The organism is Vibrio sp. ES.051, assembly GCF_002563795.1.
Classification (GTDB): domain Bacteria; phylum Pseudomonadota; class Gammaproteobacteria; order Enterobacterales; family Vibrionaceae; genus Vibrio.
On record NZ_PDJL01000002.1, the window covers coordinates 1 to 57671 of the forward strand.

A 57671-nucleotide genomic window follows, 5' to 3' on the forward strand; every position below is an offset into this window, starting at 1 on the left:
TAATTCGATGCAACGCGAAGAACCTTACCTACTCTTGACATCCAGAGAAGCCGGAAGAGATTCTGGTGTGCCTTCGGGAGCTCTGAGACAGGTGCTGCATGGCTGTCGTCAGCTCGTGTTGTGAAATGTTGGGTTAAGTCCCGCAACGAGCGCAACCCTTATCCTTGTTTGCCAGCGAGTAATGTCGGGAACTCCAGGGAGACTGCCGGTGATAAACCGGAGGAAGGTGGGGACGACGTCAAGTCATCATGGCCCTTACGAGTAGGGCTACACACGTGCTACAATGGCGCATACAGAGGGCGGCGAGCCAGCGATGGTGAGCGAATCCCAAAAAGTGCGTCGTAGTCCGGATTGGAGTCTGCAACTCGACTCCATGAAGTCGGAATCGCTAGTAATCGTGGATCAGAATGCCACGGTGAATACGTTCCCGGGCCTTGTACACACCGCCCCGTCACACCATGGGAGTGGGCTGCAAAAGAAGTAGGTAGTTTAACCTTCGGGGGGACGCTTACCACTTTGTGGTTCATGACTGGGGTGAAGTCGTAACAAGGTAGCGCTAGGGGAACCTGGCGCTGGATCACCTCCTTATACGAAAGATTATTGCGATGAGTGTTCACACAGATTGATACGGTTTATAAAGTTTAAGAGACGATACTGGGTCTGTAGCTCAGGTGGTTAGAGCGTTCGCCTGATAAGCGAGAGGTCGGTGGTTCGAGTCCACTCAGACCCACCAATTTCCTTCCCAGAAAATTGGCATACAGTATCGACACCTGATGGGGCTATAGCTCAGCTGGGAGAGCGCCTGCCTTGCACGCAGGAGGTCTGCGGTTCGATCCCGCATAGCTCCACCATCTTTAAGTGCATTCAATGAGTGTGTTTAAACATGGTTTTCATTAGAAAACTTTGCTCTTTAACAATTTGGAAAGCTGACTGATAACAACAACGTTGTTATCAAATAAAGTTCTCAAATGTTATCGTAAAGATAAACACCAAAACAACACATTCAAGTGTTCTTGGGAATATCACTATTACAGTGATTATTCGAAATTGAGTCCGGCAAAATCGAAATGTCTCTCGCTCATGTCAAATAATGAGAGACAACTTTGGTGATTTGAACATCAACTCGAAACTCCTTCGGGTTGTATGGTTAAGTGACTAAGCGTACACGGTGGATGCCTTGGCAGTCAGAGGCGATGAAGGACGTATTAACTTGCGATAAGCCCAGATTAGGCAGTAAAAGCCACTTGAGTCTGGGATTTCCGAATGGGGAAACCCACTTACATAAGTAAGTATCGCTGCGTGAATACATAGCGTAGCGAGGCGAACCGGGGGAACTGAAACATCTAAGTACCCCGAGGAAAAGAATCAACCGAGATTCCGAAAGTAGCGGCGAGCGAAATTGGACTAGCCCTTAAGCTTTATAGGCGTCAGGTGAACAAGCTGGAAAGCTTGGCGATACAGGGTGATAGCCCCGTAACTGACGACGCATATGCAGTGAAATCGAGTAGGGCGGGACACGTGATATCCTGTCTGAATATGGGGGGACCATCCTCCAAGGCTAAATACTACTGACTGACCGATAGTGAACCAGTACCGTGAGGGAAAGGCGAAAAGAACCCCTGTGAGGGGAGTGAAATAGAACCTGAAACCGTGTACGTACAAGCAGTAGGAGCACCTTCGTGGTGTGACTGCGTACCTTTTGTATAATGGGTCAGCGACTTATATTCAGTGGCAAGGTTAACCATCTAGGGGAGCCGTAGCGAAAGCGAGTGTTAACTGCGCGACTTAGTCTCTGGATATAGACCCGAAACCAGGTGATCTAGCCATGGGCAGGTTGAAGATTGAGTAACATCAATTGGAGGACCGAACCGACTAATGTTGAAAAATTAGCGGATGACTTGTGGCTAGGGGTGAAAGGCCAATCAAACCTGGAGATAGCTGGTTCTCCCCGAAAGCTATTTAGGTAGCGCCTCGGACGAATACTACTGGGGTAGAGCACTGTTAAGGCTAGGGGGTCATCCCGACTTACCAACCCTTTGCAAACTCCGAATACCAGTAAGTACTATCCGGGAGACACACGGCGGGTGCTAACGTCCGTCGTGGAGAGGGAAACAACCCAGACCGCCAGCTAAGGTCCCAAATTACTACTAAGTGGGAAACGATGTGGGAAGGCTCAGACAGCCAGGATGTTGGCTTAGAAGCAGCCATCATTTAAAGAAAGCGTAATAGCTCACTGGTCGAGTCGGCCTGCGCGGAAGATGTAACGGGGCTAAGTAGTAAACCGAAGCTGCGGCAATACTCTTTGAGTATTGGGTAGGGGAGCGTTCTGTAAGCGGTTGAAGGTGTGTCGTAAGGCACGCTGGACGTATCAGAAGTGCGAATGCTGACATGAGTAACGATAATGGGGGTGAAAAACCTCCACGCCGGAAGACCAAGGGTTCCTGTCCAACGTTAATCGGGGCAGGGTGAGTCGACCCCTAAGGCGAGGCCGAAAGGCGTAGTCGATGGGAAACGGGTTAATATTCCCGTACTCAATCAAATTGCGATGGGGGGACGGAGAAGGCTAGGTGGGCCTGGCGACGGTTGTCCAGGTTCAAGTGCGTAGGCTGAAGAGTTAGGTAAATCCGGCTCTTTTTAAGGCTGAGACACGACGTCGAGCATCTACGGATGTGAAGTCATTGATGCCATGCTTCCAGGAAAAGCCTCTAAGCTTCAGATTTGATGGAATCGTACCCCAAACCGACACAGGTGGTCGGGTAGAGAATACCAAGGCGCTTGAGAGAACTCGGGTGAAGGAACTAGGCAAAATGGTACCGTAACTTCGGGAGAAGGTACGCTCTTGGCGGTGAAGTCCCTTGCGGATGGAGCTACTAGGAGTCGCAGATACCAGGTGGCTGCAACTGTTTATTAAAAACACAGCACTGTGCAAAATCGTAAGATGACGTATACGGTGTGACGCCTGCCCGGTGCCGGAAGGTTAATTGATGGGGTTAGACTTCGGTCGACGCTCTTGATCGAAGCCCCGGTAAACGGCGGCCGTAACTATAACGGTCCTAAGGTAGCGAAATTCCTTGTCGGGTAAGTTCCGACCTGCACGAATGGCGTAATGATGGCCACGCTGTCTCCACCCGAGACTCAGTGAAATTGAAATCGCTGTGAAGATGCAGTGTACCCGCGGCTAGACGGAAAGACCCCGTGAACCTTTACTACAGCTTGGCACTGAACATTGACCCTACATGTGTAGGATAGGTGGGAGCCTTTGAAGCACGTACGCCAGTATGTGTGGAGGCAACCTTGAAATACCACCCTTGTAGTGTTGATGTTCTAACTTAGCCCCCTCATCGGGGGTGAGGACAGTGCCTGGTGGGTAGTTTGACTGGGGCGGTCTCCTCCCAAAGCGTAACGGAGGAGCACGAAGGTGGGCTAAACACGGTTGGACATCGTGTGGTTAGTGCAATGGCATAAGCCCGCTTGACTGCGAGAATGACAATTCGAGCAGGTGCGAAAGCAGGTCATAGTGATCCGGTGGTTCTGAATGGAAGGGCCATCGCTCAACGGATAAAAGGTACTCCGGGGATAACAGGCTGATACCGCCCAAGAGTTCATATCGACGGCGGTGTTTGGCACCTCGATGTCGGCTCATCACATCCTGGGGCTGAAGTCGGTCCCAAGGGTATGGCTGTTCGCCATTTAAAGTGGTACGCGAGCTGGGTTTAGAACGTCGTGAGACAGTTCGGTCCCTATCTGCCGTGGGCGTTGGAGAATTGAAAGGGGCTGCTCCTAGTACGAGAGGACCGGAGTGGACGAACCTCTGGTGTTCGGGTTGTGTCGCCAGACGCATTGCCCGGTAGCTAAGTTCGGGATCGATAACCGCTGAAAGCATCTAAGCGGGAAGCGAGCCTTGAGATGAGTTCTCCCTGATACTTTAAGTATCCTAAAGGGTTGTCGTAGACTACGACGTTGATAGGCAGGGTGTGTAAGTGCTGCGAGGCATTGAGCTAACCTGTACTAATTGCCCGTGAGGCTTAACCATACAACACCCAAGGGGTTTTGATGGGCTCAATACAAGAAAACTTGATTGTGTTAAGAACTGAAACAGCTTTCCAGATTATTAATTACTGCGTTGGCGGTAGTTAAAAAGAATTTGCTTGGCGACCATAGCGTTTTGGACCCACCTGACTTCCATGCCGAACTCAGAAGTGAAACGAAATAGCGCCGATGGTAGTGTGGGGTTTCCCCATGTGAGAGTAGGACATCGCCAGGCTTTATTTATCGCTTTTGAATTTACCTTAATATTAAGGTGCTTCTGAAAGCAAAACTAAAATTTAGCATGATAAATAAGACTAAGTTTTAGTAACAATTTGTGGAGAGATGGCTGAGTGGTTGAAAGCACCGGTCTTGAAAACCGGCATACGTTAATAGCGTATCTAGGGTTCAAATCCCTATCTCTCCGCCACTTTTAATGAAAAACCGCTGTTCTTACAGCGGTTTTTTCGTTTCTTTACTTTAAAAATTGCCAATACATGAAAATAGTAGATGTATTTAGAAATTAACTGTTTAGGTCTCTCAATTTCTCGAACCAGTTTGGCAATGCGAGCAGTAAGTACATTCTAGAAAGCGATTTCATGCCGCACAACCCCTTCCACTAATATTCACTAGTAACCAGTGAGCTTTGGTTCGCTCGATGTACTGTAGCCGCCAACTCCAAACCTACATCAGCCATTATCATAACAGTATGATGGCTTTTGCTGTCATCTTTTATATTTGCGCTAGATTGCTCACTCATGATGCTTTGTCGACCCAAGGCACAACGATGGCCTCGCCAATACATCTTGTGAATAGAGAATTACTGCTCTATCAAATTTCTCGTCCAGCGCAAAGGGTGGGCCTAATTCTTCTTCAAGAAAGCTTGAACCACAGACTTCTGCTTATGTTAAAAAATTTAGCGAGTTGAATGTAAGAATGGACGTCTTGGTAGTAGGCGCAGCCAGCAATCTCATTTTCATTCGGATGGATTTTTCTTCTTGCTCACGTCGAGACGGCAAGGCTAAGCCCATAACAATTCACCATCATGTATTGAACTTGAAACAAAGTGACTCCTGTAACTTTTTAAATACTGAGGAGTTTTAAATGCAATACATTACTAAATTCTAAGATTTTACCATCAATATCGCTTTAGTTTTGGTTACAATATCGTCATCAAAGCTTTGGGGGAATTATGGGACAACTTTCCATTCTTGGTTTTATTGCACTGGGTGGTGCTTTCGGTGCGTGTTCTCGTTACTTGATATCTGAACTGTGTGTCATTGTATTAGGGCGTGGTTTTCCATACGGTACGCTAATTGTTAACGTGGTCGGTTCATTTATTATGGGTTTGCTGATCGCTGCCTTTGAAAGTGAACATCTGGCAACAGAACCTTGGCGACAAGTGATTGGTTTGGGCTTTTTAGGGGCACTAACGACGTTTTCTACCTTTTCTATGGATAATGTTTTACTTATGCAGCAAGGTGCATTTTTTAAGATGGGGTTAAATATTTTCTTAAATGTGGTGCTTAGCATCTCTGCCGCGTGGATCGGTTTCCAATTATTGATGCGCAGCTAGCAAAGTAGTTAAAAATTAAACAGGTCGGCTTGGTTTCACCAAGCCGTTTTTATATACTGATATCACTTGTCGGAGTGCCATAAGGCTGAGACCGTTAATTCGGGATCCGTTGAACCTGATCAGATTAGAATCTGCGAAGGGAACAAGAGAAGATATTTATACCGGAGCTCTTTCTGGTTGATCTATCAAATAGTCGAATGTTGTTATAGGCAAATTACTTAAGCTTTATTTAGCCTTAATTTGACTCCTCTTGTCGCATCTATCCGCCAAGCATTTTTATCCAATTACTTTTTATCTAGTATAACAAAGCAAGGAAAAATGCTATGTCGAGTCGCAAACAAGCGAGACTAGAAGCAAAACAGTTCATTGAAACACTCTCGGTACAACCGTACCCAAATTCCACAAAAGTATATGTAGAAGGTTCACGTCCAGATATTCGTGTACCTATGCGTGAAATAGCGCTAGCAGATAGTTTGATTGGTGGCACAAAAGAAGCGCCTATTTTCGAGCCTAATGAAGCCGTCCGAGTCTACGATACGTCAGGTGTTTATACTGATCCGAACTACGATATTGACCTTTATAGTGGCTTACCAAAGCTAAGAGAAAGCTGGATTGAAGAGCGCGGTGACACTGAATTACTTGATGAAGTAAGTTCGGTGTACACAAAGGAACGCTTAGAAGACGAAACGCTAGACGATTTGCGTTACGGTAATCTACCACGTATTCGACGTGCTAAAGATGGTCATTGCGTGACCCAATTGTATTACGCTCGTAAAGGCATTATTACCCTTGAAATGGAATATATCGCCCTTCGCGAAAATATGGGGCGTGCTCAATACCGCGATGAAGTGCTAAATCAACAGCATCCGGGTCAAAGCTTTGGAACGAATCTACCTAAAGACATCACTGCAGAGTTTGTTCGCCAAGAAGTTGCTGAAGGTCGTGCAATTATCCCATCAAATATAAACCATCCTGAGTCAGAGCCAATGATCATTGGACGTAACTTTTTGGTCAAAGTGAACGCTAATATCGGTAACTCATCGGTGACGTCTTCGATTGAGGAAGAGGTTGAGAAGCTAGTGTGGGCGACACGCTGGGGTGGCGATACTGTTATGGATCTCTCCACAGGTCGCAATATTCATGAAACTCGAGAATGGATTCTGCGTAACAGCCCGGTTCCGATCGGTACCGTACCTATGTATCAAGCGCTTGAGAAAGTGAATGGAGTTGCCGAAAATCTTAACTGGGAAGTGATGCGCGATACTCTGATTGAGCAAGCAGAGCAGGGCGTTGATTACTTCACTATCCATGCCGGTTTATTACTTCGCTATGTGCCAATGACTGCAAAGCGCGTTACTGGCATCGTCTCTCGTGGTGGTTCTATCATCGCGAAATGGTGTTTAGCGCATCACCAAGAAAGCTTCTTATATACCCACTTCCGAGAGATCTGTGAAATCTGTGCCAAGTACGATGTGGCACTATCTCTCGGTGATGGTCTGCGTCCTGGTTCGGTTGCCGATGCTAACGATGAAGCGCAATTTGCAGAGCTTCGTACTCTTGGCGAGTTGACCAAGATAGCTGGGGAATACGACGTTCAGGTCATTATCGAAGGTCCTGGTCATGTTCCAATGCACATGATCAAAGAGAACATGGAAGAGCAGCTGGAGCACTGTCATGAAGCACCGTTCTACACCCTTGGTCCACTGACGACAGACGTGGCTCCTGGTTACGACCATATTACTTCAGGCATTGGTGCTGCCATGATTGGTTGGTACGGCTGTGCAATGCTTTGTTACGTCACCCCAAAAGAGCACCTTGGCTTACCAAATAAAGAAGACGTAAAAACGGGCATGATCACCTATAAGCTTGCTGCTCACGCTGCTGATTTGGCGAAAGGACACCCTGGCGCACAAGTTCGTGATAACGCGCTTTCTAAAGCTCGCTTCGAGTTCCGTTGGGAAGACCAATTCAACTTGTCACTCGACCCAGAAACCGCTCGCGCTTTCCATGATGAAACCTTGCCTCAAGAGTCGGGAAAAGTTGCTCACTTCTGTTCGATGTGCGGACCAAAGTTCTGCTCGATGAAGATTTCGCAAGAGGTAAGAGAGTACGCGAAAGACACCGAGCAAGTGGCAGCGGATCAGGCGGTTTCTATCAAAATGTTAGATGATCCACTGGAAGGAATGCGCAGAAAGTCGGAAGAATTTCGAGCTACTGGCTCTGAATTATATCATCCAGCCGCACATGCAGAGGTTGACGAGTAATGATGAAAATCCTTATTCCGTCATCATTAATTGAATTAACGTGGTTAGTTCAGCAGTGCTTGTTGTTGGCGAAAGAGCAGGGTTTTAGCATTGAAATGATTGAGTTGGGTGTGAGCCCAACTCAGTCTATTCAGCTTATTTGTGACCAACAAATTAAGAGCGTAAGTACCGACCTCTGTACTGATCATTTGAATGATGATAGCGAACATGTAATTTATTATCGCTCCTCGCTGTCCGTTAAGGAATACCTTAAACAAGCCTCTTCAGACGTCTACATCGGTATTGATGATCGGCAGGTGAGCCGACAAGCACAACTCGATATCTGGCATCATCCGATCAACGGTGAGGTGAGAGCGCTCTCTAGTTCGTTTGATTCCTCTCATTATTTTAAACCTGAGTTACATTTGGCTTGGGTCTTAACATTGTTAGTCTTGGATTTTCCTATCGAGGATGCGCTGACGTTTGCTCGTGCCATGACCAATGTTTCACGTGAAACATCCATTGATGGTGAAGCTATGGTTTCACAGTCTTGGGCGTGTGAGTTTTCCGATTTTCCAATCCCAGTCCTTGAAGATGAGCGTTTAGGTATTCAAGTCGGCTGGGCGACAGAAGGTCACGAACTACGTTTTCCAACGTTGAACAGGAACCGTTTGGGACTTTATCCGGTTGTTGATGATGTTGTTTGGGTCGAACGTTTATTGCCATTAGGCATTAATACCATTCAGCTGCGTATCAAAAATCCAGACCAACCTGATTTAGAACAACAGGTGGCGCGTGCTATTGAACTTGGGCAACAGTACAACGCGCAGGTATTTATTAACGATTACTGGGAGTTAGCCATTAAGTATGGTGCGTTTGGTGTCCATCTTGGTCAGGAAGATATTGAAGAGTCTAACCTGAGCGAGTTGAGCCAAGCTGGCATTCGCTTGGGCTTATCAACCCATGGTTATTACGAGTTGCTCCGTATTGTCCAAAGCCATCCAAGCTATATTGCCCTCGGGCATATTTTTCCAACGACGACAAAGCAAATGCCTTCAAAGCCACAAGGGCTTATTCGTTTAGCTCTGTACCAAAAGTTGATTAATAGTATTCCTTACCGTAATGAAAGCGGCAGTGAAGTGCTTGGTTATCCGACGGTGGCTATTGGTGGTATTGACCAATCCAACGCGCCGCAAGTTTGGCAATGTGGAGTGTCGAGTTTAGCCGTCGTGCGAGCGATTACTTTGGCTAAGTCTCCACAATCAGTGATTCACTTCTTTGCTGATTTAATGACAGAAGAACAGCGCACAGTTGATGAAACTTCGTTGAATCAAAGCTTCAAGGTGGGAGACGATAGTGCTCACAGATAAAGAATTTATGCGTTACCAGCGTCAGATTGCTGTACCTGAGGTGGGTGAAAAGGGTCAAGTTCAACTAGGCCAGTCGCATGTGCTGATAGTCGGTTGTGGTGGACTTGGCAGCGCGGCGAGTCTGTATTTAGCCGGTGCTGGGGTTGGTAAGTTGGTTTTGGTGGATGACGATGACGTTGATAACAGTAACCTACAGCGGCAGGTGATCTATCGTGAGCACGATTTGGGCATGGCCAAAGTCGATGCAGCCGCACAACAACTCGCTGCGCTCAACCCCATGGTTCAAGTGCGTACAATCGCTAAGCGACTGGATAAATTACCGCTACAACTCGAAGTCATGTTGGCGGATGTGGTATTGGATTGCTGCGATAACCTGCCTACGAGACAGCTGATCAATCAAGTGTGTTTTGAGCAAAGCACGCCACTCATTTCTGCTGCAGCTATTGGTTGGCAAGGTCAGTTTGCAGTGTTTGATTATCAGTCTAAAGACTCAGGCTGTTACCGTTGCTTATATCCTTTTGACGAACTTCAGCAGGTTAAAACGTGCAGTGAGAACGGTGTCGTCGGTCCGGTGGTAGGCACACTCGGCAACTACCAAGCAATGGCGGCTATCCAAAAACTGGCCACTGGGGCATTCCATGTATCGACGAATCAGTTACATATTTTTGATGGTCTACTGATGAGCTGGAATCACTTAGCGATAGGTAAGGACCGTCAATGTCAGGTTTGTGGACAGAGCTAGCCACGAGTAATACAAGTCAGAGCATAGAGAGTCGGAAGCAATGACATTATCTAAATCTAACAATTCAATACTAAATTCATCTCAAGGTGCGGACAATCAGCACATGACGATTACCATCAATGAACAGCGACACAAAGTGGAAGTTGGAGTGAACTTACAGCAGATCATTGTGCGATTTTCTCTGCCAGAAATAGGCTGTGTGTTCGCCATTAATAACTATGTGATACCGCGCAGTGAATGGGCGAGCACAGACCTTTCCGAGGGAGATAGCCTCTCTTTGTTTCAAGCAATCGCAGGGGGTTAACGTCGATGCTTAAAATTGGTGATAAACAATTCGAATCAAGACTGTTCACTGGAACAGGCAAGTTTGCCAACAGCCGATTAATGGCTGAAGCGATTCAAGTGTCGGGTTCTCAACTTGCAACTATGGCGTTGAAGCGTGTAAATGTGAACGACCAACAAGACGATATTTTGCTGCCGTTAGTACAAGCGGGTGTGAACTTATTGCCGAACACTTCGGGTGCAAAGAATGCTAAAGATGCCGTATTTGCTGCACAACTAGCGCGAGAAGCGTTAGGTACTAACTGGTTAAAACTGGAAATTCACCCAGATCCGAAGTACCTAATGCCAGACCCAATCGAGACACTTGCAGCCGCTGAGCGGTTGGTACGTGATGGTTTTATTGTTCTTCCATACTGCCATGCGGACCCTGTTTTGTGTAAGCGTTTAGAAGAAGTAGGCTGTGCGGCTGTGATGCCATTAGGTGCGCCGATCGGCTCTAACAAAGGCATCGCATCGCACGACTTTCTTGAAATCATTATCGATCAAGCCAACGTTCCAGTGGTTGTGGATGCAGGGATTGGCGCGCCTTCTCATGCGGCGCGTGCGATGGAAATGGGCGTCGATGCCGTCCTAGTGAATACCGCTATTGCAGCGTCGAGCAATCCCGTGGCGATGGCGAAGGCATTTAAGTTGGCCGTTGAGTCGGGCCGTTTAGCTTATGAAGCGGGACTTGCTGGCAAAGTTTCTCATGCTGTAGCGTCGAGTCCTTTGACCTCATTTCTGGATGAGCTGTAATGGTGGAGTCATAACATGAGTTTTTATGAACGGTTTAAGCAGCTTAATTGGGATGACATTTCCATGTCGATCTATGCGAAAACGGCCCAAGATGTGGAGCGAGCATTAAGTAAAACTAGACGTGACTTGGAAGATTTCAAAGCGTTGATCTCACCAGCGGCAGAGCCTTATCTGGAGCAGATGGCACAACAATCTTACGCGCTAACACGTAAGCGCTTTGGTAATACGATGTCGCTTTATATACCGTTGTACCTTTCTAACTTGTGTGCGAATGCGTGTATCTATTGCGGCTTTTCAATGGAAAACCGCATCAAGCGTAGGACGTTGAATAAAGATGAAGTTGCCGCTGAAGTGGAAGCCATTAAGCGTATGAAATTCGACAGCGTATTGTTGGTCACAGGAGAGCATGAAACCAAAGTAGGGATGAACTACTTTCGTGAGATGCTGCCTTTGATTAAGCAGCGGTTCAATTATTTAGCCATGGAAGTTCAGCCTTTAGATCAAGATAACTACGCCGAGCTGAAGAGCTTGGGGTTGGACGCGGTGATGGTGTATCAAGAAACTTACCATCCATCAACCTACGCGCAGCATCACCTTCGCGGTAATAAAACGAATTTTCGCTATCGCTTAGAAACGCCCGATAGGTTAGCAAGAGCCGGAATTGATAAAATTGGTATTGGTGCTCTGATTGGTTTGGAAGAGTGGCGAACGGACTGTTTTTATGTTGCGGCACACCTCAATTACCTAGAGCATACATACTGGCAAACACGATACTCGATTTCCTTTCCGCGTTTACGACCTTGTGAAGGTTCGAGCTCTGCCAATGTATTACAGCCAAAGTCGGTAATGACCGATAAGCAATTGGTGCAATTGATTTGCGCATATCGCTTGCTGAATCCAGAAGTCGAGTTGTCTTTATCCACTCGTGAGTCAGAAACGTTCCGAGACAATGTTTTACCTTTAGGCATCACGAGCATGTCTGCCGCATCGAAAACCCAACCAGGAGGTTACGCTACGGAAGAAGTCGCTCTCGAGCAGTTTGAAATCAGCGACGAGCGAAGTGCGGGTTCAGTAGAAGATATGATCCGGGTGAAAGGGTTTGACCCTGTATGGCGAGATTGGCACTCGGCGTATTCTGGTTAAGTAACAAAGAAAGCCACTGGTCATCGTTATGTTTCACGTGAAACATAGGCAAAAGTAGAGGGTTGATGCAAAACATCAACCCTCTACTTTTTCTATCTTCTAGCTGTGTGCTATAGGTAACGTTGCTTGACGAAGCCACTCTTTCACATCACCTTCAACTAGCGGGCTGATCTCATCCCATACTTTCTGATGGTAATCATTCAGCCAAGCGAGTTCAGGCCGAGTAAGCATATCAACATTGATGTTGCGCTTGTCGATTGGGCAGCGTGTTAGCGACTCAAATGACAGAACAGGGAAGTCACCTTTAGTTGGTGTTTCAACAACAAGTTCCAGATTCTCGATACGAATACCAAACGCGTCTGCACGGTAGTAACCTGGCTCGTTTGATAGCACCATGCCTTCTAATAGAGGCACATCAATTTGCTTCTTCGAAATGCTTGCTGGGCCTTCATGCACACTTAGGAAGTGGCCCACACCGTGGCCCGTGCCGTGATCGTAATCGTAACCTTCTGCCCATAAGTGTTGGCGAGCAAGCGTATCGATTTGATAACCACGAGTGCCTTTCGGGAAGCGAGCTCGAGCCACGCCAATATGACCTTTCAGCGCCAACGTAAATTGCTTCTGCATTTCTGCAGAAGGTTGACCAATCGCGATAGTACGCGTGATATCTGTGGTGCCATCGAGGTACTGACCGCCTGAGTCCACAAGGTAAAGCGTGTTCAGTGCTAACTTACCAGGTTCAGGTTGGTTCTCGTGATTGTAGTGACACATGGCCGCGTTCCCGCCTGCCGCTGAAATGGTATCGAAGCTGAGATCCATTAGCGTAGGGTCTTCGCTACGAAAGGCTTCCAGTTTGTCTGCCAATGTCGCTTCGTCATGCAGGTTGCCAGCAGCAACTTCCGCATCTAACCAACATAGGAACTTGCTCATCGCCACGCCATCGCGGATATGACACGCCTTCATACCCGCAATTTCAACTGCGTTCTTCGCCGCTTTTGGCATCAGACATGGATCTGCTGCTGCAATCACGGACGCACCAGAGTTTTGTAGTACCAGCTTACACCAAGCGTTACTGATTGCAGGATCAACTAATACCTTTTTATCTGTCATGGCTTCAAGGCGAGATTGAAGTGCTTCTGGGTGATGAACGGTCACACCGGCACCGACATGCGCATCAAACTCAGCAGGTAGGCGAGCAGGGTCGAGGAAGTATTCAACGGTTGAGTCGGCATGCAGAATCGCATGTGAAAGTAATACAGGCAGGCGTGATACATCCAAGCCACGGACATTCAGCAGCCAACAAATAGAATCTAGTGCTGTGATCACAGCGCTATCTGCACCCGCTTTTTTAACCAGTTGGGCGATTGCTTGACGCTTGCTCTCACTTGATTGACCGACAGCTTCTGTTGGCATTAGGCGAACATCTGAGACAACAGGGTCTGGGCGATCCTGCCACAACGCATCAATTGGGTTGTTGGTCAGAATGTTTAGCTCAAGCTTTCCGGCTAGTTTAGCTTGTGCCATATCTAGCCAAGCTGAGCTGTGCATGCGAGGGTCAATTGCGACAGAAGCGTTTGCTGGCAGGTTATCTAGAACCCAATCTAAAGCTGGTTCTTCAATAAGGTGGCGATATTCAAAGAGGTCACCAGAGACTTGTTTGGTGACTTGAACGGTATAGCGACCATCGACAAACATGGCTGCCTTCTCTTTGGTGATGACGGCGGCACCAGCAGAGCCTGTAAAGCCAGTTAACCAATGCAAGCGCTCGTTGTGCGCTGGTACGTATTCACCCAAATACTCGTCCTCGTGTGGAACCAGTAGGGCATCAATATTATGTTTTACAAGCCATTCGCGAATCGCATTCACTCGGCTTAGGGTATCGTTGTGCATCTGTTTTATTCCTTCAAATTACGGCTCCTTTATGCTCAGGTTTGGGAGCTGTTTCTTTCTGCCATGCAGTATGATCAACCAAAGTTTGCAATGACTTTGGCTGAGCCGGAGTACAACTGAGCCATAGATGAGCCAAAAGGACGACGACAGTTAAGCTACTCATTTTACCACTGAAGCGCAAATTGAGAGCGGTACTTTTTATCTAAGGTGATCGGTTTTTTGCGTGATCATCGCGCGTAACCAATTTAGTGCCGGGTCATTTTCTCTGTCTCGGTGCCAGAATAAAGTGTATGCCATCGGCGGAAACTCCAGCGGTAGGGGAAGCACCACCAAGTCAAGCTGTTTGGCGGCGAGCTGCACAAAGTGACTTGGGGCGGTGAAGATAAAGTCGGTATATGAGCACAGGCTAGCGGCACTATTGAAATCGGGTACGGTCACGGCAATATCGCGATCGGCTCCGATATCGGCAAGACGATAATCCAACAGCCATCGTTCGTTACCATCACAGCGGACTTGTACGTGACGCAGGGCGAGATACGCATCTAGGTTCCAAGGTTGTTTTAGTGCCGGGTGATTTTTACGAATAATACACATTTGATGGTCGCGATAGATTTCTAGCTCGCTAATGTCGTTTGGTGGCAACAGGGTTAGTTTTGCATCATTAATGTCGATGTCTTTTCCAGTTAAACCAAAATCTAATTCACCGCGTTGGAGCATTTTAAAGGTGCTATCTAACCAAGGATGAGTACTGATCGTGACCCCAGGTGCCTGCTGAAATATAGCGGGTAAGAAGTGGGGAAGAATAAGCGAATATATGCTTTCGACCGCCGCAATTTGAAAACGATATTCACTGCTTTGTGGACAAAATTCTTCGGGTTGTGTGAGCGCTTCTAATTGATTTATCAACAGATCCAGTTTCGGTTTTAAGAACAAAGCCCGGGGCGTGGGCGTCAATCCATGCGAGTTTCTAGTAAACAGCGGATCATTGAATTGGATGCGTAACTTGGCGAGTGACTTGCTTACCGCGGATTGACTCAAGCACAGTCGATGTGCCGCCCGAGTGACGTTAAGCTCTTCTATCAATACTTTAAAACAAACCAGTAGGTTGAAATCAATACGAGCCAGCTTTTCGATGTTCACAATGAATTTCCTCAGGGGAATAATGATCATGATTATACATCATTTCTATTCATATCATTAGACGATTAAACTCAGGCGAAGTTCTTTGTTCAATTTGGAGTGTTGTGTGCCTAGCCAGTTTTCTGATCGTAAAAAGCAAATGGCGTTATTGACCCTTTTGGTTCTCTTCAGTCCGCTTGCGATTGATATTTATCTACCCGCGTTACCTCTTATCGCTTCCACTTTTCAGGTAGATGATGCTTTAGCACAAGACACGATCACTTGGTTCTTATTTGCGATGGGTGTCGGGCAACTGTTTGCTGGCCCTTTGGCAGATAAACTCGGACGTCGAACTGTTGCATTGGGCGGTATCACCATTTACGCAATGAGCGCTTTATTGGCGTGGAGTGCTCAGAATATTGAGTGGATGTTGGTGTCCCGACTGCTACAAGGCTTAGGTGCGTGTGCGACATCGGTAGCAGCCTTTGCAACAGTTCGCGATCTCTTTGGGCCGGAAAAAAGCGGTAAGATGATCAGCTATCTCAATGGTGCGATCTGCTTTATTCCGGCATTAGCCCCTATTCTTGGTAGCTGGTTAACCCAGCAATTTGATTGGCGCGCTAACTTTAGCTTTATGGCTGGTTTTGCCTTCGTATCTGGTGCACTGATGTTTTTTATGATGAAGGAGACCAATCCCTCGACAAAGGGGCAGGCTTATTTCAAACCCAGTCGCTACTGGGCCGTACTGAGCACCCCGTCATTTATCTTTCATGCTTCGCTGTGCTTAATGGCGATGGCGGTGATTCTTGCTTACGTGACTTCAGCGCCATCTGTTTTGATGACAGGCATGGGACTGTCGATGAATGAATTCACCTTTTGGTTTGGTGTAAATGCGGTGATAAACATTACGGCTTGTATGCTCGCGCCTAAGTTTATGGATCGCGTCGGTACACACAATACGCTTGTGGTAGGCATTTCGACGCTTGGTTTGGCAGGGGTGGTTATGATGGTCATGAATGGTCAGAATACTGCGCTGTCTTTCATGTTGCCTATCTTTATGGCGTCGGTGGGGTTTGCGTTCATTCTTGGCGCTGCGGCTGGTAAAGCACTGGAACCTTTTGGTGATAAAGCGGGAACAGCCGCAGCCCTGTTAGGCATGTTCCAAATGAGTGGTTCTGGGTTATTGGTGGGCACATTGCAGCGTGCGTCACTGGAACCACAAACTCTGATTGCAATTCATATGTGGGCTTTATTACCGGCGTTGGTTATTCTATTTACAAAAGCGGGTAAGAATTGGCACGCGAGCTTTGTTAAAGCGTAAATCAGTGCAATTTAGTATTTTCCAATGTGACTAACGCGTGTATATTTGTTGTTCAGACTTTTCCTGACATCATAACGGAACTCAAAAAGTAATGTCGTTAACCACGTATGAAATGGCTCGTATTCTAGAGCAAATGGAAGAATCGCCGGAAAAGGTGATGTTTGGCAAGTTGCTGAATGAGCTGGGTAACCAAAGCTCCGAGCGCATTCGTAGTGCGGCAAAACAAGTACCTTTACCAATCTTGCGTGATATTGTGTACCAATTTCAACAAGTGATTGAGTCGCGCAAAGGTGAGCAAGTTGAGCTGTTAGCAAAAGATCTTGCTCAACAGGGTATCTCAGCCGATGAGCTTCTTGCTTACTTGAATAAACAATAAAAAATCCCCGCCATGGCGGGGATTTTTATCGCGTCAATTTGTTCTTTATAATATGGTCGATGGAAATGATTCCCGGTCCCCATACGATAACCACTAAAGTCATGAATCCCCACAACTGATGGTCATAGAACCCTTTTCCCACAAGACAGGATAAGAGATGACCGCGATGATATTGAACACAAACAGAATCGCTGCCATCGGGCGGGTAATCAATCCCAGCGCTAAAAATACTGGTAGAATTAACTCAGCAGCCGTTCCCATGTAGGCCGCTAGCTCCCAAGGCAAAAGTGGCACTTGGTATTCCAATTCGAATAGATACAGCGTGCTATCCCAAGAAGAAACTTTGATTAGCCCTGAATTAAAGAACACCCATGCAACCCACAAGCGACAAAAGAGAAGTAGTAAAGGGACAAAGCCAGCTTGTAAGGTACTGATCAAATCGTCGTACCGATTGACTAAGTGTTTAACCGTATTCGTCATAGAGTGCTCCTTAGATTGATTTCAATGTAAAACCGTCAACGAGATCGAATGCCATGATGCTATTAAGGTGAGCGAGCAAAGCTTCGGGTATTTCGCTCAAACTCTGCTTCTGCTCTAAACATTGCAGCAGTTGAAAAACACCGGTATCGAGTGCGTGGCATAGAGCTTCTCCATTGGCTTGCATCGAGATGACCCCTTGCTGTAATTGATTGATATTGAGCTGTTCAAAGTCTTGGGTTTGCATTGCACGGAATAAATCAAACACGGCGTAGTTGGAGTCAAAGCTGCGGCTGCCGGTACGCAAATGAAACACCAATTGAGGTTGTTGCTCTGCCGTCACTTGAGCCAGTGCAGATAAAGGAATTCGATTTGGCTTTGCGACTTTCTCACTCTGTATTTGTCGAGCTAAGTCCATACTCCATTCAAACTTTGCTACTTCAGGGACGTACGGGGCTTGAGCGATGACCTGACTAAACTGCATAATCGTATCTTGAAAGCCAGCACCATAATGTACAACATTACCTTCAGCTAAGGGGTGAGAAAGGACGTGCTGACGAGCGATTTGCGCGAAGCACTCATCCCCGATTAACGCTTCAACCATTGGGTAGGTCGCCGATAAAACCTCGCTTAAGCTAATGATAAAATGGTTGCGGTAAATCTGGATACGCTCGTTAGCGGTAAACTCGTCACTCACAATGTCGCATTCTTCACCGAGCGCTTGATAATATAGGGCTTTAGCAAATTGACTCTGCAAGGTCGCGAGATTCATGACGCTTTCCTTTTGCTCTTTTGGTCAATTAAATGGTTTTGCTGCAATAGTGAGGATGCTTTTTCTGCTTCGCCAAGGAGGATTTCTGGTGCTGGAATATCCAGATCCCATTCAATCAACGTATGGCGAGGGCCGTGTTTTTGCGTCCAACTGGCGAATAGTTGCCACACTTCATCACTGACGGGACGGCTGTGAGTATCAATCCAGATCGCACCGTTATCCCATTGTTTAATCGTAAAACCTGCCAAATGGATCTCGTCGACTTTGTCGGCTGGAATCGCATCTAGGTATGTGTCGCAATCAAAACCGTGATTGAAGGCGGAAACATATACGTTATTTAAGTCGAGCAATAAACGACAGTCGGTGCGCTTTTGTACTTCGGTAAGAAAGTCCCATTCACTGATGGTTGAATGGTGAAACTGCACATAACTAGATGGGTTCTCAATGAGGATTTCACGTTGTAGATGTTCTTGCACTTCAAGCACGTTGCGAGTGAAGACTTGCAGCGCTTCTTCCGTGTAAGGCAAGGGAAGTAGATCATTGAAGTAGTGACCACTATTTTCACTCCAGCTTAAATGGTCAGAGACGAAGAGCGGATCCATTGTATTTATCAATGCTTTTAGTTGCGCTAAATGTTTCGGATTCACACGTTCCACCGAGCCCAGCGATAAACCAATACCGTGGCAACTGATTTGGTAATGCTCGCGCAGTGCTTGCAGTTGATGATGCTCTGCTGAGTTGGGTTGAAAGTAGTTCTCGCTGTGGACTTCTAACCACGACAACTCAGGTTTATGTTGGCTAAAATAATCGAGATGAGGGGAGCGTAATCCGACGCCAGCAAGAGGATGGAAAGAGTGATGTTTCACGTGAAACTCCTTTTCTGGTTGGCGAGTAACTGGGGGCATTGGTTAAAGTGCAACGCGCCCCACAGAAACTTGTGACGTTGAGTTATGATTCGCTGGTGCTACCGCCAGCCAATTTGTCACACAATCCTTTAGGAACGACAACAAAGGCATCTTTTTGGTGGTCTTCTTTCGAGGTACCCGCGCAAGAGCTGTTTTTCGTTGCGCAGTCATTCTTACCGGCCTTCGCTACGCCATAACACTTTTCTTTTTCTGCTGCGACAGCAGGGGCTGCGGTGAGCATGCTGCCACCAAGCGCGAGAAGGCCAGTAACAGCCGCAGTAACTGCAAGATTCGACTTTTTCATAACAATTTCCTCTGAATGATTTCCTTTAATTTCCGGTAAGCAAGCCAATCTTTGTGTTGATGTACAATATTTATCCACTTGCTTAGAATAAAAGATAGACACAGCAAGGGAAAACTTTCATTGGAATTGATGGTGTGAATGGTTTTTGGGGGTGCGAATCGAGATAACCAGTTGAATGTCAGTTCAAAAAAACAACGAATTTTTTATCAATTTTTGTCTAAACAGCACCCAGTTGTTTAGGTTATAATCGGTTTTTATGTATAAAAAACCAGTAGCTCATCATGATGGATCCATCTCTATTACTCGACGGCTTGAACGATAAACAGCGTGAAGCCGTCGCAGCTCCTCTAGAAAACTTACTCGTCCTTGCTGGTGCAGGGAGCGGTAAGACTCGCGTTCTTGTTCACCGTATCGCTTGGCTAATGTCAGTCGAGCAAGCTTCTCCGTTCTCGATCATGTCCGTCACCTTTACTAATAAAGCCGCCGCAGAGATGCGTGGTCGTATTGAAGAATTGATGATGGGTAGTGCATCTGGCATGTGGAATGGCACCTTCCACGGTATTTGTCACCGCATTTTGCGTGCGCACTATCTTGATGCCAAGCTACCGGAAGACTTTCAAATTATCGACAGTGATGATCAGCAACGCTTGTTGAAGCGCCTGATAAAAGCGCAAAACTTAGATGAGAAGCAATGGCCTGCACGTCAGGTTGCTTGGTGGATCAATGGTAAGAAGGACGAAGGATTACGCCCATCGCATATCGACGCCTACCACGACCCCGTGACCAAAACGAACCTACAGCTGTACACTGCTTACCAAGAGGCGTGTGATCGTGCGGGCTTAGTCGACTTTGCGGAGATTCTTCTACGTGCACACGAACTACTGCGCGATAATAAATTTGTCCGTGAGCATTACCAAGCGCGTTTTAAGCACATTTTGGTCGATGAGTTCCAAGACACCAATAACATCCAGTACGCTTGGCTGCGCATGATGGCTGGCCCTGATTGTCACGTGATGATCGTGGGGGATGACGATCAGTCGATTTATGGCTGGCGTGGTGCAAAAGTGGAGAATATTGAGAAGTTCACGCTGGAGTTTCCGAGCGTCAATACTATTCGTCTGGAGCAAAACTACCGTTCCACAAAGACGATTCTCGAAGCTTCAAACACCTTGATTGCCAATAATACTGAACGCATGGGCAAAGAGCTTTGGACTGATGGCCTCGAGGGGGAGCCTATCTCGGTTTACAGTGCTTACAATGAACTGGATGAAGCCCGTTTTTCGGTAAACAAAATCAAAGAGTGGCAGGAGAACGGCGGAGCTTTGAGTGAGGCCGCGATGTTGTATCGTAATAACGCACAATCTCGTGTTCTTGAAGAAGCGTTAATTCAGGCGGGGTTGCCATACCGTATTTATGGCGGTATGCGATTCTTCGAACGGTTGGAAATTCGAGATGCACTGAGTTACCTGCGTTTGATCGGTAACCGAAATGATGATGCGGCTTTTGAGCGTGTGGTGAATACCCCGACACGTGGTTTGGGGGACAAAACGTTGGAAACCATTCGTCGTGCGGCGCGCGATCGTGGCTGCACGATGTGGGAAGCTTGTGTGGCGATGCTTGATGAGCAAGTGCTATCAGGCCGTGCTGCAGGGGCGTTAAGTCGTTTTATTGAGTTAATTACGGCACTGGAAGATGATACGCTCGAAATGCCATTGCACGAGCAAACTGACCATGTCATTAAGTATTCAGGTTTGTTTGCGATGTACGAGCAAGAGAAAGGCGAAAAGTCTAAAGCGCGTATTGAAAACTTGGAAGAATTGGTGACGGCAACGCGTCAATTTGAGAAACCAGAAGAAGCGGAAGAGATGTCAATGCTGACGGCTTTCTTAACCCATGCGGCACTGGAGGCGGGGGAAGGCCAAGCAGACGAATTCGAGGACGCGGTTCAGTTAATGACATTGCACAGCGCGAAAGGTCTGGAATTCCCGTTGGTGTTTATGGTGGGTGTGGAAGAGGGCATGTTCCCAAGCCAGATGTCGGCTGAAGAGGCAGGGCGCCTAGAAGAAGAGCGCCGCCTTTGCTACGTAGGCATCACGCGTGCAATGCAAAAACTGTACATCACTTACGCAGAGATGCGCCGTCTGTATGGTCAGGATAAGTACCACAAACCGTCACGTTTTATTCGTGAATTGCCAGAAACGTGTTTGGATGAAGTTCGAATGAAGGCGCAAGTCAGCCGACCTTCGACCACTGGTCGATTTAGCCAGACTGCAGTCAAAGAAAACTTTAATGAAACGGGCTTTGCCTTGGGGGCTCGGGTGATGCATCCAAAGTTTGGTGAGGGGACGATCATCAACTTTGAAGGCAGTGGGCCACAAAGCCGAGTACAGATTGCGTTCAATGGTGAAGGTATTAAGTGGTTAGTGACTGCTTATGCGAGACTTGAAAGGTTGTGAGTTCTTTATTGTTTTTAAGTTGTTGATTTTTATTGTTTAAAATAAAAAAAAGGAGCTGCTTTGGCAGCTCTTGTGGTCTCTGAGTAGGATAGGCTTCAGTTGCGACGCAGACAAAGAAAAACCCCGAGGGCTTGCGCCCATCGGGGTTGTGGTCTTACTTGCAGCAATCCAGCTACTCAAAGTGCTCCTTGCATCAAATCCTTGATAGCGTGCTGTATTCCTTCAGCTTAATCCTTTCATCGCCATCCTAGCGGTGTCCTTGACCTTATCCTGGTCTGCTAACCATCCTCGTTAGCTATCATCACTTGTTCCCTGAGCGGTGTCCATGACATCATCCTGATGTTCAGTCCTTGCCTCGTCCAGAGGTGTCCATTGCCGTCCTTAGTAGCAACCATCCTAGTCACTATTGATTCCGTTCAATGTCCTATTTTGCAATCCATGCCCGACTATTCATCCTGAATAACCGTTTCTTCTTCCTGAAGTTCACCAAGTCCGTGGTGTTTCCTGTTCCGTGTCAGCATCCTTCCGACACGATTAATATTACGCGTTTCACGATGCCCAACAACGGTCACAACTCACATTTTGCTAAATCTCATATGTTTAAAAAAGATACATATCCTTTTTATTCAAAGTCTTATGTTTATTTTTGTTCTCTTTTACCTATAAAGAAAGAGAGGTTGGCTTACCCCCTTGTGAGATATCTCGCACAAGGGGGCGAGCAAAACAGGCCTATTTGCCGATCGCTGCTCCTTCTCGACGAGGATCAGCGGCACCTTCTAGCCCATCTTTGGTGATTCGAATCGCGTGCAACCCCGAGTTGAGATCGCGAATATTGGTTTTCAAGCCAAGCTTATCCAACTCAGGCTGCAAGCGCTCTGCGGCGGTACCTTGCTCAATATCTAAGGTACCAAAACGGTCGAGTAATCGTGGTTGATTGATCGCTTGTTGAATGTCCATATCCCATTGCGTATGGGCAATGATTGTTTGAGCCACGTAACCAATAATGCGACTGCCACCCGGAGAGCCTATCGCCATGTAAGGTTTGTTATCTTTCATCATAATGGTCGGGGCCATTGAAGAACGTGGACGCTTGCCTGGTTCTATGCGGTTGGCGATTGGGATTCCGTCATTATGAGTACGGAAAGAAAAATCAGTCAGTTCATTATTAAGTAAGAAACCACGCACCATTAAACGCGAACCAAAGGCGTTCTCAATGGTGGTGGTCATTGACACCACATTGCCTTGCTTATCGACGATATTGAAATGGCTGGTGGAAGGAAGCTCAATGGACTCGTCCATGCTTAAATTCATAGCGTGCGACCACGGCGGGTTACCCGCTTCAACCTTGCTTAGTGCTTTACCGACTTGGATGAGCTCTGCTCGCTGTTGGAGGTAGCTTTTGTCGAGCAAGCCTTGCGTTGGCATCGGCACGTAATCTTGGTCTGCCATGTATTTACCACGGTCAGCAAACGCCAGACGTGATGCATCGGCAAGTACTTGCCAAGATTTAATGCTGTTAGCCCCCCAGCCTTTGAGATCGTACTGTTCAGTGATCGCCAAAATCTGGCCAATAGTGAGCGCGCCAGAGCTTGGTGGTCCCATGCCGCAAATGTCATAGCTTTGGTATGCCACACAAACCGCCTCACGTTGTTTGATTTGGTAGGTATCAAAGTCGGGTTGGGCTAATACGCCGGGGTTGCCCGGCGCGTTTTGTACCGTCTCGATAATGTCTTTGGCGATATCACCCTGATAGAAGGCTTGGGTGCCTTGTTTAGCAATCGCACTCAGCGTTTGCGCGTATTCAGGGTTTTTTAATAGTGTCCCTGCGGTTTTTGGTGAACCATCCGAGTTAAAGAAATAGGCTTTCGTGACTGGAAAGCGTGATAAACGCTCGGCGTCTTTTTCTATCAAACTTGCTAGGCGAGGACTGACTTTGAATCCTTGCTCCGCAAGCGAGATAACCGGCTGAATGATCTTTTTCCATTCCAACTTGCCGTATTTCTGGTGGGTATCCCACAATAGTTTCACGGTGCCTGGTGTTGCGACAGAGCGTCCACCAACCACGGCATCGTAGAACTGCAGTGGCTGCCCTTTATCATCTAAAAATAGTTTTGGCGTTGCGGCGAGGGGGGCGGTTTCACGCCCGTCGTAAGTGGTCAGTTTTTGTTTTTCGCTATCCCAATACACTAAGAATGCACCGCCGCCAATACCTGACGACTGAGGCTCGACTAAGCCAAGCATCAATTGCACCGCGACCATGGCATCTATCGCGTTTCCGCCTTGCTCAAGCACGTTTGCACCCGCTTGGGTCGCCAGTGGGTTTGCAGCGGTAACCATATAATCTTTAGCTTTGACCAGTTGCTTTTGCTCAATGCCAGTGCTGTGCTCTGGTGCGACAGAATCTGCAGCTTGGTTAGCGAAGGCTTGTCCAGTGAAGGTGAAAGGGAAAGTAAGAAAAAGACCCGAGAGTACGAGTCGGTTAAACGTCCATTGCATGATGACTCTCCATGTTGCCAACTAAGGTTATTCAGCTTGGCAGCCATGGAGATAGTCGTCGAGTTTCTGATTGAAGAAATGTCGAGTGTACAGCCTATAAAATCAGTATGCTATTCGATAAAAGCACGAACAGTGTGAAGTAAAATGCTACCGCCAACTAAAGTAAAGACCACACCACATAAGCCATCAATGTAGATGCCAGCTTGCTGCAATCTTGTTTGCAAGCGCTGCGTTGACAGCATCCATGCAAGGCTGGAGAACCAGAACAGCGACAAACCAAACAAAATCACCAGAGCAATCCCTTTGCCTGTCACGGACATGTCCGCTGGGACGAGGCTTGACATTAAACTCACAAAAAAAACTAAGGCTTTGGGGTTGAGAATATTGGTGGCGAACCCTTTGGTAAACGCCTGACGTTTATTACTGATCACAAGGTTATTGGTGTTGCTCGGTTGATCAGAAAGTGGATTTTTGATCATCGCGATCACACTGCGCAGTGCACCGATACCCAGATACAGCAGATAACTACCCCCAAGCAATTGTAAGATGGAGTAGAGCACCGGGTGCTGGTGAACCAAATAGCTCACTCCGGTTAGGCTGAATAAAGAATGCAGCAAAATACCAACAGACAACCCCAGCGCGATGTACAAGCCAGTTTGACGGCCGTGACGGGTCGCATTTTGTACCACAAGCGCAAAGTCGGGACCCGGGCTCATCAAAGCGATAAAGTGAATGCTGGCGAGCGTCAACAGGATAGTCGATTCATTCATAACACATCTCAAAACATAGTGGATATGAGCTATTGTCGTGATTCTTATTCGGTAGTGCTTGTAAAAAACTAGCAGTACTGAATACCACAGCGTATGAGATATTAGCGTGCCACTTGTGAAGGCGAGACGCCATAGGTTTGTTTAAACGCTTTACTAAAGTGGGCCTGATCATAAAAACCCACTTGATAGGCGACGTCCGTACCACACCATCCTGCTTGGAGTAGTTTCATTCCTTGCTCTAATCGCAAGCGAGCAAACCAAGCGTAGGGAGTCATCCCCGTTTGCGCTTTGAAATGGCGTTGAAATTGCGTGGGGCTCAGTTGGCAGAGCTCTGATAGGGCATCTAAGCGAACCGTTTGGTCGAGATTCGCCATTAAGTAATCTTTTAAGGTATGTAAAGACTGTTTCCCAAGAGGGACCACTTTTTGCCTCGCGAGTGATCCGTAGCGATCAAAAAGTTGATTAAATCCTTCAAAAGGAAGGCAATCTTTGGTGAGTTGGCTGAGGTTATCGCGGCGAAGAAGAGCATGTAAGTTACTAAGTTGTGAAAATATCTGTGGATCGGAGATGATCAATTCATTAAAGCGGATTATTTGACCATTTTGACTAAGATCGGCAAGATCGCTGAGTAGGTGCGGCTCGATCGCAAATACATTCACTTCATAGCCACTTTCGAGCTTAGAGTGCCCGTCGTGCAGTTCATCTGGCGGCATAATTACGATTTGCCCATGACCCACTTGATGGCTACAGCCTTGATATTGGAACTTTTGCGTGCCATGCGTGATTAGACCGAGGTGAAAGTCCAGATGATAGTGCCTTTGAAAAGCAAACTTCTGGTATTTCGCCTCGATCAGGCTCAGCTGATCATGGTCGGTTGCGTAGTATTGAATCTGTTCCATTACATACAAAAAAAGCTTGGTCACATTGTGACCAAGCTTATCTGGCAATTTCTAATTTGTCTTGTAAAAAACGATCACTGTGGCTGAACGATTCGGCGTGAGCGACGGTTGTTACGCAGTCCATCAAAGCTAAACACGACTAACGCGCTCCAAATAAAGGCGAAGGTGATGGCTTTATCCATGGTAAAGGATTCACCATAAATCAGTACTGCGAGCAAGAACATCAAACTTGGGGCGATGTACTGGAAAAAGCCCAGAGTAGATAACTTAAGCTTTGTTGCTGCGCCAGTGAAGCAAAGTAAAGGCAGCGTAGTAATGATGCCTGCCGCAACCAACGAGCTGTTCAAATGGAGTGGGTTGCTTAGCATGTTCGAAGTTGGTGTCTCGGCAAAAAAGAGCAGGTAAACCGCAGCTATTGGCAACAGTAGTAAGGTTTCGATAAATAACCCTGTTTTAGCGTCAACGCTGACTTTTTTGCGCAACAGACCATAAAGTCCAAAGCTCATTGCCAGCGCAATCGCCACGAGGGGTACGGATCCAAATACAATCAGCTGGACCAACACGCCACAGGCCGCCAGTACGACAGCAAGCCATTGCAGCTTACGTAGTCGCTCTTCGAGGAAGACCATTCCAAGCAATACGTTGAGTAGTGGGTTGATGTAATAACCCAAGCTGGCATCGAGCATATGGTTGGAGTTGACCGCCCAGATAAAAATGAGCCAGTTACCACCTATCAGCACTGAGCTACAGAGGAGGTAAGCGATTTTCGTTTTGTCTTTGACAATGTGGTAAGCCGAGCGCCAATGACGACCAAAATGGAGAAGGGCGGCGAGCAAAAAGAAAGACCAAATCACACGATGACTCAAGATCTCTAAAGGAGACACTTGTGCGATGGACTTAAAGTACATTGGCGCGATGCCCCACATGGTGTAAGCCCCAATAGCAAGCAGAGTGCCTTGCCGTGCACGTTGTTGTTCTGGTGTCATGAATTGTCACCTAATTGTGTGTTTATAGAGCAGAAAAGGAGTATACGAGCCGCACTGGGAAACACCTAGTAATTTGCGGTTTTATTCGCCACGAAACCCCATTACAATGTGCCCTCACTTTGTGTGCCGGTGGCATGCAAAAGCATTTCTATAATCACTCAATCTGAGATTATCCATGACCTCGACCTTGTTAGCCGAACCATCAGATATCCCTGTAACGCCCCGACGTGTGTTGGAGGAAGTGTTCGGTTATCAGACCTTTCGTGACGGCCAACAAGAAGTCATTGACGCGGCTATCGAAGGCAAGGACAGCTTAGTCATCATGCCAACGGGAGGCGGTAAGTCTCTCTGTTACCAAATTCCTGCTTTGGTGCTACCTGGGATCACCTTGGTCATCTCACCGTTAATTTCGCTGATGAAAGACCAAGTTGATCAGCTCAAAGCGAACGGTGTGGCGGCGGAGTGTGTCAACTCGACGATGAGCAGAGAGGAGCTGTTAAGTGTGTATAACCGTATGCATTCTGGGCAGCTTAAATTGGTGTATGTCTCACCTGAACGTGTCTTAATGCGTGACTTTATCGAGCGTTTAGAGAACCTTGCGTTGTCGATGATTGCGGTGGATGAAGCGCACTGCATTTCACAATGGGGACACGATTTTCGTCCAGAATACGCGGCATTGGGTCAGCTGAAACAGAATTTCTCACATGTGCCATTCATGGCGTTAACGGCAACGGCGGATGACGCGACGCGTCGAGATATCCTAGAGCGCTTACGTTTGCATGAGCCTCAGATTTATTTGGGCAGTTTTGATCGCCCCAATATCCGCTATACCTTGGTTGAAAAACATAAACCGGTTTCGCAAATCATTCGCTACCTTGCCACCCAAAAAGGGAGCTGCGGTATTATCTATTGTGGTAGCCGAAAGAAAGTCGAAATGGTGACCGAGAAATTATGTAATAACCATATACGTGCAGCAGGTTATCACGCGGGAATGGAGACAGATGAACGTGCGTATGTTCAGGAAGCGTTCCAGCGTGACGATATTCAAATTGTGGTGGCGACCGTCGCTTTTGGCATGGGGATCAATAAACCAAACGTACGTTTTGTGGTGCACTTTGATATCCCACGCAATATCGAATCCTACTATCAGGAGACAGGCCGAGCAGGGCGAGATGGTTTGCCAGCCGAAGCAATGATGTTGTACGACCCAGCCGATATCAGTTGGTTGCGCCGCATGTTAGATGAAAAAAACGAAGGTCCGCAAAAGCAGGTAGAAAGCCACAAACTGCAAGCCATGAGCGCCTTTGCCGAAGCGCAAACTTGTCGTCGCCAAGTGTTACTCAATTACTTTGGCGAGTATCGCGAGAAGCCTTGTGGTAATTGCGATATCTGCCTTGATCCACCAAAACATTTTAATGCGACCGAAGAAGCACGCAAGGCATTGTCTTGTGTTTATCGCGTTAACCAAAGCTTTGGTATGACCTATGTGGTCGAAGTGTTGCGTGGTATGCATAACATTCGCGTACGTGAGCATGGCCACGATAAAATTTCGACCTACGGTATTGGTCGCGATCATAGTCATGATTATTGGGTCAGTATTTTCCGTCAACTGATTCATAAAGGGTTACTGTTTCAAAACATAACCCGTAACTCGACGTTGCAATTGACGGAAGAAGCACGTCCGTTATTGCGTGGCGATGTGGCGTTAGAGCTCGCGGTGCCGCGTCTCGATACGGCTGCAAGGGCGGCGAAGTCGGATAAACTCACCAGCAAGAATTACGATAAAAAACTGTTTGCTAAACTACGTAAGCTGCGTAAATCGATTGCTGATGAAGATGGCTTACCACCGTATGTCGTGTTCAGTGATGCGACGTTGATTGATATGGCAGAAATATTGCCGACGTCATACGGTGAAATGCTTGCGGTCAGCGGCGTGGGTCAACGTAAGTTAGAGAAATATGCCGATCCATTCTTAGATCTGGTTCAAGAACACATTACCCACCAAGGATAAGAGACCAAAATGCAAAAGGAATTTGGCTTAGTAGAATACATAGCCGAAGAAGGGCGCTTAATTATTGCCGCGCCAAGCTTCGATCTCGATACGTTTCCGACGTTAGGTGAATATCTCGTTAAGTTACTGTCTGCTTCTGTGGTGGAAAAGCAGTGGGATGCAGATGTTCATTCATGGTTGATTGACTTTGAAGGTTGCCGCTTATTTATGAAAGCGGAGCACTACAGTGAAGCGATTTGGTTTGAAACTCTCACGATTGAAGAGAGTAAGGAAGAGCTTGATTATCTCGCCGGATTATTTCAACGCGGGTTCTAAGTTCTACATTGGCAGCGATCTCTTAAGGGGTGTTCCACATGAAACACTCCTTTTTATGCTCAAACGTTTGCGTGAAACAGATGGCTTGCAGAGCAAAGTGGTTAATGTATAATCGCCCACCGCTTTGCTCTGAATGAGCGTAGCCAGCTTATTTTTCATTTACATTGTTGGTAAGAGTCGCTTTGATTAAGCACTCAATTTGGGTTCCCTCGCCCCCAAACCAAACTAAAAAGGTATCGCATGAGTCACTTTACCCCTGCGCAGCAGCGCAACGCCCTTATTTATCTGGTTCTATTCCACCTAGCCATTATTGCATCCAGCAATTATCTCGTTCAGCTACCGTTTACCATTTTTGGCTTGCATACCACTTGGGGAGCATTCACGTTCCCATTTATTTTCTTAGCGACTGATTTAACGGTACGTATTTTCGGTGCACCGTTAGCACGTAAGATTATCTTTTTAGTGATGTTGCCAGCCTTGGCGGTCTCTTACTTTCTCTCGGTCGTCTTTTTCGAAGGTCAATTTCAAGGCTTCAACCACCTCGGAGAATTTAATTTGTTCGTGGCTCGAATTGCGATTGCGAGCTTTATGGCTTACTTGTTTGGGCAAATTCTGGATGTGCACGTGTTTAACCGCTTGCGCCAAATGAAACAATGGTGGATAGCCCCGACATGTTCAACTCTGTTTGGTAACGCACTTGATACTATGGCATTCTTTGCGATTGCCTTCTACCAAAGTCCAGACCCATTTATGGCAGAACACTGGACGGAAATTGCGCTGGTGGATTACGGCTTTAAACTGGTGATCAGTCTTGGTTTGTTTGTGCCGATGTACGGCGTGTTATTGAATTATCTCATTAAAAAGCTGACCGCAGTGAACCCTAACTTTAAAGTCACTACGGCGTCTTAGTGTTAGGTATTGACTAATAACAACAAAGCCGCTTGTTTATAGCGGCTTTGTTGTATTTGAAGGAATGCACAGCGAAGTGAGTATAGAGAACATCGGTACCCAACAGCGACAATAAGAGTCGAAGTGATTAAAAAGGCGCTAAGGAGGCTTTTATTTTGATGGTTATCATTAATCAGCGGTGATCGTTAATGGCCAGCCAATGTCGGTTTGACGGTTGGACTCAATGTCCAACTCAGCCGCTGTCAGTGGGTTTGCGGTGAGCCACTGCGCATCAATGTTTAATGTCAGGTTGTCATCTTTTGCCGTGAGCGTAACGTTAGGTTCCAAGCTTGGGTTGCGACGATGAGTCAACAATACCGCCAGCCGCAACAAACGTAGTACGCGTTTTGCACTGGTACCTGACAGGGCGTGCTGCTCTGGCAACGATGTTAATTGTTCGCGATAACGACGAGTGATCTCGCCAAGAAAGAATTTTTGCGCGCGAGTATAGCCAGGTAAATCGAGGTTCTGGAGTAAGTAAGCGCTGTGCTCACCACCTTTTTTGAAGTCGATAGTTAAACCTATCTCGTGTAACTTGGCCGCGGTTTCCAGAAGAACTCTACCCTGCGGTTCTGTTATCCAGGCATCCCCCCCGGCTTGTTCAAGCAGCTTATGTGCAAGTGCCGCCACTTGTTCACCATATTGGCAATCGAGTTGATAGCGGCTTTGCACACTACTTATAGTACGGACACGGATGTCGTTCTGACGCAGTTCGTCAACCATCTCGTAGACCAAGCCTTCACGCAGAGCGCCACCGGCTAGCGTCATTGTATCGATTTCGAGCAGTTCAAAAATGGCGATCAAAATCGAGAGACCACTTGGGAAGACTAGGGCGCGTTCAAGCGTTAAGCCCTCTATATCTAATTCTTCTAAATGATCGGCGAGCATGGCTTGCTTTTGCAGACGCTTAAGTTTGGCGTGAGTAATCACTTCATCCATACCTTGCACCAGCATTATTTCTTGTAGTGCTTGAACGGTACCAGAGGCACCCACACAAATATCCCAACCTAAGTCTGTATACTGTTCCAGAATAGGCGTGATGGTTTGTTTAGCACCTTGAATCGCTGCATCGAAGTTACGAGCACTCAATTGACGATCTTTAAAAAAGTTTTCCAACCAAGTAACACACCCCATTTTCAAACTGGTTAAGGCTTTGGCTTCGAAACCTTCACCAATGATCAACTCAGTGCTTGCACCACCAATATCGACGACCAAGCGACGGCCACAACCACCAGAAGTGTGGGCGACGCCTTTATAGATAGTGGCCGCTTCTTCTTCTCCAGAGATGACCTCGATTGGCTGGCCAAGGATCTGGTTCGCCTTTTCAAGAAATACATCCACGTTGGTCGCGGTTCGCAATGTTGCCGTCCCGACAATGTGAATGTTTTGCTTAGGAATATCCTGCAATCGTTCTGCAAATAGACTTAAGCAGTCCCATCCTCGCTGCATCGCTTCTAGGCTAAGCGAATTATGTTCATCTAAGCCTGCCGCTAGACGAACTTTGCGCTTAATTTTAGCCATGGTTTGAACGCTGCTATCGATGTGACGCACAACGAGCATGTGAAAGCTGTTCGACCCAAGGTCGATGGCGGCGTATAGCGGCGATGATCCTGCTTGACTCATAAACGACTTCAGTTTCCTTTTATGACTGTTTCGGCGCTGATTGACGCGGTTGGCGTGGGCGACGTCCTTGCGGTTTACGGTTACCTGAACGAGTGCCACCAGTATTGGTCCGACGCTGTTGGTTACGCGGTGCGCGCATACGAATCGGTGCTGGTAGATCTTTGAGCAGGGCTGATGCATCGTACTCTGATACAGGGACAGTGTGTCCAGTGTATTCTTCTATCGCTGGCAAATTAACAGCGTACTCTTCACACGCAAAGCTAATTGAATGACCACTTTCTCCTGCACGACCGGTACGACCGATGCGGTGTACGTAATCTTCACAGTCGTCGGGTAAATCGTAGTTGAATACATGTGTCACTTGTGGAATATGCAGACCACGAGCGGCTACATCGGTAGCAACCAGAATATCGAGGTCACCCTTAGTGAATTGCTCAAGAATTTTTTCACGCTTCTTCTGTGGCACATCACCCGTTAACAAGCCCACACGATGACCATCGGCCGCTAAATGGCCCCAAACGGATTCACATTTGTGTTTTGTGTTAGCAAAAATGATCGCACGATCTGGCCATTCTTCTTCGATTAGAGTTTGAAGTAGTGCCATTTTGTCTTCATTAGACGGGTGGAACAGCTCTTCTTGAATGCGGTGACCAGTTTTTTGTTCTGGCTCGACCACCACGTGCTCAGGAGTGTTCATGTGTTCAAACGCCAGTTCTTGAACGCGGTAAGATAGCGTCGCAGAGAACAGCATGTTCAAACGTTCTTTAGGTTCTGGCATACGACGGAACAAGAAACGGATGTCTTTAATAAAGCCAAGATCGAACATGCGGTCCGCTTCGTCCAAAACAACCACTTGAATGTTATTCAGGTTGAACACGCGCTGTTTATAGAAATCGATGATACGGCCAGTCGTACCGATCAGGATGTCCACACCATCTTGTAGCTTATTCAATTGTTTATCGTAGCTTTCGCCACCGTAAGCTAAAGCGGCTTTTAACCCCGTGCTTTCTATTAATGATTCCGCATCGTTGTAGATCTGAATCGCTAGCTCACGCGTTGGTGCCATAATAATGGCACGCGGTTGCGTTGGTTGACGACCTTCATGCTCTGGAGTGGTCAGAAGGTGGTTGAATGTAGCAGTAAGAAACGCGAGCGTTTTACCAGTGCCCGTTTGGGCCTGGCCTGCGATGTCTTGGCCGGTGAGCAGTACCGGCAACGCCAAAGCTTGGATAGGGGTACAGTATTCGAACCCTTTTTTTTCCAATCCTTCAGTAACTTGGGGCTTTAAGCCCAAATCGGCGAACTTTTGCTCTGTGATATGTGTCTTTTTCATGTCTATAGAATATCAGCTAAAGCTTGCAATACGAAAGTAAATACATTCCAATAGGGCATCTAATTACTGGTTATCATCCAACCAGTTTCGAAAAACACAGTGGAGTGGAAGATGAGTGATAAGATTTTGCAGCTAACTGATGATGGTTTTGAAAACGATGTAATCAACGCTGCAGGCCCAGTTCTTGTGGATTTTTGGGCAGAATGGTGTGGTCCTTGTAAAATGATTGCCCCGATTCTGGATGAAATCGTAGAAGAATACCAAGGCAAGCTCACTATCGGTAAACTAAACATCGACCATAACGCAGGCACTCCGCCTAAGTTTGGTATTCGTGGCATTCCAACGCTACTGTTATTCAAAGACGGTAACGTAGCGGCAACGAAAGTTGGTGCTTTGTCTAAAACTCAGCTTAAAGAGTTTTTGGACGCAAACTTATAATCACTAAGTGATTACAGATAAAAAACCGTGCAACATAACAACGCACGGTTTTGTTTCTCTAACTCTGGACTAGAATACTAATTAGTGCTAATTTATTGCACGTTAATTGAACAAACTCCTCTTCTTGGTCGATCCTGAGACCAAATCCATCTTAACTAGAAAACAGATCTTATTTTGACTAAACAAGAATCCACCACCATGAACCTTACCGAACTGAAGAACAGACCTGTGTCTGACCTTGTAAAGCTGGGCGAGAGCTTAGGTTTAGAGAACCTAGCGCGCTTAAGAAAACAAGACATCATCTTCGCGATATTAAAAGCGCACGCGAAAGGCGGCGAAGACATCTTTGGCGATGGGGTTCTGGAAATTCTGCAAGACGGCTTTGGTTTCCTACGCAGTGCAGATAGCTCATACCTTGCTGGTCCGGACGATATTTACGTATCGCCAAGTCAGATTCGTCGTTTCAACCTACGGACGGGTGACTCAATCGCGGGTAAGATTCGCCCACCAAAAGACGGTGAACGTTACTTTGCCCTCCTTAAAGTCAACACAGTTAACGCCGACAAACCAGACAATGCTCGTAACAAAATTTTATTTGAGAACTTAACCCCTCTGCACGCCAATGAGCGTATGGTTATGGAGCGTGGTAATGGTTCTACAGAGGACATTACAGCACGTGTATTAGATTTGGCATCGCCAATCGGTAAAGGCCAACGTGGCCTGATTGTTGCGCCGCCAAAAGCCGGTAAAACAATGCTGCTGCAAAACATTGCACAAAGCATTGCGTACAATCATCCTGAATGTGAATTGATGGTACTTCTTATCGACGAGCGTCCAGAAGAAGTGACCGAAATGCAACGTCTAGTAAAAGGCGAGGTGATTGCCTCTACGTTCGATGAGCCAGCATCGCGCCACGTACAAGTGGCAGAAATGGTTATCGAAAAAGCGAAACGCTTGGTTGAACACAAGAAAGATGTAGTCATCCTTTTGGACTCTATCACTCGTCTAGCGCGTGCATACAACACCGTAGTACCTTCATCAGGTAAAGTTCTGACGGGTGGTGTCGATGCAAACGCACTACATCGTCCTAAGCGTTTCTTTGGCGCAGCACGTAATGTAGAAGAAGGCGGTAGCTTGACTATCATTGCAACAGCACTGGTTGATACCGGTTCTAAGATGGATGAAGTTATCTACGAAGAGTTCAAGGGCACAGGTAACATGGAACTGCACTTGAATCGTAAGATTGCCGAAAAACGCGTATTTCCTGCGATTGATTTTAACCGCTCAGGCACACGTCGCGAAGAATTACTGACGAAGACGGATGAGCTACAAAAGATGTGGATTCTGCGTAAGATTGTTCACCCAATGAGTGAAACTGACGCCATGGAATTCCTTATCGACAAGCTTGCCATGACGAAGACTAACAATGAGTTCTTTGATGCCATGCGCCGCCAGTAACGACTGAATTCTGATTCCAAAAAGCCACCGTTTACGGTGGCTTTTTTTATTGCTTTCTACCGATAGAAGCATCAGAATGAGAATAAATGTTATCGGGAGGTTAACATGCAACAAGGAATGTTGTCGTCACTACTCCTGAATTTGTCACTGATGACTGTACCAACGGCGCTATCTGCAATGGAAATTCAGCAGTCTGTGGTAGAACAGTGGCTTCAGGATACTCAAATCCAGTCCAAAGTTTCTGAATTGCTCACCTATGCCGCCAGAGATGAAGTTGACTCACTGAAGTTTGCCCTTGATCGGCTTGCTTTGCCTCAACAAGAAGTGGTGCGCTTTCGTTTGCTGAAAAAGCTTGAGAAACAAGATGTCATTCTTACGCCTAGAATGGCACTTTTTGTTGAGTCTCAGATACGCATGACCCCGACTTATCAGGTGTTGAAGCGAGGTGACGGGTATGAGTTTAGTGTGCCAGCTTTTAACTTTCCTGCGATAGCGAGTCGCTTAATTAAGCGTCGGAAGCAAGATCAAAGCACGTTAGATTTTGTCCTACAAGCTGAACGTAAAGAGCTCAACCTTAAACAATGGCTGACGGGATCCTCTCATCAAGTCCAAACGAGAGAAGCTCTATTCATTCGTGAATTAGACAGCTTATCACCACGCGCTTTAGCCGCACTGGCGACTCAACTGACTCAAGCTAATGTCACTAGTTGGCTACCATCAACAGCTGCTATTGTCAGGTTAGCGCAGGTGAGTCAAGATAAAGAGGTATACGATTTACTTTGGCGTATGAAAGCGGACTATAATAGCCAATCGGAGTTAGCGCGCTTATCGAAAGTGGGAGATGCGTTTTCATTGCAACAATTGATGAACTCCACCGTCAATCCAACGCTTAAACCTGATGCTATTCGTCTACTTACTAAATCCAATCCGTTATCTCCCACAGTCAAACAGTTCTTGATAAGCAAAATGGCGCTACCAGAAGAGGCTGCGTTAGTGGCGAGAAAGTTGGCTCAGCAAGGCCATCAGAATTGGTTGGAAGAGTTAATGTCAACCAATCATCAAGTTAAAGCTCGCCAGATTGAACAAGCATTAAAGTAATCTGGCTCACATACCCACACAAAATAGGGGGATCTTTGTCTCCTTCTATTTGTTATACTGCAAACAGTTTAATCAGCCAGTCATGAAGGCCTATGAGTTTTAAGGATTTACGCGAATTTATCGATCACCTAGAACAGACCGGTCGACTTAAACGCATTGCTCACCCTGTCGATCCCGCTTATGAAATGACAGAAATCAGTGACCGCACCTTGCGTGCTGGTGGCCCTGCTTTGTTATTCGAGAACCCGATCGGCTACAACGTCCCCGTTCTGACTAACTTATTTGGTACGCCAGAGCGTGTCGCGATAGGTATGGGACGCGAAGACGTAAAAGAACTGCGCGAAGTTGGTAAACTGCTGGCTTATTTAAAAGAACCTGAACCACCAAAAGGCTTCAAAGACGCTTTGGAAAAACTGCCCGTGTTCAAGCAAGTATTGAATATGCCAGCCAAGCGTCTACGTAAAGCACCATGCCAAGAAATTGTTTGGCAGGGAGAGGAGGTCGATCTGGATAAGATTCCAGTGATGAGCTGCTGGGCGGAAGACGTGGCACCACTATTAACGTGGGGCTTAACCGTGACTAAAGGCCCGAATAAGAAGCGTCAGAACCTAGGTATTTACCGTCAGCAAAAAATTGCGAAGAACAAAATTATCATGCGTTGGCTCGCTCACCGTGGCGGCGCGTTAGATTTACGTGACTGGGTGGAAACCAATCCGGGTAAGCCTTTCCCGGTGTCAGTCGCCTTTGGCGCCGATCCGGCAACCATTCTTGGTGCGGTCACGCCAGTGCCAGATACTCTATCGGAGTATGCTTTTGCAGGCTTGCTACGTGGTAGCAAAACCGAAGTAGTAAAGTCGTTCAGTAACGATTTAGAAGTACCAGCAAGTGCTGAAATCGTAATGGAAGGTTATATTGATCCAACAGAGTTTGCCGATGAAGGTCCATATGGCGATCATACTGGCTACTACAACGAAAAAGAGAAACATCACGTCTTCACTATTACGCATATCACCATGCGTAAAGACCCTATTTATCACAGCACTTACACCGGCCGTCCGCCAGATGAGCCAGCTGTGCTGGGTGTAGCACTGAACGAAGTGTTTGTGCCTATTCTGCAAAAGCAATTTCCTGAGATTGAAGACTTTTATCTACCGCCAGAAGGTTGTTCATATCGAATGGCCGTGGTTACGATGAAGAAGCAGTATCCAGGTCATGCTAAACGAGTGATGATGGGAGTCTGGTCATTCTTACGTCAGTTCATGTACACCAAATTTGTGATTGTGTGCGATAAGTCGGTGAATGCGCGTGATTGGAACGATGTTGTTAAAGCCATGTCAGAGCATATGGATCCGGTGCGAGATACCTTGATGATTGATAACACACCAATTGACTCACTTGATTTCGCCTCACCTGTGGTTGGGCTTGGCTCTAAGATGGGCTTAGATGCGACGATTAAATGGGATGCTGAGCTGGCGACCAGAACTAAGGTAACCGAACGTGATAATAAAGCGATTACCGAAGCGGATCTTGATGCGTTAAAACAGCAACGTCCTGACATCGTCGATATCTACTTACCCACCACAACAAATAATCAATTTGTTGTGGTTACGATGAAGAAAGACCAAGCGGGTCAGTCTCAAGAATTGATGGAATACCTATGGGATTTTTTGACAGGTTACGTAGATAACAAATTCATTATCTTATGCGACGATGACGTCAATGCACGAGATTGGAATGACATCATTTGGGCGGTAACAACTCGAATGGATCCAGATAGAGACACCATCCAAGTACGTGGTAAAACGGAGAATTCATCTAAATTAGGGTTGGATGTGACCAACAAGATTGAATCTGAAGTCACGCGCGAATGGGGAACGCCTATCAAAAAAGATCCTAAACTTGTGGCTAAAGTCGATGAGATTTGGGACCAGTTAGGTATTCTATGAGTCATCAAGTCCACCTTCTACCAATGGACGTTACGTTCCAAGTAAAAGAAGGGGAGACAGTGTTGGAAGCCGCGCTCAACAACAATATTCGCTTCCCGCACCGTTGCCAAGTTGGCGCTTGCGCCACGTGCATGTGTAAAAAGCTAACGGGCGAAGTGAGTTACCACCTCGAACCGATGCTAACCGAAAAAGAGCAACAGCAAGGTTGGATATTCCCTTGCCAAGCCTATACAGAAAGTAATTTAGTGCTTACTTTTGACGAGTAAGCGAGAGGAACACCATGACCATCCAATGTAAAGTAAAGTCTATTCAGCCGTTAGCTTGTAATACTTACCAAATCCTTCTTCACCCAGAATCACCTGTGCCTTTTAAAGCGGGTCAGTACCTAATGGTGGTGATGGGTGAAAAAGACAAACGTCCTTTCTCTATCGCGAGCAGCCCTTGCCGTCATGAAGGTGAACTTGAGCTGCACATTGGTGCGGCGGAGCACAACGCTTACGCCCAAGCAGTTGTCGAAGCAATGCAAACAGCGCTTGAAACTGATGGCCAGATTGAAATTGATGCGCCTCATGGCGACGCATGGGTTCAAGAAGAAAGTGAACGTCCACTATTGCTCATTGCTGGCGGCACCGGTTTTAGCTATGTTCGTTCTATTTTAGATCATTGCGTCGCGCAGAATAAAACTAACTCTATTTATTTATATTGGGGGGCTCGCGACAACTGCCAACTTTACGCAAAAGATGAATTATTCGAAATCACAGAGAAATTTGTTAATGTTCATTTTGTTCCTGTTGTAGAAGAGGCGTCTGTAGATTGGCAAGGTAAAGTTGGTAACGTGCTACAAGCGGTGAGTGAAGACTTCGAAAGCCTAGAAAACTACGATATCTATATTGCGGGTCGTTTTGAAATGGCTGGCGCAGCACGTGAACAGTTCACTCAGAATAAGAAAGCGAAGAGTGAGCGAATGTTCGCAGACGCGTACACATTCATTTAAACTCAGCTTATCAGATCATAAAAGAGGGCGAAAAGCCCTCTTTTATGCATTTTTGATGAAATAATCGTCGAACGATTGTTTTTTGGTTTTTTTCCAAGAAAAGGATTGCGCTCCGAACTCAACTCTCTATAATGTGCATCCACCGAAACGGCAGATGCGATAAAGCTTCAGCATGGTCGGAGAGGTAAAAAGTTCTACGAAAAGTAAATTGAAAAAAGTGTTTGACACTCTCAATTAAATCGCTAGAATTCACCTCCGCTTTGAGAGAGACGCTTCTCGAAAAGCAAGCTCTTTAACAATATAGACCTATCAATCTGTGTGGGCACTCGTTGATGATAATCGAATTAGAAGCTTCGGCTTCAAATATGGTTTCAATGAACTGAGTGACCAATCGAGATTAACTTGTTTAATCTTGGCACAGTCAATTCATTATCGTTCTGTTGGAACGATAATAGCTTTAAAATTACGTTTGTAGTTTTGAAGTCAGTATTCGTTGAGCCGACAAAATCTTAAATTGAAGAGTTTGATCATGGCTCAGATTGAACGCTGGCGGCAGGCCTAACACATGCAAGTCGAGCGGAAACGACAACATTGACCCTTCGGGTAATTTGTTGGGCGTCGAGCGGCGGACGGGTGAGTAATGCCTAGGAAATTGCCCTGATGTGGGGGATAACCATTGGAAACGATGGCTAATACCGCATAATGCCTACGGGCCAAAGAGGGGGACCTTCGGGCCTCTCGCGTCGGGATATGCCTAGGTGGGATTAGCTAGTTGGTGAGGTAAGGGCTCACCAAGGCGACGATCCCTAGCTGGTCTGAGAGGATGATCAGCCACACTGGAACTGAGACACGGTCCAGACTCCTACGGGAGGCAGCAGTGGGGAATATTGCACAATGGGCGCAAGCCTGATGCAGCCATGCCGCGTGTATGAAGAAGGCCTTCGGGTTGTAAAGTACTTTCAGTCGTGAGGAAGGGGATATCGTTAATAGCGGTATTCTTTGACGTTAGCGACAGAAGAAGCACCGGCTAACTCCGTGCCAGCAGCCGCGGTAATACGGAGGGTGCGAGCGTTAATCGGAATTACTGGGCGTAAAGCGCATGCAGGTGGTTTGTTAAGTCAGATGTGAAAGCCCGGGGCTCAACCTCGGAATAGCATTTGAAACTGGCAGACTAGAGTACTGTAGAGGGGGGTAGAATTTCAGGTGTAGCGGTGAAATGCGTAGAGATCTGAAGGAATACCAGTGGCGAAGGCGGCCCCCTGGACAGATACTGACACTCAGATGCGAAAGCGTGGGGAGCAAACAGGATTAGATACCCTGGTAGTCCACGCCGTAAACGATGTCTACTTGGAGGTTGTGGCCTTGAGCCGTGGCTTTCGGAGCTAACGCGTTAAGTAGACCGCCTGGGGAGTACGGTCGCAAGATTAAAACTCAAATGAATTGACGGGGGCCCGCACAAGCGGTGGAGCATGTGGTTTAATTCGATGCAACGCGAAGAACCTTACCTACTCTTGACATCCAGAGAAGCCGGAAGAGATTCTGGTGTGCCTTCGGGAGCTCTGAGACAGGTGCTGCATGGCTGTCGTCAGCTCGTGTTGTGAAATGTTGGGTTAAGTCCCGCAACGAGCGCAACCCTTATCCTTGTTTGCCAGCGAGTAATGTCGGGAACTCCAGGGAGACTGCCGGTGATAAACCGGAGGAAGGTGGGGACGACGTCAAGTCATCATGGCCCTTACGAGTAGGGCTACACACGTGCTACAATGGCGCATACAGAGGGCGGCGAGCCAGCGATGGTGAGCGAATCCCAAAAAGTGCGTCGTAGTCCGGATTGGAGTCTGCAACTCGACTCCATGAAGTCGGAATCGCTAGTAATCGTGGATCAGAATGCCACGGTGAATACGTTCCCGGGCCTTGTACACACCGCCCGTCACACCATGGGAGTGGGCTGCAAAAGAAGTAGGTAGTTTAACCTTCGGGGGGACGCTTACCACTTTGTGGTTCATGACTGGGGTGAAGTCGTAACAAGGTAGCGCTAGGGGAACCTGGCGCTGGATCACCTCCTTATACGAAAGATTATTGCGATGAGTGTTCACACAGATTGATATGGTTTAAATTCAGAGCAAAACAATTGGTTCTGCATAAAATGCCGAAGCAATTTTATGTGGGGCTATAGCTCAGTTGGGAGAGCGCTTCGCTGGCAGTGAAGAGGTCATCGGTTCGAACCCGATTAGCTCCACCATAATGTTTTTTGTGTCCCGTTCGTCTAGAGGCCTAGGACACCGCCCTTTCACGGCGGTAACAGGGGTTCGACTCCCCTACGGGATACCATCTTTAAGCGCATTCAATGAGTGTGTTTAAACATGGTTTTCATCAGAAAACTTTGCTCTTTAACAATTTGGAAAGCTGACTGATAACAACAACGTTGTTATCAAATAAAGTTCTCAATGTTTATCGTAAAGATAAACACCAAAACAACACATTCAAGTGTTCTTGGGAATATCACTATTACAGTGATTATTCGAAATTGAGTCCGGCAAAATCGAAATGTCTCTCGCTCATTCAAATAATGAGAGACAACTTTGGTGATTTGAACATCAACTCGAAACTCCTTCGGGTTGTATGGTTAAGTGACTAAGCGTACACGGTGGATGCCTTGGCAGTCAGAGGCGATGAAGGACGTATTAACTTGCGATAAGCCCAGATTAGGCAGTAAAAGCCACTTGAGTCTGGGATTTCCGAATGGGGAAACCCACTTACATAAGTAAGTATCGCTGCGTGAATACATAGCGTAGCGAGGCGAACCGGGGGAACTGAAACATCTAAGTACCCCGAGGAAAAGAAATCAACCGAGATTCCGAAAGTAGCGGCGAGCGAAATTGGACTAGCCCTTAAGCTTTATAGGCGTCAGGTGAACAAGCTGGAAAGCTTGGCGATACAGGGTGATAGCCCCGTAACTGACGACGCATATGCAGTGAAATCGAGTAGGGCGGGACACGTGATATCCTGTCTGAATATGGGGGGACCATCCTCCAAGGCTAAATACTACTGACTGACCGATAGTGAACCAGTACCGTGAGGGAAAGGCGAAAAGAACCCCTGTGAGGGGAGTGAAATAGAACCTGAAACCGTGTACGTACAAGCAGTAGGAGCACCTTCGTGGTGTGACTGCGTACCTTTTGTATAATGGGTCAGCGACTTATATTCAGTGGCAAGGTTAACCATCTAGGGGAGCCGTAGCGAAAGCGAGTGTTAACTGCGCGACTTAGTCTCTGGATATAGACCCGAAACCAGGTGATCTAGCCATGGGCAGGTTGAAGATTGAGTAACATCAATTGGAGGACCGAACCGACTAATGTTGAAAAATTAGCGGATGACTTGTGGCTAGGGGTGAAAGGCCAATCAAACCTGGAGATAGCTGGTTCTCCCCGAAAGCTATTTAGGTAGCGCCTCGGACGAATACTACTGGGGGTAGAGCACTGTTAAGGCTAGGGGGTCATCCCGACTTACCAACCCTTTGCAAACTCCGAATACCAGTAAGTACTATCCGGGAGACACACGGCGGGTGCTAACGTCCGTCGTGGAGAGGGAAACAACCCAGACCGCCAGCTAAGGTCCCAAATTACTACTAAGTGGGAAACGATGTGGGAAGGCTCAGACAGCCAGGATGTTGGCTTAGAAGCAGCCATCATTTAAAGAAAGCGTAATAGCTCACTGGTCGAGTCGGCCTGCGCGGAAGATGTAACGGGGCTAAGTAGTAAACCGAAGCTGCGGCAATACTCTTTGAGTATTGGGTAGGGGAGCGTTCTGTAAGCGGTTGAAGGTGTGTCGTAAGGCACGCTGGACGTATCAGAAGTGCGAATGCTGACATGAGTAACGATAATGGGGGTGAAAAACCTCCACGCCGGAAGACCAAGGGTTCCTGTCCAACGTTAATCGGGGCAGGGTGAGTCGACCCCTAAGGCGAGGCCGAAAGGCGTAGTCGATGGGAAACGGGTTAATATTCCCGTACTCAATCAAATTGCGATGGGGGGACGGAGAAGGCTAGGTGGGCCTGGCGACGGTTGTCCAGGTTCAAGTGCGTAGGCTGAAGAGTTAGGTAAATCCGGCTCTTTTTAAGGCTGAGACACGACGTCGAGCATCTACGGATGTGAAGTCATTGATGCCATGCTTCCAGGAAAAGCCTCTAAGCTTCAGATTTGATGGAATCGTACCCCAAACCGACACAGGTGGTCGGGTAGAGAATACCAAGGCGCTTGAGAGAACTCGGGTGAAGGAACTAGGCAAAATGGTACCGTAACTTCGGGAGAAGGTACGCTCTTGGCGGTGAAGTCCCTTGCGGATGGAGCTACTAGGAGTCGCAGATACCAGGTGGCTGCAACTGTTTATTAAAAACACAGCACTGTGCAAAATCGTAAGATGACGTATACGGTGTGACGCCTGCCCGGTGCCGGAAGGTTAATTGATGGGGTTAGACTTCGGTCGACGCTCTTGATCGAAGCCCCGGTAAACGGCGGCCGTAACTATAACGGTCCTAAGGTAGCGAAATTCCTTGTCGGGTAAGTTCCGACCTGCACGAATGGCGTAATGATGGCCACGCTGTCTCCACCCGAGACTCAGTGAAATTGAAATCGCTGTGAAGATGCAGTGTACCCGCGGCTAGACGGAAAGACCCCGTGAACCTTTACTACAGCTTGGCACTGAACATTGACCCTACATGTGTAGGATAGGTGGGAGCCTTTGAAGCACGTACGCCAGTATGTGTGGAGGCAACCTTGAAATACCACCCTTGTAGTGTTGATGTTCTAACTTAGCCCCCTCATCGGGGGTGAGGACAGTGCCTGGTGGGTAGTTTGACTGGGGCGGTCTCCTCCCAAAGCGTAACGGAGGAGCACGAAGGTGGGCTAAACACGGTTGGACATCGTGTGGTTAGTGCAATGGCATAAGCCCGCTTGACTGCGAGAATGACAATTCGAGCAGGTGCGAAAGCAGGTCATAGTGATCCGGTGGTTCTGAATGGAAGGGCCATCGCTCAACGGATAAAAGGTACTCCGGGGATAACAGGCTGATACCGCCCAAGAGTTCATATCGACGGCGGTGTTTGGCACCTCGATGTCGGCTCATCACATCCTGGGGCTGAAGTCGGTCCCAAGGGTATGGCTGTTCGCCATTTAAAGTGGTACGCGAGCTGGGTTTAGAACGTCGTGAGACAGTTCGGTCCCTATCTGCCGTGGGCGTTGGAGAATTGAAAGGGGCTGCTCCTAGTACGAGAGGACCGGAGTGGACGAACCTCTGGTGTTCGGGTTGTGTCGCCAGACGCATTGCCCGGTAGCTAAGTTCGGGATCGATAACCGCTGAAAGCATCTAAGCGGGAAGCGAGCCTTGAGATGAGTTCTCCCTGATACTTTAAGTATCCTAAAGGGTTGTCGTAGACTACGACGTTGATAGGCAGGGTGTGTAAGTGCTGCGAGGCATTGAGCTAACCTGTACTAATTGCCCGTGAGGCTTAACCATACAACACCCAAGGGGTTTTGATGGACTCAATACAAGAAAACTTGATTGTGTTAAGAACTGAAACAGCTTTCCAGATTATTAATTACTGCGTTGGCGGTAGTTAAAAAGAATTTGCTTGGCGACCATAGCATTTTGGCCCCACCTGACTTCCATGCCGAACTCAGAAGTGAAACGAAATAGCGCCGATGGTAGTGTGGGGTTTCCCCATGTGAGAGTAGGACATCGCCAGGCTTTACATTATGGACATTCGTTTTTACAACGGGTGATACCACTGCGGAGTGGTAGTTCAGTTGGTTAGAATACCGGCCTGTCACGCCGGGGGTCGCGGGTTCGAGTCCCGTCCACTCCGCCATTTATTCAAAAGCCTAGTCGAAAGACTGGGCTTTTGTCGTTTCTAGTGTATCGTTTCTTCTTTATACCAGTTTGGAAAAGTAATGGTTTAGGTCTCTCCAATTACTCGGATACTATTTGGTAATGCGACGGCAATGACATTCTAGAAAGCAATTTCATACCGCACAAATCCTGCCAATATACTGGAAGCTGTGGAGCTTTGGTTCGCACGCCGTCAGCTCTAAACCTAGGTTATCCTTTATCACAACAGCATGAAGACCTTTTGCTGTCGCCTCTGATGCATGTGCTAGAGGCTCATTCGTGATGTCTTGAACTACCCAAGGAACAACAATACCTTACCAAAACCCCTTGAAAGGAGAGTGAGTCAAGTAGATGTGAGTATTCGAACTATTGAGTATTGAGCGAGACTTTGCCGTTTTAGGTCAAGTTCTGGCGGGGTTTGTTGTGATTGTTTCGGGCGTAAATATCATTGCCAATAAATCGGCTCCTGGGAGGCACGAATCCATCTGTGTCTTTTCTTGCAGGCCGTCGTCATCCTTCTTTAAACATTCTGAACTCATTTATTGACGCTTGTGTGACTGACCTTTATTCATTTAGTCATTTGAGGTGGATCTTCTTTGAAGCGTGTTAAGGCGAGTTATCTTATTTTTATTTGGCTGGCGAGCTTGTAAAGTCGATATGAGAGGCTAGGCTCAGGAATCCTTAGGAAAAAAAGTGATGCATTACAGCAGCCGGCAGTTTTCACTGCCGGCTAATTAGAACTGTAATACATTAGTCACTTTGCACTAAAGCTAATGCTTTACGAGAGACTTCATGAGCCGCTTTAGTCAGGTTTTGCTTCTCTAGTGTGTCAGCTAAGAACGCGTAATCAGAGACGTCTGACCGAAGTTTCAAAGCAACTTCAAAGTGCTCTTGAGCTTCTTTCCACTTCGCTTGGCGGAAATAGAAGTGCGCTAATGCGCTATGCGCTGCGGCGTTATCTGGCTCTTTCTTCACTACTCCCTCTAAGAAAACCACGACAGGGTGGATATCTGGCAGGTTTAGATCTGGCAGTAGTTGATAAAGCTCAGGAGCCGGTTGTTTTTTCAATGCTTCTTTTAGCACAGTAAAGGCTTCAGCATCCGCTTTGCGAGCGATAAGCTCACGAGCAAAGCATGCGATAAGGGCTGTCTCTTGCTTCATTTTACGCGACAAGCCATTCCAATGAGATATGAGCCCTTCACTGCCCTGTTGTTGTGCCACCTCGTGCATTAAACCGCATTGTGCTTTTTGTATCAATTCTGCTTGCTCTTCTTCCGTTATCAATTTCGCTTTAGTTAGCTGAGGCATTAGATCGATCAGTGGTTGCCAAAGCTTTAACTGCATATAGGTGGTTTTTAGCAAGTTCAAAACTATCGAATTGTTAGCATACTGACCTTTTAGAGATTGCAAAGTATCAAAAGCCGCTTCGAACTCGTTATCGCGAATAAACTGTTTCGCACGAGTTAATTCAACCGCGAGGTGAGCGTTTTTTTGTTGGCTAGCTAAGTCGAGGTAGTGATCACGTTTGGCTTTATCGCCTTGACCTTGTGCCGCTTCAGAAGCGACCAAATAACATAATAGAGGCATATCGTGGTGATTTGCCCAGCGTGTTACTTTTTTTTCTGCCCCTTTCCAATCGCCCTCAAGTAATTTGATAATCCCTTCATTGGTGTATCGACGTGAATGACGCATTTTGCGCACGCTGAAGTAGTTCCATGTACTTGAGCTTGCATAGATAAGTTTCTTAATTAAATATTCAAGCAGAAATAGGCCAGCAAGCGCAGCGATAACGAAAACAACTAAAGTCGTTACACTCATCTCGATCGTTTTTCCGGCGATGGAGATCAATACATAGCCTTGTTGACCAGAGAATTGAGTACCAACAAATAGGCCTGCGCCTAGAACAACAAACAGGAAAATAAAACGAACCATTATTTACCCTCCATACCTGTCATTGTGGTGACTTCACGACGTAAGCGCTCACGAATGACATCGGAAAGTTGAGACTGGCTGTGCAGTTTTGTTGGGTATTCCACCTGAATATTTTGCTGACTCAATTGGTTGATGGTTTTATTGAACTCCTTCACCGAGTTATCTTCTTGGTTAAAGAACGCCAATGCCCATTTATCGGCTGTTTTTAAAGAGGTAGTGTAAATTTCGCCTTGTTCTTGATAGACGGCTTTGATGGCGGTTTCCAGCTTCGCTTTAATGTTTTCTTTTAGGTAAAAATGCTGAGTTGGAGAGAGCAGTGGGATAGCATTGCTCTCTCGAGTACGAAAGGTAATGAAGTTCTCTGAGAAGTCTTTCAACGAGGTCATTAGGTTATCTTGCCAGTTGGCAATATTTTCAGACACTTCGTTTTTCTCGACGACTTTTGCTTCTGGAAGCAGTGCATTCGCGAGCGGCAGATTGTCTACTTGTTGTTGTAGAGCGGTCAAACGTAGCACAAGACCGTCTCGGTCAATCAAAGGGATGGTGCGAAGTTTGGTGATGTCGTTGGCCATCGCTTTGCGCAGTGTCACTAAGCTAGGGTCATTGAGTGCGGCAATACGTTGATCCGCACTTTCCATTAATTGGGTCGCGCTTTCAACGTCATGCTCAAGGAACAATTTACGACCCGCGAGTTTGACTAAATAGTCGGCTTCTGCCAGTAGCCAGTCATTTGGTCGACGACCTTTCACGTCTGCCATTGCCAGTTGCAGGCTTTCAATGCTTTTTTGCTGCTGACCAAGAATGACTTCGGTTTGATGTGTTACCGATGTTGTTTTTTCAATGGTTTCTTTTTTTACCTGAGTCAACTCTTGCTGCATTGAAGCTTGCGTTTGTTTTATCTGCTTTTGAAGTTGAGCAATTTTGGCTTGATAATCGGTTTGTTGCTGATGAAGTTTGTACGCTAGGCCGCCACCAAAAATAATAGATAGGATGATAGCCACAGTACCAAGTTTAACGCCGCGCTTGCCTTGTTTTTCTTCAAACTCAGTTTTTTTTGGTGTATCAGCAATTTTAGGGGACTCTTTTTCCGGTTCTGGCTCCTGTTTCGCTACGTCTTTTTCAGCTAGCGCTGCCGAGGAAGTTTCTTCGGAAAGGTTTTTATCGTTATTTTTTTGGTCGTTATTTTTACTTGTCATGCCTATATCCTGTGTAGCTAGGGCTGGAGAGCAGCCAGTAATTCTTGATTGGATGCGCTTCCTGTGCATCTCACTCGAGTGAACCCCCGTTGAATTGCGATATCAGCAATGCGTTGACTGGGGATATACAACCTTTGTTGATTAAGCCAAGTCAATTGTTCTGACGTTAATTGGCGGCACAAATAATCCAGTTGCTCACCACTCGTGACGATGATCTGGTTAATTTGCAGATTTTTCCATAGTGAGATACAGCTTACTGGATCGAATGGGATGAATTCTCTCTTGTAAGTCTCACTATAGTGAACTTTTGCTCCACGTTTCATCAATGCATCTTTAATCAGCTCTCTCCCTCCGTTACCACGAAGAATGAGAACCTGTTGTTGTGCCACATTGTTGAGCTCTGGTAGTCGCAATAAATGTTCACTATCACTGACTTGGGGATAGTGTACTTTCTGTTGAGTGCATTTGCTTAAATAGTGTGCTGTTTTTTGACCAACGGCAAGGTAAATAGCCTGTTTCGGCCATGATGCTCCGTGACTTGTTAAGATTTGTTGTGCACATTGCACCGCATGTCGACTGACCGCGATAACGATTTGAGCTTGGGGAAGGTGCTGAGATAGGTGCGTATCCGTGAGATCGGTAACGATGTCGATCAGCGGATGGTGATGTGCAGAAATGCCGTGCCTTTCGAGCAGAGAGCAAAGCGCAGTGCCTTGCTCTCCCGGCCGAGTGACCAACACTGCCATGATTATTCGTGATCTGCGTACAGCTTAGCTAAAATTTCACGAGCGCCGTTTTCGAGTAGCTGGTTGCCCAGCTGAACGCCCAAGGTTTCGCCATCTTTACGGTGGCCACGAATTTCACCTCGTACAATTTTGCTGCCATCAGGCTCACCGACCAGTGCACGTAACCAAATGTCATCACCATTAAGCAGAGCATAACTGCCAATGGGTACCTGACAGCCGCCTTCTAGGGTCAGATTCATTGCACGCTCACACAAGACGCGATCGACTGTATCTGGGTGATTAAGTGGCTCAAGTAGCTTCAGCAGTCGTTCGTCGTTGAGTCGGCACTCAATACCCACTGCACCTTGGCCGACCGCAGGCAATGATTGCTCGGGCTCGATAAGGCTGCGAATTCGTTCTTCCAGTTTCAAACGCTTTAGGCCAGCCGCTGCAAGAATAATGGCGTCGTATTGACCGGCATCCAGTTTACCAAGGCGAGTTCCAACATTACCACGTAGCTCTTTAATAATGATGTCTGGACGGTATTCTTTCAGTTGGCACTGACGACGCAAACTGCATGTCCCGACAATAGCACCTTGAGGTAGGTCATCAATGTTGCTGTAGGTATTAGAAACAAAAGCATCGCGTGGGTCTTCTCGTTCACAAATGGTCACGAGCCCAAGCCCTTCAGGGAAGTCAACTGGCACGTCTTTCATCGAATGGACGGCAAGGTCTGCGCGGCCCTCTAACATTGCGACTTCCAATTCTTTAACGAACAAGCCTTTACCACCCACTTTGGCCAGTGGAGTATCTAAAATCACGTCACCTTTGGTCACCATAGTTACTAACTCGACTTCTAAACCAGGGTGAGCGGCTTGAAGGGCATCTTTAACAAAATAAGCTTGCCACAAAGCAAGCGGGCTTTTTCGAGTTGCAATGCGAATAGGTGTGGATTGTGTCATGATCTTCTCAATGCTGTTTGGATTTGGGTTTATCCTACCATTCTCACCAAGAAATGCTTACTGTTAGTTGGTTATCTCCGAATAGTATGAATGGGATAACATGACGTTATGAAAATAGTGTGACTGGATTCTCAATTAGACTAAGGACTATTATTAGTAATAGGCATTACAAGCGACACTACCGCGCGGCCTATTTTGTGACTAAAGTATGGTTTTGGAACCGAAGCGATTCACAGAGCGAAACTTTACCCATACTAATAAAAGTGTTAAATTGATCACGTTTTTAAGCCGTATTGGTTTAAAACGTCAGCAGATTTCCGTGATTGTTCAACCAAGGATTTACCTTGCAGGCTTACACCCATAAAATCATTCAGCGATTAGATAATTTGAACCAGCAGCGAATTGATCGCGCGCTGGCGCTTATGGATGCGCAAAGCCAGCAAGTGTTCCACTTGATTCCTGCTTTGTTCAACTACAACCATCCTGTTATTCCTGGTTACTACGACGCCGACGTCCCGTTTGGGGTGCTCGGGCTTGAGCTGAATAACATCCAACAGCAATTCATTGATGATACTCAATTGGCTATTGGCCAGCCGTTAAAGACGGCAGATGCGCCAGCTATACTTGGGTTGTACACGATGGGCAGCACCTCGTCGATTGGTCAAAGTACGTCAAGTGATTTAGATATTTGGGTCTGTATTTCACCAGAGATGGATTGTGACGAGCGTGAACTGTTGACCAACAAATGCTTGCTGATCACCGATTGGGCACAAAGCCAAGGTGTTGAAGCAAACTTCTTTTTGATGGATGAAGATCGTTTTCGTAGCAATCACTCGGAAGAGATGACCGGTGATAACTGCGGCTCTTCTCAACATCTCCTTTTGCTTGATGAATTTTATCGCAGCGCAGTTCGTATCGCCGGACAGCGTTTGCTATGGCAAATTGTGCCGCCAGAAATGGAAGAGTGTTACGACGAGTACGTTTCACAGCTTTGTCGCGATGGCTACATCGACTGTAGTGATTGGATCGACTTTGGTAAACTGCATCGCATTCCTGCTGAAGAATACTTTGGTTCGAACTTGTGGCAGTTATATAAAAGTATCGATTCGCCCTACAAATCGGTACTAAAAGCGATTTTGCTGGAAGCTTACTCGTGGGAATACCCACATACCCAATTATTAAGTATTGATACCAAGCGTCGTTTCTTTGCTCATGAGCCCGATCTCTATGGCATGGACGCGTATTACTTGATGTTGGAAAAAGTGACGCGTTACCTAGAACGTATTCAGGATTACACACGGCTGGATTTGGTACGTCGTTGTTTCTACCTCAAAACCCATGAAAAGCTTTCTCGTGAACCGGATGTCGGATCGGTTGCATGGCGTCGTGCGGCGCTCAGCGACATGATCGCGAAATGGAATTGGGATGAAAGTGTGGTGGCGGAATTAGATGACCGCCGTAACTGGAAGGTTGAGCAGGTAACCAAGGTGCATCATGCGCTGCTTGATGCGTTGATGCAGAGTTATCGAAACCTTATCCAATTTGCCCGTCGTAACGACATTACATCGGCCATCAGCCCACAAGATATCAGCATTCTGGCGCGCAAGCTGTATGCGGCATTTGAAGTATTGCCCGGTAAAGTAACATTGCTTAACCCACAGATTTCGCCTGATTTACATGAGCCGGATTTGAGCTTCATTGAAGTGAAAGAAGGCAGTGCGAATAAGTCTGGCTGGTATCTTTACAAACAGCCATTGATTGCACACCGGATTATGGGTCAACCATACCTAGAGCATCATGAATACTTAAGTAAACTGGTGTCGTGGGCATTTTTTAATGGGCTGATCACTGAATCAACCCGTTTGCATGCTGTCGTACGCGAAGCGCAGCTGGATATCGATAAGTTCTATCAAATGGTGAGTGACCTACGTAATACCTTTGCATTGCGTAAGCGCCGCCCAACAATGCAAGCGTTAGGAAGCCCATGTGAAATCAGTCAGCTTGCGATGTTCATTAACTTTGAAAGCGATCCGACCACGGAATTATCTGGTCGTTCACTTAAAGTGGATGTAAAAAACACCGATATTTTCAGTTTTAGTTCTCAGCATAAGAACTTGGTCGGCAGTGTCGACTTGGTTTATCGCAACTCATGGCATGAAGTGCGAACACTGCACTTTAAAGGCGAAACGGCAATACTGGATGCATTGAAAACCATTTTGGGCAAGATGCACCAAGACGCACTCCCTCCTGAGTCGGTGGATGTATTTTGTTACGCCAAGAACATGCGCGGTGTGATGCGTAATATGGTGTACCAGCTATTAGCAGAGTGTATCGATTTACGTTTGAAGCCGGTAGAGCAAGAGAAACGTCGCCGCTTTAAAGCGATGCGCCTTGGTAATCAAACCTACGGTTTGTTCTTCGAGCGTCGCGGTGTATCAGTACAGAAACTGGAAAACTCCATCGATTTCTACCGCAGCATCTCGACCAATAAATTACAAGGCTCGCCATTGTTAATGCTGGATAGAGAGAAAGAGTATCAGATGCCGGAAGCAGTGGATGGGTTTGCCAGTGAAGGCTTGGTGCAGTTCTTCTTTGAAGACAACGATAACGATGGCGGTTTCAACATTTATGTATTGGATGAGTCGAACCAAGTCGAGGTTTATCACCAGTTCAGTGGCTCGAAAGATGAGATGATCTCGTCAGTGAACAGTTTCTATACTTCGGTGAAAGGTGAGAGTCGTGTCGCCTCTAAGTTTATTAACTTCAACTTACCGCAGTACTACCAAATTATTCATCCTAAAGAGGGGAATGCTTACATTATTCCTTATCGCAATGACGCTTGTTCGCCTCGTCGTCCGACGAAAGCAATCAATGCTTAAAAGCATGGACGATTAAATACACCAAGAACACATCAGTGCTCTTGGTGTTTGGGTGAGGATGGAGAAGCATCACGCCCAATCAATGGCTTCGCCAGCGTGTTTTTCACACTCTTGTTTGACCATCTCAAACAGCTCCATACCTGTCTTTGAACAGATCCATTTGTCTTCAATAAGCTTGAAGTGGAAACCACCCGATTTTGATGCCAACCAAATCTCATGCATCGGCTCTTGGCGGTTAATGATGATCTGGCTGCGGTCTTCAAACTCTAATGTCATGACATTGCCAGACACCTCAAAATCGATGTCTGCGCCTGAATCATCGATGGATTCTTCGATGAGTTGCATCTGCGCATCCACCAGTTGATGAAATTCAGTATCGTTCATCCGTCTATCCTATTGCTTTTCCTGAGTGTGGTGCGATTATAGGGGGCATTGATTCAATAATCACGATATGCGAAATGAAAAAATTAGTTACTGTGTTGTTTGTGATGATTTCCGCGGCGTTAGCGGGATGTGGCCAATCTGGTTCACTATACATTCCAGACGACACTCAACAGAATGAGCAATCACAATAATAACCGCACCTTAGGGTGAAATCAGGGTACAGCAGTCGAATAAAATAAGGGAAGCGAATTTTGGATTACTTCAACTATCAGGATGATGGCCAGCTTTGGGCCGAAGACGTCCCACTTCAAGCTCTGGCCGAGCAATATGGCACTCCTCTTTACGTATACTCTAGAGCCACGTTAGAGCGCCATTGGAAGGCGTTTGATAGTGCCGTGGGTCAGCATCCTCATCTGGTTTGTTATGCCGTTAAAGCCAACTCAAACCTAGGGGTATTGAATGCGCTGGCACGCTTAGGGTCAGGTTTCGATATCGTGTCGGGGGGGGAACTCGAACGTGTGATAGCTGCTGGTGGTGAGCCGAAAAAAGTCGTGTTCTCTGGCGTTGGTAAAACCGCAGCAGAAATGAAACGTGCGCTGGAGTTAGGGATTAAGTGCTTCAACGTCGAATCTGAACCCGAGCTTGAACGCTTGAACAAAGTGGCAGGCGAACTGGGTGTGATGGCACCGATTTCATTGCGTATTAACCCTGATGTCGACGCACAAACACACCCTTATATTTCGACAGGCCTTCGCGATAATAAATTTGGCATTGCATTTGAACGTGCGCCAGAGGTATACCAATTCGCGCAGAGTTTGCCAAATTTGAATGTGCAAGGTATCGACTGTCACATCGGCTCACAGCTCACGAACATCGAGCCGTTTATCGACGCGACCGATCGTTTGCTGACCCTGATTGATGATTTAAAAGCGCAAGGTATCAATATTCGTCACCTTGATGTTGGTGGTGGCCTTGGCGTGGTATACCGAGATGAGCTGCCGCCTCAGCCTTCAGATTACGCGAAAGCGCTGCTAGGCCGGCTTGATAATCACCAAGACCTAGAGCTCATTTTCGAGCCAGGTCGTGCGATAGCTGCGAACGCGGGTATCTTGTTAACGCGTGTTGAATTTTTAAAACACACCGAACACAAGAACTTCGCCATTATTGATGCCGCCATGAATGACTTGATGCGTCCTGCACTATACCAAGCATGGCAAGATATCGTGCCCGTTTCACCGCGCGGGGGTGACGTGAAGACTTACGATTTGGTTGGCCCTATTTGTGAAACGGGCGACTTCTTGGGTAAAGATCGCGCACTCGCTTTGCAAGAAGGTGATCTACTCGCGGTTCGTTCAGCGGGTGCCTATGGTTTCGTGATGTCTTCGAACTACAATACTCGTACCCGAGCGGCGGAAGTGATGGTGGATGGTAAGCAGAGCCACCTTGTTCGCCAGCGTGAAGAGCTGACCAGTTTGTGGCAGCTGGAACAGATTCTACCGGAGTAACACACACAAAATGCATTTCCACTTTTCCAAAATGCACGGTTTGGGCAATGACTTTATGATTGTCGACTGTATTACCCAAAACGTGTTTTTCTCGCAAGACTTGATCCGTCGTTTGGCGAATCGTCATACCGGGGTCGGCTTTGACCAATTGCTCGTGGTTGAGGCGCCATATGATCCAGAAACCGACTTCCATTATCGTATTTTTAATGCGGATGGCAGTGAAGTTGAGCAGTGTGGGAACGGCGCTCGTTGTTTTGCTCGGTTTGTCCGCTTGAAAGGACTAACCAATAAATACAGCATCAGCGTCAGTACCAAGAGAGGCAAGATGACTCTCAACATCGAGGATGACGGGGACGTGACGGTCAACATGGGGGTGCCAGAGTTCGAGCCGAATAAAATTCCTTTCAAGGCCAAACAGAAAGAGAAAACCTACATCATGCGTGCTGGCGACAAAACTCTGTTTTGTGGTGCCGTGAACATGGGTAACCCGCATGTCGTAACGGTTGTGGATGATGTGGATACTGCCGATGTCGATACGTTAGGCCCGTTACTCGAATCTCACGAACGTTTCCCTGAACGCGTCAATGCCGGTTTTATGCAAATCGTAAGTCGCAATCAGATTCGCTTGCGTGTTTATGAACGTGGTGCGGGTGAAACTCAAGCTTGCGGTAGCGGTGCTTGTGGCGCGGTTGCGGTGGGGATCTTGCAAGGCTTGCTGGATGAGAATGTGACGGTTTCTCTGCCTGGAGGAGAGCTGCGTATTGCATGGCAAGGTCCAGGGAAGCCGCTGTTTATGACTGGCCCAACAACACACGTGTTTGATGGTCAATTATCATGTTAGTGGAAGAAAAAGGAAACGGTTTGTCTCAAATAGAAGCCGATGCATTAACGGCGGAAGTGGTTGCCGATTACCTTAAAGATCACCCTGATTTTTTTGTCCAGCGTCCAGAATTAGTGGATCGTTTGTCGTTTCCGCATCGTGATTTGGGCGCGATTTCTCTGGTTCATATTCAAATGAACCGCCAACGTCAGCGCATTGAAGAGCTGGAAGAAGAAATTACGACCTTGATGTCGCTTGCAGCCAATAATGATCGCACGTTTTACGAGTTTATGGATTTACAGGGGCTGATTCTAAAATGCGGTGACTTCAAACAAGTCATTCACGCTATCGAAGAGAAAGCCCAAGCGCTGGGCTTGCGCGCCTTTGTGCGATTGTTTAGCCAATGTGACGCATCGAGCCAATTGAGCAAAGAAAACTACCAACGTTTTGCGACCACTCATTTAAACGGAAAAGAGGCGTATTTAGGCCGTCTACGCAAAGTCGACCGTGAAGCTTTGTTCGGCGACATGAAAGTGCCTGAAATGGGATCGTATGTGGTCCTGCCGTTAGTCAAACAGCAGACGCTTGGGGTATTGGTCTTCTCGAGCGAAGATGGTGGTCATTTTCAACCAGAGATGGACACCTTGTTTTTACGTCACCTATCATTAATCGTGGCACATCTCGCTCAAACACTGGTATGGCAAAGTTACGATGACGACAACGCCCAACACTCCTCTGCCAAATAGTTTACGAAAGCCCCTTGAACGTTTTTATGAATTTCTACGAAGCGAAAAGGGGTTGAGCTTACATACTCAACGTAATTACAAACAACAATTAGAAACCATGGCTCAGCACTTAGTTGAAATGGGACTCAAAGATTGGGCTCAAGTCGACGCGGGTTGGGTGCGTCAACTGGCGGGTAAAGGCATGCGAGAAGGCATGAAAGCCAGTAGCCTAGCGACGCGGCTTTCGTCACTGCGTAGCTTTTTTGATTTTCTTATCCTTCGAGGTGAAATGTCAGCCAATCCCGCCAAAGGGGTTTCTGCGCCACGCAAGCAGCGTCCGTTACCGAAAAACCTCGATGTGGATGAAGTAAGTCAGTTACTCGACGTGAATGAAGACGACCCGCTCTCGGTGCGTGATCGTGCAATGATGGAGCTGATGTATGGTGCGGGGTTGCGTTTAGCCGAACTGGTCAGTGTCGATGTACGCCATGTCCATCTACGCAGTGGCGAACTTCGTGTTATCGGTAAAGGTGATAAAGAACGCAAAGTCCCGTTCTCCGGAATGGCGACCGAGTGGGTCGCAAAATGGTTGAAAGTGCGTGGCGGCCTTGCGGCGCCGGGTGAGCCTGCGTTGTTTGTCTCCAAGCTGGGCACACGGATCTCGCATCGTAGTGTGCAAAAACGCATGGCAGAATGGGGACAGAAACAATCGGTCGCCAGTCACATCAGCCCACACAAGTTGCGTCACTCATTTGCGACCCACATGTTGGAATCGAGCAATAATTTGCGAGCGGTGCAAGAGTTATTAGGCCACGAAAATATCTCGACTACCCAGATTTATACTCACTTGGATTTCCAACATTTGGCGCAAGCCTATGACCAAGCACATCCCCGTGCTCGTAAAAAGCGTGGAGGCTGAATCACCGATGAAATTCTACCGTCGAATCGCGTCTGTTAAGGCGATGACGTTTGACCTCGACGACACGCTTTATGATAACTATCCGGTAATAGTCCGTATGGAGCGTGAATTACTGACCTGGTTACAGCAAACTCACCCAGCGGTTGCACACATGGGTAAGGCCGAGTGGTTACAAGTGAAGCGGCATGTTGTGCAGCAGAACCCAGAGTTAAAAAGTGATGTCACGCTGTGGCGTTTGGTGCAGCTTAAACACGGTTTTCTTCACGCGGGTTATAACGACCAGCAAGCGTTAGCCGCCGCTGAAGAGGGCGTGCAGCTGGCGCTCGACTGGCGCAGCCGATTTTCCGTACCACAGCCAACCCTCGACCTGTTAGCGCAACTGGGTGAGCGCATTCCGCTGGTGGCCATCACCAATGGTAACGTCGATGTAGATAAAGTTGGGTTAACGCCGTATTTCCAATCCGTACTTAAAGCGGGACCCGATGGTTTGGCGAAACCCGCAACGGACATGTTTATTAAGGCGCAGCAGTTTTTAGCTTGTCCGGCAGTGAATATTTTGCATGTGGGGGATCATTTAGTGACGGATGTGCATGGTGCAAAATCTGCTGGATTTTCAGCTTGTTGGTTTA

Annotated in this window: 42 protein-coding genes, 6 tRNA genes, 6 rRNA genes, 1 pseudogene and 1 riboswitch (1 of these 56 running past the window's edge); of the genes and pseudogenes, 38 read left to right on the forward strand and 17 right to left on the reverse strand. The window is 47.0% G+C overall.

Translation table 11 applies throughout. The features are described from left to right. The 13 genes from ATG66_RS00030 to thiH form a co-directional block, all read left to right on the forward strand. Positions 1-588: ribosomal RNA gene (locus ATG66_RS00030) — 16S ribosomal RNA — on the forward strand; the annotation flags it as partial. Positions 589-656: 68 nt separating this feature from the next. Beyond that, positions 657-733, forward strand: a tRNA-Ile gene (locus ATG66_RS00035). Between the two features lie 42 nt (positions 734-775). After that, positions 776-851: transfer RNA gene (locus ATG66_RS00040), tRNA-Ala, on the forward strand. A 294-nt stretch (positions 852-1145) separates the two neighbouring features. After that, a 23S ribosomal RNA gene (locus tag ATG66_RS00045) occupies positions 1146-4033 on the forward strand. 114 nt (positions 4034-4147) lie between these two features. Next, positions 4148-4264 (forward strand): 5S ribosomal RNA (gene rrf / locus ATG66_RS00050). Between the two features lie 101 nt (positions 4265-4365). Continuing rightward, positions 4366-4456, forward strand: a tRNA-Ser gene (locus ATG66_RS00055). A gap of 762 nt (positions 4457-5218) precedes the next feature. Next, positions 5219-5602: a fluoride efflux transporter CrcB gene (crcB, locus tag ATG66_RS00060; protein ID WP_098413413.1), complete on the forward strand. Its 384-nt coding sequence runs from the start codon at positions 5219-5221 to the stop codon at positions 5600-5602. A gap of 60 nt (positions 5603-5662) precedes the next feature. Further along, a riboswitch (TPP riboswitch) is annotated at positions 5663-5761 on the forward strand. A gap of 164 nt (positions 5762-5925) precedes the next feature. Then, the gene (gene thiC, locus ATG66_RS00065) at positions 5926-7866 is read left to right on the forward strand and encodes a phosphomethylpyrimidine synthase ThiC (protein ID WP_098413414.1); all 1941 of its coding nucleotides are present in this window, start codon (positions 5926-5928) and stop codon (positions 7864-7866) included. After that, entirely contained in the window at positions 7866-9215 is a 1350-nt protein-coding gene (locus tag ATG66_RS00070; RefSeq protein ID WP_098413415.1) for a thiamine phosphate synthase, read from the forward strand. Before thiC ends, ATG66_RS00070 begins: the two co-directional genes overlap by 1 nt. Then, positions 9202-9957 (forward strand): HesA/MoeB/ThiF family protein, encoded by a 756-nt coding sequence (locus tag ATG66_RS00075; protein ID WP_098413416.1) that lies wholly within the window; start codon positions 9202-9204, stop codon positions 9955-9957. The genes ATG66_RS00070 and ATG66_RS00075 overlap by 14 nt, the downstream gene beginning before the upstream one ends. Positions 9958-9997: 40 nt before the next feature. Then, on the forward strand, positions 9998-10261 hold the full coding sequence (gene thiS, locus ATG66_RS00080; RefSeq protein ID WP_098413417.1) for a sulfur carrier protein ThiS: 264 nt from the start codon (positions 9998-10000) through the stop codon (positions 10259-10261). A gap of 5 nt (positions 10262-10266) precedes the next feature. Next, on the forward strand, positions 10267-11034 hold the full coding sequence (locus ATG66_RS00085) for a thiazole synthase (protein ID WP_098413418.1): 768 nt from the start codon (positions 10267-10269) through the stop codon (positions 11032-11034). A 15-nt stretch (positions 11035-11049) separates the two neighbouring features. Continuing rightward, positions 11050-12177 carry a 2-iminoacetate synthase ThiH gene (gene thiH / locus ATG66_RS00090; RefSeq protein WP_098413419.1) on the forward strand — a complete coding sequence of 376 codons (1128 nt, stop codon included), beginning with the start codon at positions 11050-11052 and terminating at the stop codon, positions 12175-12177. Positions 12178-12276: 99 nt separating this feature from the next. Here the strand turns inward: thiH and ATG66_RS00095 are convergent, their stop codons facing one another. Further along, entirely contained in the window at positions 12277-14067 is a 1791-nt protein-coding gene (locus ATG66_RS00095) for an aminopeptidase P family protein (protein ID WP_098413420.1), read from the reverse strand. Positions 14068-14265: 198 nt separating this feature from the next. Further along, positions 14266-15207, reverse strand: coding sequence for a LysR family transcriptional regulator (locus ATG66_RS00100; protein WP_098413421.1), 942 nt, complete (start codon positions 15205-15207; stop codon positions 14266-14268). 139 nt (positions 15208-15346) lie between these two features. Between ATG66_RS00100 and ATG66_RS00105 the strand changes: the two genes are divergently transcribed. Next, positions 15347-16507 (forward strand): multidrug effflux MFS transporter, encoded by a 1161-nt coding sequence (locus tag ATG66_RS00105; protein WP_098413501.1) that lies wholly within the window; start codon positions 15347-15349, stop codon positions 16505-16507. A gap of 91 nt (positions 16508-16598) precedes the next feature. Continuing rightward, a complete protein-coding gene (tsrA, locus tag ATG66_RS00110; protein ID WP_005458563.1) occupies positions 16599-16883 on the forward strand; it encodes an H-NS-like global regulator TsrA in 285 nt (94 codons plus the stop codon). Between the two features lie 25 nt (positions 16884-16908). On the opposite strand, the pseudogene ATG66_RS00115 reads toward tsrA, so the two are convergent. The 4 genes and pseudogenes from ATG66_RS00115 to ATG66_RS00130 all read right to left on the reverse strand — a co-directional run bounded on the left by ATG66_RS00115 (position 16909) and on the right by ATG66_RS00130 (position 19341). Next, positions 16909-17363: pseudogene (locus ATG66_RS00115) on the reverse strand (DoxX family protein). A gap of 10 nt (positions 17364-17373) precedes the next feature. Next, complete coding sequence (locus ATG66_RS00120) at positions 17374-18132, reverse strand: HvfC/BufC N-terminal domain-containing protein (protein WP_098413422.1); 759 nt, start codon at positions 18130-18132, stop codon at positions 17374-17376. Next, positions 18129-18998, reverse strand: coding sequence for an MNIO family bufferin maturase (gene bufB / locus ATG66_RS00125; RefSeq protein WP_098413423.1), 870 nt, complete (start codon positions 18996-18998; stop codon positions 18129-18131). The genes ATG66_RS00120 and bufB overlap by 4 nt, the downstream gene beginning before the upstream one ends. A gap of 82 nt (positions 18999-19080) precedes the next feature. Continuing rightward, positions 19081-19341, reverse strand: coding sequence for a BufA1 family periplasmic bufferin-type metallophore (locus ATG66_RS00130; RefSeq protein WP_098413424.1), 261 nt, complete (start codon positions 19339-19341; stop codon positions 19081-19083). Positions 19342-19622: 281 nt separating this feature from the next. On the opposite strand from ATG66_RS00130, the gene uvrD reads away from it, so the two are divergent. Further along, positions 19623-21797 carry a DNA helicase II gene (uvrD, locus tag ATG66_RS00135; protein ID WP_098413425.1) on the forward strand — a complete coding sequence of 725 codons (2175 nt, stop codon included), beginning with the start codon at positions 19623-19625 and terminating at the stop codon, positions 21795-21797. 729 nt (positions 21798-22526) lie between these two features. Here the strand turns inward: uvrD and ggt are convergent. From ggt to rarD, 4 genes are all read right to left on the reverse strand, one after another. Continuing rightward, positions 22527-24293 (reverse strand): gamma-glutamyltransferase, encoded by a 1767-nt coding sequence (ggt, locus tag ATG66_RS00140; RefSeq protein ID WP_098413426.1) that lies wholly within the window; start codon positions 24291-24293, stop codon positions 22527-22529. Between the two features lie 110 nt (positions 24294-24403). Further along, positions 24404-25063, reverse strand: a complete 660-nt coding sequence (locus ATG66_RS00145; protein ID WP_098413427.1) for a LysE family translocator — start codon at positions 25061-25063, stop codon at positions 24404-24406. 101 nt (positions 25064-25164) lie between these two features. Then, a complete protein-coding gene (locus ATG66_RS00150; protein WP_031780599.1) occupies positions 25165-25962 on the reverse strand; it encodes an AraC family transcriptional regulator in 798 nt (265 codons plus the stop codon). Positions 25963-26036: 74 nt separating this feature from the next. Next, complete coding sequence (gene rarD / locus ATG66_RS00155) at positions 26037-26948, reverse strand: EamA family transporter RarD (RefSeq protein ID WP_098413428.1); 912 nt, start codon at positions 26946-26948, stop codon at positions 26037-26039. 175 nt (positions 26949-27123) lie between these two features. Between rarD and recQ the strand changes: the two genes are divergently transcribed. From recQ to ATG66_RS00170, 3 genes are all read left to right on the forward strand, one after another. Next, on the forward strand, positions 27124-28959 hold the full coding sequence (gene recQ / locus ATG66_RS00160) for an ATP-dependent DNA helicase RecQ (RefSeq protein ID WP_098413429.1): 1836 nt from the start codon (positions 27124-27126) through the stop codon (positions 28957-28959). Positions 28960-28968: 9 nt separating this feature from the next. Continuing rightward, positions 28969-29274: a DUF3630 family protein gene (locus ATG66_RS00165; protein ID WP_098413430.1), complete on the forward strand. Its 306-nt coding sequence runs from the start codon at positions 28969-28971 to the stop codon at positions 29272-29274. Between the two features lie 240 nt (positions 29275-29514). Next, complete coding sequence (locus ATG66_RS00170) at positions 29515-30183, forward strand: 7-cyano-7-deazaguanine/7-aminomethyl-7-deazaguanine transporter (RefSeq protein WP_098413431.1); 669 nt, start codon at positions 29515-29517, stop codon at positions 30181-30183. Between the two features lie 168 nt (positions 30184-30351). On the opposite strand, the gene gppA is transcribed toward ATG66_RS00170, so the two are convergent. Further along, positions 30352-31845: a guanosine-5'-triphosphate,3'-diphosphate diphosphatase gene (gppA, locus tag ATG66_RS00175; RefSeq protein WP_098413432.1), complete on the reverse strand. Its 1494-nt coding sequence runs from the start codon at positions 31843-31845 to the stop codon at positions 30352-30354. A 19-nt stretch (positions 31846-31864) separates the two neighbouring features. Beyond that, complete coding sequence (gene rhlB, locus ATG66_RS00180) at positions 31865-33178, reverse strand: ATP-dependent RNA helicase RhlB (protein WP_098413433.1); 1314 nt, start codon at positions 33176-33178, stop codon at positions 31865-31867. A 111-nt stretch (positions 33179-33289) separates the two neighbouring features. Here rhlB and trxA point away from each other — a divergent pair, with 111 nt between their 5' ends. From trxA to ATG66_RS00240, 12 genes are all read left to right on the forward strand, one after another. Beyond that, positions 33290-33616 carry a thioredoxin TrxA gene (gene trxA, locus ATG66_RS00185; protein ID WP_098413434.1) on the forward strand — a complete coding sequence of 109 codons (327 nt, stop codon included), beginning with the start codon at positions 33290-33292 and terminating at the stop codon, positions 33614-33616. Positions 33617-33814: 198 nt separating this feature from the next. After that, on the forward strand, positions 33815-35074 hold the full coding sequence (rho, locus tag ATG66_RS00190) for a transcription termination factor Rho (protein ID WP_098413435.1): 1260 nt from the start codon (positions 33815-33817) through the stop codon (positions 35072-35074). A gap of 105 nt (positions 35075-35179) precedes the next feature. Further along, positions 35180-36172: a hypothetical protein gene (locus ATG66_RS00195; protein WP_098413436.1), complete on the forward strand. Its 993-nt coding sequence runs from the start codon at positions 35180-35182 to the stop codon at positions 36170-36172. 92 nt (positions 36173-36264) lie between these two features. After that, positions 36265-38118 carry a 4-hydroxy-3-polyprenylbenzoate decarboxylase gene (ubiD, locus tag ATG66_RS00200; protein WP_098413437.1) on the forward strand — a complete coding sequence of 618 codons (1854 nt, stop codon included), beginning with the start codon at positions 36265-36267 and terminating at the stop codon, positions 38116-38118. Beyond that, a complete protein-coding gene (locus tag ATG66_RS00205; RefSeq protein ID WP_098413438.1) occupies positions 38115-38384 on the forward strand; it encodes a 2Fe-2S iron-sulfur cluster-binding protein in 270 nt (89 codons plus the stop codon). Before ubiD ends, ATG66_RS00205 begins: the two co-directional genes overlap by 4 nt. A 14-nt stretch (positions 38385-38398) precedes the next feature. Continuing rightward, positions 38399-39112 (forward strand): NAD(P)H-flavin reductase, encoded by a 714-nt coding sequence (gene fre / locus ATG66_RS00210; RefSeq protein WP_098413439.1) that lies wholly within the window; start codon positions 38399-38401, stop codon positions 39110-39112. A 511-nt stretch (positions 39113-39623) separates the two neighbouring features. Then, positions 39624-41176 (forward strand): 16S ribosomal RNA (locus ATG66_RS00215). 99 nt (positions 41177-41275) lie between these two features. Continuing rightward, positions 41276-41351: transfer RNA gene (locus ATG66_RS00220), tRNA-Ala, on the forward strand. A 13-nt stretch (positions 41352-41364) separates the two neighbouring features. After that, positions 41365-41440: transfer RNA gene (locus tag ATG66_RS00225), tRNA-Glu, on the forward strand. Positions 41441-41733: 293 nt separating this feature from the next. Next, positions 41734-44623, forward strand: a 23S ribosomal RNA gene (locus ATG66_RS00230). Positions 44624-44737: 114 nt separating this feature from the next. Beyond that, positions 44738-44854, forward strand: a 5S ribosomal RNA gene (gene rrf, locus ATG66_RS00235). A 44-nt stretch (positions 44855-44898) separates the two neighbouring features. Beyond that, positions 44899-44975 (forward strand) — tRNA-Asp (locus ATG66_RS00240). 770 nt (positions 44976-45745) lie between these two features. Here the strand turns inward: ATG66_RS00240 and ATG66_RS00245 are convergent. The 4 genes from ATG66_RS00245 to hemC are packed head-to-tail and all read right to left on the reverse strand — an operon-like array spanning position 45746 to position 49810. Next, entirely contained in the window at positions 45746-46927 is a 1182-nt protein-coding gene (locus ATG66_RS00245; RefSeq protein ID WP_098413440.1) for a heme biosynthesis protein HemY, read from the reverse strand. Continuing rightward, the gene (locus ATG66_RS00250) at positions 46927-48123 is read right to left on the reverse strand and encodes a uroporphyrinogen-III C-methyltransferase (RefSeq protein ID WP_098413441.1); all 1197 of its coding nucleotides are present in this window, start codon (positions 48121-48123) and stop codon (positions 46927-46929) included. Before ATG66_RS00250 ends, ATG66_RS00245 begins: the two co-directional genes overlap by 1 nt. A 17-nt stretch (positions 48124-48140) precedes the next feature. Continuing rightward, positions 48141-48869, reverse strand: a complete 729-nt coding sequence (locus ATG66_RS00255; RefSeq protein ID WP_098413442.1) for a uroporphyrinogen-III synthase — start codon at positions 48867-48869, stop codon at positions 48141-48143. A 2-nt stretch (positions 48870-48871) separates the two neighbouring features. Then, positions 48872-49810, reverse strand: coding sequence for a hydroxymethylbilane synthase (hemC, locus tag ATG66_RS00260; protein ID WP_098413443.1), 939 nt, complete (start codon positions 49808-49810; stop codon positions 48872-48874). Positions 49811-50154: 344 nt separating this feature from the next. Here hemC and ATG66_RS00265 point away from each other — a divergent pair, with 344 nt between their 5' ends. Further along, positions 50155-52689 carry a class I adenylate cyclase gene (locus ATG66_RS00265; protein ID WP_098413444.1) on the forward strand — a complete coding sequence of 845 codons (2535 nt, stop codon included), beginning with the start codon at positions 50155-50157 and terminating at the stop codon, positions 52687-52689. Between the two features lie 69 nt (positions 52690-52758). Here the strand turns inward: ATG66_RS00265 and cyaY are convergent, their stop codons facing one another. Further along, positions 52759-53073, reverse strand: coding sequence for an iron donor protein CyaY (gene cyaY / locus ATG66_RS00270; protein WP_098413445.1), 315 nt, complete (start codon positions 53071-53073; stop codon positions 52759-52761). Between the two features lie 74 nt (positions 53074-53147). Here cyaY and lptM point away from each other — a divergent pair, with 74 nt between their 5' ends. The 6 genes in view from lptM to yigB are tightly spaced (at most 60 nt apart) and all read left to right on the forward strand, a layout consistent with a single transcriptional unit that may run on beyond the window. After that, positions 53148-53264, forward strand: a complete 117-nt coding sequence (lptM, locus tag ATG66_RS21230) for an LPS translocon maturation chaperone LptM (RefSeq protein ID WP_441351603.1) — start codon at positions 53148-53150, stop codon at positions 53262-53264. 60 nt (positions 53265-53324) lie between these two features. Next, the gene (gene lysA / locus ATG66_RS00280; RefSeq protein ID WP_098413446.1) at positions 53325-54578 is read left to right on the forward strand and encodes a diaminopimelate decarboxylase; all 1254 of its coding nucleotides are present in this window, start codon (positions 53325-53327) and stop codon (positions 54576-54578) included. Positions 54579-54588: 10 nt separating this feature from the next. Next, entirely contained in the window at positions 54589-55419 is an 831-nt protein-coding gene (gene dapF, locus ATG66_RS00285) for a diaminopimelate epimerase (protein WP_098413447.1), read from the forward strand. Further along, entirely contained in the window at positions 55413-56144 is a 732-nt protein-coding gene (locus tag ATG66_RS00290) for a DUF484 family protein (RefSeq protein WP_179885550.1), read from the forward strand. Before dapF ends, ATG66_RS00290 begins: the two co-directional genes overlap by 7 nt. Next, positions 56110-57042, forward strand: coding sequence for a tyrosine recombinase XerC (xerC, locus tag ATG66_RS00295; RefSeq protein WP_098413448.1), 933 nt, complete (start codon positions 56110-56112; stop codon positions 57040-57042). Before ATG66_RS00290 ends, xerC begins: the two co-directional genes overlap by 35 nt. A 7-nt stretch (positions 57043-57049) precedes the next feature. Further along, a protein-coding gene (yigB, locus tag ATG66_RS00300; RefSeq protein ID WP_098413449.1) for a 5-amino-6-(5-phospho-D-ribitylamino)uracil phosphatase YigB crosses the window boundary here: on the forward strand, positions 57050-57671 show its 5' portion. It continues 95 nt past the right edge of the window; 622 of the gene's 717 nt are visible here — the first part of the coding sequence; its start codon is at positions 57050-57052; the stop codon falls past the right edge of the window.

What these genes read in the sequence shown, in the direction of transcription:
- crcB (WP_098413413.1), top strand. Translation starts at nt 5,219, where the DNA reads ATGGGACAACTTTCCATTCTTGGTTTTATTGCACTGGGTGGTGCTTTC.
- thiC (WP_098413414.1), top strand. Translation starts at nt 5,926, where the DNA reads ATGTCGAGTCGCAAACAAGCGAGACTAGAAGCAAAACAGTTCATTGAA.
- ATG66_RS00070 (WP_098413415.1), top strand. Translation starts at nt 7,866, where the DNA reads ATGATGAAAATCCTTATTCCGTCATCATTAATTGAATTAACGTGGTTA.
- thiS (WP_098413417.1), top strand. Translation starts at nt 9,998, where the DNA reads ATGACATTATCTAAATCTAACAATTCAATACTAAATTCATCTCAAGGT.
- ATG66_RS00085 (WP_098413418.1), top strand. Translation starts at nt 10,267, where the DNA reads ATGCTTAAAATTGGTGATAAACAATTCGAATCAAGACTGTTCACTGGA.
- thiH (WP_098413419.1), top strand. Translation starts at nt 11,050, where the DNA reads ATGAGTTTTTATGAACGGTTTAAGCAGCTTAATTGGGATGACATTTCC.
- ATG66_RS00095 (WP_098413420.1), bottom strand. Translation starts at nt 14,067, where the DNA reads ATGCACAACGATACCCTAAGCCGAGTGAATGCGATTCGCGAATGGCTT.
- ATG66_RS00105 (WP_098413501.1), top strand. Translation starts at nt 15,347, where the DNA reads ATGGCGTTATTGACCCTTTTGGTTCTCTTCAGTCCGCTTGCGATTGAT.
- tsrA (WP_005458563.1), top strand. Translation starts at nt 16,599, where the DNA reads ATGTCGTTAACCACGTATGAAATGGCTCGTATTCTAGAGCAAATGGAA.
- ATG66_RS00120 (WP_098413422.1), bottom strand. Translation starts at nt 18,132, where the DNA reads ATGAATCTCGCGACCTTGCAGAGTCAATTTGCTAAAGCCCTATATTAT.
- ATG66_RS00130 (WP_098413424.1), bottom strand. Translation starts at nt 19,341, where the DNA reads ATGAAAAAGTCGAATCTTGCAGTTACTGCGGCTGTTACTGGCCTTCTC.
- uvrD (WP_098413425.1), top strand. Translation starts at nt 19,623, where the DNA reads ATGATGGATCCATCTCTATTACTCGACGGCTTGAACGATAAACAGCGT.
- ggt (WP_098413426.1), bottom strand. Translation starts at nt 24,293, where the DNA reads ATGCAATGGACGTTTAACCGACTCGTACTCTCGGGTCTTTTTCTTACT.
- ATG66_RS00145 (WP_098413427.1), bottom strand. Translation starts at nt 25,063, where the DNA reads ATGAATGAATCGACTATCCTGTTGACGCTCGCCAGCATTCACTTTATC.
- ATG66_RS00150 (WP_031780599.1), bottom strand. Translation starts at nt 25,962, where the DNA reads ATGGAACAGATTCAATACTACGCAACCGACCATGATCAGCTGAGCCTG.
- rarD (WP_098413428.1), bottom strand. Translation starts at nt 26,948, where the DNA reads ATGACACCAGAACAACAACGTGCACGGCAAGGCACTCTGCTTGCTATT.
- recQ (WP_098413429.1), top strand. Translation starts at nt 27,124, where the DNA reads ATGACCTCGACCTTGTTAGCCGAACCATCAGATATCCCTGTAACGCCC.
- ATG66_RS00165 (WP_098413430.1), top strand. Translation starts at nt 28,969, where the DNA reads ATGCAAAAGGAATTTGGCTTAGTAGAATACATAGCCGAAGAAGGGCGC.
- ATG66_RS00170 (WP_098413431.1), top strand. Translation starts at nt 29,515, where the DNA reads ATGAGTCACTTTACCCCTGCGCAGCAGCGCAACGCCCTTATTTATCTG.
- gppA (WP_098413432.1), bottom strand. Translation starts at nt 31,845, where the DNA reads ATGAGTCAAGCAGGATCATCGCCGCTATACGCCGCCATCGACCTTGGG.
- rhlB (WP_098413433.1), bottom strand. Translation starts at nt 33,178, where the DNA reads ATGAAAAAGACACATATCACAGAGCAAAAGTTCGCCGATTTGGGCTTA.
- trxA (WP_098413434.1), top strand. Translation starts at nt 33,290, where the DNA reads ATGAGTGATAAGATTTTGCAGCTAACTGATGATGGTTTTGAAAACGAT.
- rho (WP_098413435.1), top strand. Translation starts at nt 33,815, where the DNA reads ATGAACCTTACCGAACTGAAGAACAGACCTGTGTCTGACCTTGTAAAG.
- ATG66_RS00195 (WP_098413436.1), top strand. Translation starts at nt 35,180, where the DNA reads ATGCAACAAGGAATGTTGTCGTCACTACTCCTGAATTTGTCACTGATG.
- ubiD (WP_098413437.1), top strand. Translation starts at nt 36,265, where the DNA reads ATGAGTTTTAAGGATTTACGCGAATTTATCGATCACCTAGAACAGACC.
- ATG66_RS00205 (WP_098413438.1), top strand. Translation starts at nt 38,115, where the DNA reads ATGAGTCATCAAGTCCACCTTCTACCAATGGACGTTACGTTCCAAGTA.
- fre (WP_098413439.1), top strand. Translation starts at nt 38,399, where the DNA reads ATGACCATCCAATGTAAAGTAAAGTCTATTCAGCCGTTAGCTTGTAAT.
- ATG66_RS00245 (WP_098413440.1), bottom strand. Translation starts at nt 46,927, where the DNA reads ATGGTTCGTTTTATTTTCCTGTTTGTTGTTCTAGGCGCAGGCCTATTT.
- ATG66_RS00250 (WP_098413441.1), bottom strand. Translation starts at nt 48,123, where the DNA reads ATGACAAGTAAAAATAACGACCAAAAAAATAACGATAAAAACCTTTCC.
- ATG66_RS00255 (WP_098413442.1), bottom strand. Translation starts at nt 48,869, where the DNA reads ATGGCAGTGTTGGTCACTCGGCCGGGAGAGCAAGGCACTGCGCTTTGC.
- hemC (WP_098413443.1), bottom strand. Translation starts at nt 49,810, where the DNA reads ATGACACAATCCACACCTATTCGCATTGCAACTCGAAAAAGCCCGCTT.
- cyaY (WP_098413445.1), bottom strand. Translation starts at nt 53,073, where the DNA reads ATGAACGATACTGAATTTCATCAACTGGTGGATGCGCAGATGCAACTC.
- lptM (WP_441351603.1), top strand. Translation starts at nt 53,148, where the DNA reads ATGAAAAAATTAGTTACTGTGTTGTTTGTGATGATTTCCGCGGCGTTA.
- dapF (WP_098413447.1), top strand. Translation starts at nt 54,589, where the DNA reads ATGCATTTCCACTTTTCCAAAATGCACGGTTTGGGCAATGACTTTATG.
- ATG66_RS00290 (WP_179885550.1), top strand. Translation starts at nt 55,413, where the DNA reads ATGTTAGTGGAAGAAAAAGGAAACGGTTTGTCTCAAATAGAAGCCGAT.
- xerC (WP_098413448.1), top strand. Translation starts at nt 56,110, where the DNA reads ATGACGACAACGCCCAACACTCCTCTGCCAAATAGTTTACGAAAGCCC.